At 49.5% G+C, this 57,671-nt stretch carries 44 protein-coding genes and 1 tRNA gene (2 of these 45 cut by a window edge); 28 read left to right on the top strand and 17 right to left on the bottom strand.

What is annotated here, in order from left to right; translation table 11 throughout:
- Together P2H89_RS04155 and P2H89_RS04150 are read left to right on the top strand one after the other, a co-directional pair.
- Window positions 1-2,156, top strand: the 3' portion of a protein-coding gene (locus P2H89_RS04155; RefSeq protein ID WP_275825261.1) for a VCBS repeat-containing protein. It extends 1,213 nt beyond the left edge of the window; 2,156 of the gene's 3,369 nt are visible here — the last part of the coding sequence; its start codon lies off the left edge, out of view; it ends in the stop codon at window positions 2,154-2,156.
- 2 nt (window positions 2,157-2,158) lie between these two features.
- Window positions 2,159-3,478, top strand: coding sequence for a vanadium-dependent haloperoxidase (locus P2H89_RS04150; protein ID WP_275825260.1), 1,320 nt, complete (start codon window positions 2,159-2,161; stop codon window positions 3,476-3,478).
- A 129-nt stretch (window positions 3,479-3,607) separates the two neighbouring features.
- On the opposite strand, the gene P2H89_RS04145 is transcribed toward P2H89_RS04150, so the two are convergent.
- Window positions 3,608-5,596 carry an FAD-dependent oxidoreductase gene (locus P2H89_RS04145; protein WP_275825259.1) on the bottom strand — a complete coding sequence of 663 codons (1,989 nt, stop codon included), beginning with the start codon at window positions 5,594-5,596 and terminating at the stop codon, window positions 3,608-3,610.
- 378 nt (window positions 5,597-5,974) lie between these two features.
- On the opposite strand from P2H89_RS04145, the gene P2H89_RS04140 reads away from it, so the two are divergent.
- The 3 genes from P2H89_RS04140 (at window position 5,975) to dapF (ending at window position 10,396) form a co-directional block, all read left to right on the top strand.
- Window positions 5,975-6,048, top strand: a tRNA-Ala gene (locus P2H89_RS04140).
- A gap of 284 nt (window positions 6,049-6,332) precedes the next feature.
- On the top strand, window positions 6,333-9,359 hold the full coding sequence (locus P2H89_RS04135) for a sensor histidine kinase (protein ID WP_275825258.1): 3,027 nt from the start codon (window positions 6,333-6,335) through the stop codon (window positions 9,357-9,359).
- A 170-nt stretch (window positions 9,360-9,529) separates the two neighbouring features.
- Window positions 9,530-10,396, top strand: coding sequence for a diaminopimelate epimerase (dapF, locus tag P2H89_RS04130; RefSeq protein ID WP_275825257.1), 867 nt, complete (start codon window positions 9,530-9,532; stop codon window positions 10,394-10,396).
- A gap of 496 nt (window positions 10,397-10,892) precedes the next feature.
- Here the strand turns inward: dapF and P2H89_RS04125 are convergent, their stop codons facing one another.
- A complete protein-coding gene (locus tag P2H89_RS04125; RefSeq protein ID WP_275825256.1) occupies window positions 10,893-11,483 on the bottom strand; it encodes a class I SAM-dependent methyltransferase in 591 nt (196 codons plus the stop codon).
- 481 nt (window positions 11,484-11,964) lie between these two features.
- On the opposite strand from P2H89_RS04125, the gene P2H89_RS04120 reads away from it, so the two are divergent.
- Together P2H89_RS04120 and P2H89_RS04115 are read left to right on the top strand one after the other, a co-directional pair.
- The gene (locus tag P2H89_RS04120; RefSeq protein WP_275825255.1) at window positions 11,965-13,335 is read left to right on the top strand and encodes a VWA domain-containing protein; all 1,371 of its coding nucleotides are present in this window, start codon (window positions 11,965-11,967) and stop codon (window positions 13,333-13,335) included.
- A 242-nt stretch (window positions 13,336-13,577) separates the two neighbouring features.
- On the top strand, window positions 13,578-14,561 hold the full coding sequence (locus P2H89_RS04115) for an alpha/beta hydrolase (protein WP_275825254.1): 984 nt from the start codon (window positions 13,578-13,580) through the stop codon (window positions 14,559-14,561).
- A gap of 470 nt (window positions 14,562-15,031) precedes the next feature.
- On the opposite strand, the gene P2H89_RS04110 is transcribed toward P2H89_RS04115, so the two are convergent.
- On the bottom strand, window positions 15,032-15,931 hold the full coding sequence (locus P2H89_RS04110) for a LysR family transcriptional regulator (protein WP_275825253.1): 900 nt from the start codon (window positions 15,929-15,931) through the stop codon (window positions 15,032-15,034).
- A 97-nt stretch (window positions 15,932-16,028) separates the two neighbouring features.
- On the opposite strand from P2H89_RS04110, the gene P2H89_RS04105 reads away from it, so the two are divergent.
- From P2H89_RS04105 to P2H89_RS04085, 5 genes are all read left to right on the top strand, one after another.
- Complete coding sequence (locus tag P2H89_RS04105; protein WP_275825252.1) at window positions 16,029-17,012, top strand: aldo/keto reductase; 984 nt, start codon at window positions 16,029-16,031, stop codon at window positions 17,010-17,012.
- Between the two features lie 22 nt (window positions 17,013-17,034).
- Window positions 17,035-18,261, top strand: coding sequence for an MFS transporter (locus tag P2H89_RS04100; protein WP_275825251.1), 1,227 nt, complete (start codon window positions 17,035-17,037; stop codon window positions 18,259-18,261).
- Between the two features lie 145 nt (window positions 18,262-18,406).
- A complete protein-coding gene (locus P2H89_RS04095) occupies window positions 18,407-18,841 on the top strand; it encodes an RDD family protein (protein ID WP_275825392.1) in 435 nt (144 codons plus the stop codon).
- 122 nt (window positions 18,842-18,963) lie between these two features.
- Entirely contained in the window at window positions 18,964-19,428 is a 465-nt protein-coding gene (locus tag P2H89_RS04090; RefSeq protein ID WP_275825250.1) for an RDD family protein, read from the top strand.
- A 37-nt stretch (window positions 19,429-19,465) separates the two neighbouring features.
- Window positions 19,466-19,918 (top strand): RDD family protein, encoded by a 453-nt coding sequence (locus tag P2H89_RS04085; RefSeq protein ID WP_275825249.1) that lies wholly within the window; start codon window positions 19,466-19,468, stop codon window positions 19,916-19,918.
- Between the two features lie 109 nt (window positions 19,919-20,027).
- Here P2H89_RS04085 and P2H89_RS04080 read toward each other — a convergent pair whose 3' ends face one another.
- Window positions 20,028-21,008 carry a helix-turn-helix domain-containing protein gene (locus P2H89_RS04080; RefSeq protein ID WP_275825248.1) on the bottom strand — a complete coding sequence of 327 codons (981 nt, stop codon included), beginning with the start codon at window positions 21,006-21,008 and terminating at the stop codon, window positions 20,028-20,030.
- A gap of 369 nt (window positions 21,009-21,377) precedes the next feature.
- Between P2H89_RS04080 and P2H89_RS04075 the strand changes: the two genes are divergently transcribed.
- From P2H89_RS04075 to recB, 4 genes are read left to right on the top strand one after another with little or no spacing between them, the layout of a single operon-like run.
- Window positions 21,378-21,983, top strand: a complete 606-nt coding sequence (locus P2H89_RS04075; RefSeq protein WP_275825247.1) for a dihydrofolate reductase family protein — start codon at window positions 21,378-21,380, stop codon at window positions 21,981-21,983.
- Window positions 21,984-21,992: 9 nt separating this feature from the next.
- Window positions 21,993-23,810, top strand: a complete 1,818-nt coding sequence (gene recD, locus P2H89_RS04070) for an exodeoxyribonuclease V subunit alpha (protein ID WP_275825246.1) — start codon at window positions 21,993-21,995, stop codon at window positions 23,808-23,810.
- A 14-nt stretch (window positions 23,811-23,824) separates the two neighbouring features.
- Window positions 23,825-27,001 carry an exodeoxyribonuclease V subunit gamma gene (gene recC / locus P2H89_RS04065; protein ID WP_275825245.1) on the top strand — a complete coding sequence of 1,059 codons (3,177 nt, stop codon included), beginning with the start codon at window positions 23,825-23,827 and terminating at the stop codon, window positions 26,999-27,001.
- A gap of 9 nt (window positions 27,002-27,010) precedes the next feature.
- Entirely contained in the window at window positions 27,011-30,406 is a 3,396-nt protein-coding gene (recB, locus tag P2H89_RS04060) for an exodeoxyribonuclease V subunit beta (RefSeq protein ID WP_275825244.1), read from the top strand.
- A 71-nt stretch (window positions 30,407-30,477) separates the two neighbouring features.
- Here the strand turns inward: recB and P2H89_RS04055 are convergent, their stop codons facing one another.
- Together P2H89_RS04055 and P2H89_RS04050 are read right to left on the bottom strand one after the other, a co-directional pair.
- Window positions 30,478-31,803: a citrate (Si)-synthase, eukaryotic gene (locus tag P2H89_RS04055; RefSeq protein WP_275825243.1), complete on the bottom strand. Its 1,326-nt coding sequence runs from the start codon at window positions 31,801-31,803 to the stop codon at window positions 30,478-30,480.
- Window positions 31,804-32,091: 288 nt separating this feature from the next.
- Window positions 32,092-33,192 carry an LptF/LptG family permease gene (locus P2H89_RS04050; RefSeq protein WP_275825242.1) on the bottom strand — a complete coding sequence of 367 codons (1,101 nt, stop codon included), beginning with the start codon at window positions 33,190-33,192 and terminating at the stop codon, window positions 32,092-32,094.
- Between the two features lie 197 nt (window positions 33,193-33,389).
- Here P2H89_RS04050 and P2H89_RS04045 point away from each other — a divergent pair, with 197 nt between their 5' ends.
- On the top strand, window positions 33,390-34,127 hold the full coding sequence (locus tag P2H89_RS04045; RefSeq protein WP_275825241.1) for a prolyl oligopeptidase family serine peptidase: 738 nt from the start codon (window positions 33,390-33,392) through the stop codon (window positions 34,125-34,127).
- A gap of 52 nt (window positions 34,128-34,179) precedes the next feature.
- Here the strand turns inward: P2H89_RS04045 and tgt are convergent, their stop codons facing one another.
- On the bottom strand, window positions 34,180-35,319 hold the full coding sequence (tgt, locus tag P2H89_RS04040) for a tRNA guanosine(34) transglycosylase Tgt (RefSeq protein ID WP_275825240.1): 1,140 nt from the start codon (window positions 35,317-35,319) through the stop codon (window positions 34,180-34,182).
- A gap of 229 nt (window positions 35,320-35,548) precedes the next feature.
- On the opposite strand from tgt, the gene P2H89_RS04035 reads away from it, so the two are divergent.
- From P2H89_RS04035 to P2H89_RS04025, 3 genes are all read left to right on the top strand, one after another.
- Window positions 35,549-36,679: a glycosyltransferase gene (locus P2H89_RS04035; protein WP_275825239.1), complete on the top strand. Its 1,131-nt coding sequence runs from the start codon at window positions 35,549-35,551 to the stop codon at window positions 36,677-36,679.
- Complete coding sequence (gene rsmG / locus P2H89_RS04030; RefSeq protein WP_275825238.1) at window positions 36,649-37,299, top strand: 16S rRNA (guanine(527)-N(7))-methyltransferase RsmG; 651 nt, start codon at window positions 36,649-36,651, stop codon at window positions 37,297-37,299. The genes P2H89_RS04035 and rsmG overlap by 31 nt, the downstream gene beginning before the upstream one ends.
- A 155-nt stretch (window positions 37,300-37,454) precedes the next feature.
- Entirely contained in the window at window positions 37,455-38,102 is a 648-nt protein-coding gene (locus P2H89_RS04025) for a response regulator transcription factor (protein ID WP_275825237.1), read from the top strand.
- A gap of 389 nt (window positions 38,103-38,491) precedes the next feature.
- Here P2H89_RS04025 and P2H89_RS04020 read toward each other — a convergent pair whose 3' ends face one another.
- The gene (locus P2H89_RS04020) at window positions 38,492-40,690 is read right to left on the bottom strand and encodes a hypothetical protein (protein WP_275825236.1); all 2,199 of its coding nucleotides are present in this window, start codon (window positions 40,688-40,690) and stop codon (window positions 38,492-38,494) included.
- A 366-nt stretch (window positions 40,691-41,056) separates the two neighbouring features.
- On the opposite strand from P2H89_RS04020, the gene P2H89_RS04015 reads away from it, so the two are divergent.
- From P2H89_RS04015 to P2H89_RS03990, 6 genes are all read left to right on the top strand, one after another.
- Window positions 41,057-41,773, top strand: a complete 717-nt coding sequence (locus P2H89_RS04015; protein WP_275825235.1) for a LytTR family DNA-binding domain-containing protein — start codon at window positions 41,057-41,059, stop codon at window positions 41,771-41,773.
- Between the two features lie 23 nt (window positions 41,774-41,796).
- On the top strand, window positions 41,797-43,662 hold the full coding sequence (locus tag P2H89_RS04010; RefSeq protein ID WP_275825234.1) for a tetratricopeptide repeat-containing sensor histidine kinase: 1,866 nt from the start codon (window positions 41,797-41,799) through the stop codon (window positions 43,660-43,662).
- 160 nt (window positions 43,663-43,822) lie between these two features.
- The gene (locus P2H89_RS04005; RefSeq protein ID WP_275825233.1) at window positions 43,823-44,212 is read left to right on the top strand and encodes a hypothetical protein; all 390 of its coding nucleotides are present in this window, start codon (window positions 43,823-43,825) and stop codon (window positions 44,210-44,212) included.
- Window positions 44,213-44,422: 210 nt separating this feature from the next.
- Window positions 44,423-45,538: a C1 family peptidase gene (locus P2H89_RS04000; protein WP_275825232.1), complete on the top strand. Its 1,116-nt coding sequence runs from the start codon at window positions 44,423-44,425 to the stop codon at window positions 45,536-45,538.
- A 40-nt stretch (window positions 45,539-45,578) separates the two neighbouring features.
- Window positions 45,579-45,983: a hypothetical protein gene (locus P2H89_RS03995; RefSeq protein WP_275825231.1), complete on the top strand. Its 405-nt coding sequence runs from the start codon at window positions 45,579-45,581 to the stop codon at window positions 45,981-45,983.
- A gap of 128 nt (window positions 45,984-46,111) precedes the next feature.
- Entirely contained in the window at window positions 46,112-46,423 is a 312-nt protein-coding gene (locus tag P2H89_RS03990; protein ID WP_275825230.1) for a protease inhibitor I42 family protein, read from the top strand.
- Between the two features lie 24 nt (window positions 46,424-46,447).
- On the opposite strand, the gene P2H89_RS03985 is transcribed toward P2H89_RS03990, so the two are convergent.
- From P2H89_RS03985 to P2H89_RS03955, 7 genes are all read right to left on the bottom strand, one after another.
- Complete coding sequence (locus P2H89_RS03985) at window positions 46,448-46,873, bottom strand: DUF1801 domain-containing protein (protein ID WP_275825229.1); 426 nt, start codon at window positions 46,871-46,873, stop codon at window positions 46,448-46,450.
- Window positions 46,874-47,149: 276 nt separating this feature from the next.
- Complete coding sequence (locus P2H89_RS03980; protein ID WP_275825228.1) at window positions 47,150-49,165, bottom strand: M1 family metallopeptidase; 2,016 nt, start codon at window positions 49,163-49,165, stop codon at window positions 47,150-47,152.
- Window positions 49,166-49,312: 147 nt separating this feature from the next.
- Window positions 49,313-49,762, bottom strand: coding sequence for a PepSY-like domain-containing protein (locus tag P2H89_RS03975; RefSeq protein ID WP_275825227.1), 450 nt, complete (start codon window positions 49,760-49,762; stop codon window positions 49,313-49,315).
- Window positions 49,763-49,852: 90 nt separating this feature from the next.
- Complete coding sequence (gene rsmI / locus P2H89_RS03970) at window positions 49,853-50,521, bottom strand: 16S rRNA (cytidine(1402)-2'-O)-methyltransferase (protein ID WP_275825226.1); 669 nt, start codon at window positions 50,519-50,521, stop codon at window positions 49,853-49,855.
- Window positions 50,522-50,524: 3 nt separating this feature from the next.
- Window positions 50,525-50,770, bottom strand: a complete 246-nt coding sequence (gene purS / locus P2H89_RS03965) for a phosphoribosylformylglycinamidine synthase subunit PurS (protein WP_275825225.1) — start codon at window positions 50,768-50,770, stop codon at window positions 50,525-50,527.
- The gene (gene pssA / locus P2H89_RS03960; protein WP_275825224.1) at window positions 50,767-51,531 is read right to left on the bottom strand and encodes a CDP-diacylglycerol--serine O-phosphatidyltransferase; all 765 of its coding nucleotides are present in this window, start codon (window positions 51,529-51,531) and stop codon (window positions 50,767-50,769) included. The genes purS and pssA overlap by 4 nt, the downstream gene beginning before the upstream one ends.
- 86 nt (window positions 51,532-51,617) lie before the next feature.
- Window positions 51,618-52,907 carry an aminopeptidase P family protein gene (locus P2H89_RS03955; protein ID WP_275825223.1) on the bottom strand — a complete coding sequence of 430 codons (1,290 nt, stop codon included), beginning with the start codon at window positions 52,905-52,907 and terminating at the stop codon, window positions 51,618-51,620.
- Window positions 52,908-53,262: 355 nt separating this feature from the next.
- Between P2H89_RS03955 and pckA the strand changes: the two genes are divergently transcribed.
- On the top strand, window positions 53,263-54,867 hold the full coding sequence (pckA, locus tag P2H89_RS03950) for a phosphoenolpyruvate carboxykinase (ATP) (RefSeq protein ID WP_275825222.1): 1,605 nt from the start codon (window positions 53,263-53,265) through the stop codon (window positions 54,865-54,867).
- A gap of 234 nt (window positions 54,868-55,101) precedes the next feature.
- Window positions 55,102-55,647, top strand: a complete 546-nt coding sequence (locus tag P2H89_RS03945; protein WP_275825220.1) for a DUF922 domain-containing protein — start codon at window positions 55,102-55,104, stop codon at window positions 55,645-55,647.
- A 212-nt stretch (window positions 55,648-55,859) separates the two neighbouring features.
- Here the strand turns inward: P2H89_RS03945 and P2H89_RS03940 are convergent, their stop codons facing one another.
- Together P2H89_RS03940 and P2H89_RS03935 are read right to left on the bottom strand one after the other, a co-directional pair.
- A complete protein-coding gene (locus P2H89_RS03940) occupies window positions 55,860-57,323 on the bottom strand; it encodes a sulfatase-like hydrolase/transferase (protein ID WP_275825218.1) in 1,464 nt (487 codons plus the stop codon).
- Window positions 57,324-57,338: 15 nt separating this feature from the next.
- Window positions 57,339-57,671, bottom strand: partial view of a deoxynucleoside kinase gene (locus tag P2H89_RS03935; RefSeq protein ID WP_275825216.1) — the 3' portion only. Its footprint extends 303 nt past the window's final position; 333 of the gene's 636 nt are visible here — the last part of the coding sequence; the start codon falls outside the window, past its right edge; it ends in the stop codon at window positions 57,339-57,341.

Genomic DNA, 57,671 nt, shown 5'->3' with positions numbered 1-57,671 from the left:
CCGACTGGAGTTGGGCGCCCCTGCTCGCCGATTACGATAATGACGGTTGGAAAGACCTGTTCGTGACCAATGGCTACTTGCGCGACTTCACCAATATGGACTTTATCAAGTACATGAACGATTATATACAAAGCAAAGGCCGCCTCAACCGCGAAGATGTACTCGAGCTGGTACACCAGATACCAGCATCCAACCTCACCAATTACGTATTTGCCAACCGGCAGGACGGCAGTTTCAGCAATAAGACACAAGCCTGGGGCATGACCCGCCACTCCAATAGCAACGGCGCAGCTTATGCCGACCTCGATAACGACGGCGACCTCGACCTGGTGATCAACAATGTCAATGAGCCAGCATTCATCTACCGCAATGAGACCAACGGGCGGCAGCACTACCTGCAGATAAAGCTGCAGGGCGCCGGTGGCAATACCCAGGGCATAGGCGCCAGGGTGATCCTCTACCACGAAGGCCAGCAACAATACCTGGAGCAAATGCCCACGCGTGGCTACCAATCGACTGTATCGACATTACTGCATGCCGGATTGGGCAAAGCTGCGCAGATCGATTCACTGCGTATCATCTGGGTTTCAGGTAAGGAACAAACACTTAAGCAAGTAAAAGCCAACCAGGTTTTAACGCTGCAGGAAAAGGAGGCTACCCGGCCAACTAAAATACCGGCAGCAACAGCCCCACTATTCGTTGAAACGGGAGCGCCTTTCCGCCATGTGTATACACCCAATGCCATCAACGACTTCAAGCGCCAGCCACTGATGGTAAACCCGCTTTCCTTCAATACACCGGCACTGGCCAAAGGCGATGCCAACGGCGACGGACTCGAGGATATCTATGCAGGCGCGAGTGGAGGTATGGGAGCCATGTTGTACATGCAACAAAAAGACGGCCGATTCCTCGTCAGCAAGCAACCAGCCTTCGAAGCAGGTAAAACATTTGAAGACGCAGACGCGGTGTTCTTCGATGCCAACGGCGACGGACACCAGGACATATACGTAGCGAGCGGTGGCTACAATAGTTTTCTGCCCGAAGATGGCAACCTCCAGGACAGGCTTTACCTCAATGATGGTAAAGGACAATTCATACATAGTGCAAATAGCTTACCTGCTATGCTGGTAAGCAAAAGCTGCGTGCGGGTACAGGACATCAACGGTGATGGATCGCCCGACCTGTTCGTCGGCGGCCGGGTAATACCAGGGCGATACCCCGAAACGCCGGTCAGCTACCTGCTCATCAATGACGGCAAAGGAAAATTTACTGACCAGATAAAAACAATAGCCCCCGCCTTGCAGAACGCCGGCATGATCACCGACGCAGCCTGGGTCGATCTCAACGGCGACAAAAAGCAGGACCTTATTGTTGTAGGCGAATGGATGCCCGTACAGGTGTACCTCAACACCAGTAACAAACTGGAAATAGGGACCAATCAATACTTCGACAAATCGTACAGCGGCTGGTGGAATAAATTGCAGGTGGGTGACTTCAACAAAGATGGCAAGCCCGATCTGATCATTGGCAACAATGGTCTCAATACACAATGCCATGTAAGCGACCAGGAGCCCGCATCGCTTTACTACAAGGACTTCGACGACAACGGCTCTATCGACCCGATTTGCTGTTTTTATATCCAGGGGAAAGAACATCCTTATGTAACAAGAGACGAGCTGCTCGATCAGATGAGCATTATGCGTACCAGGTTTACCGATTACAAAGGATACGCCGATGCCACGATGGAAACCATCTTTACCAAAGATGAACTGAAAGAGGTGAAACGACTGCAAGCCAATTACCTCACCACCGCCTACTTCGAAAGTGGGGCCGATGGTAAACTTCATCAGAAGGAACTTCCGGCAGAAGTACAACGATCGCCCGTCTACACCATCACTAGTCTCGACTATAACAAGGACGGTGCCGAAGACCTGCTGCTCTGTGGCAACATCAATCGCGCGCGTTTACGGCTGGGCAGGTACGATGCCAATTTCGGCACCCTGTTGAAGGGTGATGGGAAAGGCAAGTTCACCTACGTACCACAACAGGAATCAGGCTTTTACCTCACCGGCGATGTGCGCAGCGTACTGCCCTTCAAGAATCTGTTGCTCTTCGGTATAAACCAACAAACCATCAAAGCTTACACAACCCGATAACCATGCGTATTCTCATTAGTCTTTGCATCGTAGTTTGTTTCGCTGGTGCCGGCTGCCGGCAGCAACAAAACAATACGCCGGCATTTAATACTACCCATATTAGTCAGGTAGTCACCAAAATGACCGACCTGATGATCCACGACATCACCAATCCGCCACTGGCATCACGTTTCTTCTCTTATGCTACCCTTGCGGGTTATGAAGTGCTGGCAGAGAACGACAGCACTTTACTACACATGCACAAGGTTGTGAATGACTACCCTGCCTTGAAAAAGCCCGATTCACTGAACGACTTTCATGTAGAGATCAGCGCCTTGCTGGCGATGATGGAAACAGCGAAAAAGATGCAGCCATCCGGCAAGCAGATGGACCAATACGAACAACAGTTCATCGACTCCTGCAAAAAATCGGGCATATCGCCCGAACTGCTCGATCATTCCCTGGCATATGCAGGATGGGTGAGTAAGAAGATACTGGCCTTTGCCAAGGGCGACAGGTACAACAAGATCAGCAATTATCCCCGTTATACACCGGTCAATAAGCCCGGTTGCTGGTTCCCGACCGCTCCTGCTTATATGGCGGCCGTAGAGCCCTATTTCAACACAGTGCGTCCTTTTACGCTCGATTCGGCAGCTCAGTTCATCCCGCCACCACCGGTAACATTTGCGACCGGCAGGCAATCAGACTTTTATAAGTTGATGATGCGCAATTACGAGGTAACGAAAGAAATGCCGCATGAGTACCGGGTCATTGCTGCCTTCTGGGATTGTAATCCTTTTGCGGTGCAGGATGATGGCCACCTGATACTCGGACTTAAGAAAATATCGCCCGGAGCACATTGGCTTGGCATAACGGGAATAGCCTGCGTGCAGGCGAAGAAATCCTTTAAGGAAAGTATGCAGATATATGCGATGGTATCGATGGGCCTTATGGATGGGTTCATCACCTGTTGGGATGAAAAGTTCCGCAGCAACCGCATACGTCCGGAATCAGCCATTCGCCAATTGGTAGATCCGCACTGGCAGCCACTGCTGCAAACACCTCCATTCCCGGAATACCTGAGTGGCCATTCGGTGATCTCTTCAGCATCAGCCACCATACTCACGCATTACTTTGGCGACAAATTCGCTTACCGGGACAGTGTAGAAGTAAGTTATGGATTGCCGGCCCGCGACTTCACCTCTTTTAAACAGGCGGCCGACGAAGCAGCCATCAGTCGATTCTATGGAGGCATTCACTTTATGGATGCTATCGATAATGGTGTATTGCAGGGAACGAAAGTGGGCGAGCAGGCCGTCAGGAAATTGCAACAGGGCAAGTAAAGCGCAGTCAGGTCACAGGGAGCAATACACATTGCCGCAGGCAACAGGGATAAATTGACAAAAAAGCCCCCGGGCAGCATTCAACCTGCCGGGGGCTTTCGTTTTTATTGAGCTTAAGCAACGCACAGACTATCTTGGAATGAACAGTACCGCATCGGCAATTACCACGCCATCGGTACCACGAGCTTCCATTTTCAGGTGCGATTGAGCGCCTGCCGGCAATTTATACGAGCCGATCTTCACCCACTCGCCCGAAGTTTGTCCCGCAACTTTAATGGCTGCTGGCTCGATAGAGGCGGCATGAGCCTTCACACCGTCGAAAACCTGCAGGGGAATTTCCCGCGCCATATTGTTCACCTTCGGCAGATACACGTACACTTCATAGTTACCGGCACGTTTGATCACCGGAGTAAAGGTGATCGTCTTTGTTGCTTGTCCGTCCAGGGTGGTCGTAAAATAAGAAGACCCGTAGCCACCTTTCTGGACGTTCCAGGATCCATCGGTACGCACATGCTCTTTATCATCATTGTCCACTACGATCTCCGGCACCGAACCATCCATGAGTGGGTTTGCCCGCAGCGCAACTTGCAACCTGGCCACATCCACCTCCTGTACCGACTGTTTTTGATCGATGGCCATAGAAGCAGCCAGGGCAGCACTTTGCGCCAGTACCATAAACACAGGTTCCATACGGATAGAGCCGTAGGCAATATGGCTCGCCGACAAACAAACCGGCACCAGCAGGTTCTTGCATTCCTCCGGCTTGGGAATGATGCAGCGATACGAAATAGGATAAGGACCGAAACCACCGATCTGCACATCACCCTCGTTCTTTACCATGCCATTCACGACGATGCGCTGGGTATTGTGAGAATCCATGGTATAAGCAGCCATACCTACGCCATCTTCCACTACTTCCTTGCCTTCGCAGTTGGCCTGTGTCATCACGTACTGACCGATCATGCGGCGCGCTTCGCGTACATACATTTGAGGCGACCAGTTGCCGGTTTTCACATATTCATCTTTGGGATAACCCCATTTCAGCATCTCCTGGCGCAGGTGTTCGGGCATGCGCGGATCATGACCAATAAAGAACAACAAGCCTTTAACGTAGGCCCTATGCTCTTCCTCTATTTTCTTACGCGTAGCAAAATCGGCATCGGGATAATTGTAGTTCATGCCGATCATATCGGTACTGAAGGGGCCATTGTTATTGATATCTGTTTTATGATTGGGCATCAGGTCAAACTTGAGGAAAGCCCACAGGTCTTTAGCCGGCTTTTTATCCAGCACCCGCAACAACAATTCATATTTTGAAGCGTCGTAACCTACGGGTTGAGTAATAGGCAGGAGGTTACTGGGATCATTGGAAAGGCAGATCCTGAAGTTATAGGCCTGCACCATTTTATCGCCCTGACCCTGGGGCCCGAGCGGAGCGGCACTGATACCCCATAACAAACCGCTATTGGGATTGCCCGCTACTTTGTAGGGGTCGATGCCATCGGGAAACTGGTGTTTATCGCGGAGCTGAACGCCGTTATAAGTTTCGTTGTAGACGCTATTGGCTTCGCGGCCAACAAAGTAGCTTACGCCGGCCTTGGCCATCAGATCGCCCTCGTAGGTGCAGTCAAGAAAGATTTTAGCGCGGATCGTTGTTGCTTTTTGAGGCGTTGGCGCCAAAGGATCATTGACGGTAATAGCTGTGATGCGCCCCTGATCTTTCTTAACATCGAACAGACCGCTGCTGTAGATCACAGGAACATTAGCAGCCTTGATATACTGCAGGAAGGTTTGTTCGGCGATGGACGGTTCAAAGATCCAGGATTCGAATTTGCCATAATGACGGCCCAGGCGGCGGTAGAAGTCGAGGGCCAGGCCGCTCACGGCGTATTTGTTGCCGATATCGGTGAAGCCGAGGCCACCGGAACTGAGACCGCCGAGGCGCTGCCCAGGCTCGATCAGTATAACCGACTTACCGGCCTTTTTGGCTGTATAAGCTGCGATAACACCTGCAGACGACCCGCCGTACACACAGATATCGACTGATTGGACGGGTTGGGCGTTCGCATTCAAAACCCAAAACAGGAGGAAGGAAAAAGCAATACGTTGAAGGAGCATAGGAATGATGTTTAAAAATCCGTCAATAAGGTACGCCAGGCGCCGCCGTGGCGGGCGGGCTGAGCCATTGTAATATAAGGCATTACCGATTGCCACGTACAAAAGAGACTGTCCCATCACCCCCAAACAGCACCTTTGCTACGAATACTCCAGCAGACTGTATGGTTCACAGAGGCGCTTGCAGTGCCGTCCTTCGCCCCACCCTTCCCAACCGTTCCGAAGCCCTGCCTCCGCTCACGCTAGCTGTTCGCAGCTATCTGCAGGAACCTAAAATCCCACGCTACATTGATTTTAGATTTTTATTTGGAAGCGAATAATCAGGCAGTTATCTTTGCCCTCCGAAAAACAAAAACCACCCGGTTTTTTTCGGATTGAAATGGGGAATTAGCTCAGTTGGCTAGAGCGCTTGCATGGCATGCAAGAGGTCACCGGTTCGACTCCGGTATTCTCCACAGCTTTAAAAGCTCCGCAGTGATGTGGGGCTTTTTTTTATGCAAGAGTCAGACAAACTACCTTTGTGCTATACTGCTTACTCTTTTAACCGATCCTGCAATGCCGTTATCTCCTTACTTCATTATTCCCATACCTTCCCAACTATCTTTTAGTGCAGAATTTCCCTCTACGGTTACCACCATCAATAACTAAAATTCAATGGGTAAGGGGTATCTTGTTAAAAACTCAGTAATTTCCTTTCCCGATGATCCCTGCAAGGCTTTTGATAGGTATCTGCCTGATATTGACATGTCAGGTCTGCTTTTGCCGGCAGAATAGCTTACTATTCAACCACCTTACCGTTAACAATGGACTTTCACAAGGGGTTAATAACTGCATTTATAAAGACTCGCGTGGCTACGTATGGATCAGCTCTTTTGACGGACTTAACCGATACGACGGCATTTCCTGTTTGATTTACCGGGAAGACCAGCAAAAGCTCCATTCGATAAAAGGGACACTTTTCCTGAATATTACAGAAGACAGCCATGGCAATTTATGGATCGGCAGTAATAAGGGATTGAACTTTTACAACCGCCAGCTCAATCAGTTCGTTAATTACCAGATGCCGGACAGAAAGGCCGACGACCAGTTGTTCTCCCCTTTTTACATTGATGATAAGGAAAGGATATGGATCCAATCAGGTTCAGACATTCTGCTATTTGATCCCTATACCAAAAAGTTCCGGGTAGTAAGTCACTTTCAGGTTCCAGGCAACCTCTTTATTAAAACAGTACCCGCGGCGCCTTTCAACAAACCAGAAGCAATTTATGCGATCGTTAACAATACCCCACAGGTATATAAAGGCATACTGAAAAGCGATACCCTTAACTGGCAATCGCTGCTAACGATGGAGCCGGCCGGCATTCCCGGTTTTACCTGCCTGCTGCCTGTTCCGGGCGGTTTGTGGATTGGCGGCCCGGCCGGTCTGCTTTATTATAACAACAAGGACATCAGCCACCGCATCGACGCATCAGGCGGAAAAAAGATAGAAGATATCAAGACCTTGACTTTTGACAGTAAGGGGAAACTTTGGATAGGCACTTTACGACAGGGGCTTTTTAAATTGGATACCCTGCATAAAATAATTACGGACCATTATTATGCCTCCTCTCGTAACCCCTATTCTTTATCGGGCAACCAAATTCAATACCTGTATACGGATGCCGAAAACCATCTGTGGGCTGCTATCTGGGGAAAGGGGGTGGATTATGTGAGCCTGGAGAAGTTCCGGTTTAATCATCATCTTACCCGGGAAGAGTCAGAACAATTGGGCGTGAATAATTTTATGCGCAGTATCGTTGAAACGGATGATCACCAATTCTGGTGCGGCACCCAATCCAACGGCATTTTAATATTGGATAAAGAAAAACAAGTGAGCGGTTCCATCAGCACCGGACTGCCTCCTGCTATTGAGCATTTGTACAAAGACAGCAAAGGCACAATATGGGTGGCCACTTTTGCAGGATTGTTCACCATCGACCCGCTATCTCGAAAAATTACACAAGTACCCTTTCCTCCCGCTGCCTATACAGTACCGGGCAGACAGTTCAATTTTATTATGGAGATTACTGGTGGTATACTGCTGGCTTCTTCCAATGCAGGCCTTTACCTGGTAAAAAAAGAAAAAAATACTTATTCCATTCATGCCGTGAAAGGATTACCGGAAAGGGATGTTTACCTGACCAGCTTCTGCGACCAGACCGGTACCGTTTATGTTTCCCGCGCCTTCAAAGGATTTATGGCGGGCACACTACTGGGAGATTCCTTTATTGTTAAAAAGAACTTCCCCTACCAGGCTACCATTAAATGTTTTTATGAAAATAATGATACCACCCTGTGGATAGGTAGTACCATCGGCTTGTTACAATACCATAAGCGATTAATGACTGTTGAAAAAATAATAACCACCAGTAATGGACTCAGCAACCAGTATGTGTATGGCTTACTGCCCGATAAGGAAGATCTTTGGTTGAGCACCAATGCGGGCATCAACCGCCTGCGACTCTCTGATGGGAATATTACCATTTTTAATGCGGGTGACGGCTTGCAAAGCAATGAGTTTAATACCTACTCTTTCTGCAAAGCTTCCAACGGAGAATTATTGTTTGGGGGTGTGAACGGGTTAAACTCCTTTTATCCCTCGGCCATACAGGCCTACACGTATCCTCCCCGCTTACAGTTGTCGGCTTTGCAGGTCAACGATGCAGCCTTTACCACGGGTGTTAATGAAGGAGAGCTAAAAACGCTTGAATTGAAGCCGCAGGAGAATACGATCAGTTTTCAATTTACGGTGCTGGATTTTGCCAACCCGGCCTCCAACCGCTTGTTCTACACCCTGAAAGGATATGATAAAGCCTGGATTGCAGCGGCCAATAAATCGGTGATCCGGTATGCCAATTTACCGGCCGGAGATTATGTATTGGAGGCAAAAGCTATTAATGCAGAAAATGTGGAAAGCAAAAACCTGTACACGCTTTCCATTACAGTGCAAAAGCCCTGGTGGAAAAGCTGGTGGTTCATAACGCTGTTGCTGCTAACTACCGCAGGTGTACTTTTTATAGTTATTAAAGCTTACCTGAAAAGAAAGCTGGAACAACAGAAAATTATCATGGAACGGGAACTGGCTATTGAACAGGAACGCACCAAAATGGCACGGGAACTGCATGACGGGCTGGGCAGCAAACTGAGTGGTATCAAACATTCCTTTTCGGCCTTTAAGAAAGGACTGCAATTGCCGGAAGAGCAGGACGGGGCTTTTGAAGTGAACATTGGACGGCTTAATGAATCCATTCTCGAACTGAGAAACTTATCGCACAGCCTGAGTACTGAACTGTCTTTACAACATGGACTGGAATATGCTTTACGGGATTATTGCAACAGCATCCACCAAAGCGGCGCACTGACTATCTCATTTAGAATTCTGCACACTGAACAGGCGATACTCACCACAGAGCAGTCTTTCCATATATTCAGGGTTGTACAGGAACTCTTACAGAATACGCTACGGCACGCACAGGCATCCGGCGCTATTGTTCAAATGAGCATTCACAACAGTCACCTGATGATAACCGTGGAAGACAATGGAAAAGGCTTTGATCCTACAGTTAAAGGTGATGTACAGGGTATCGGACTGATTAATATACAGGCAAGGATCAAATTACTGAAAGGTAAAATAGCTTACCGTTCTGTTTTCAATGAGGGAACTACTGTGGACATTGAGATACCGATAGGTCCACAAAATCCTGTAGATCATCCCAAAAACGGTTAGACAATTTCCCGGTTAGAGTTACAGGGATATGAAAACGGGTTGAACGGTTGGCCCTTCTAGGTAATCGGAGATGTGCCTGCTCGACCGGCCACAAATGATACAGGACATCAATTCTACCAATTGGTTAAAATAAACCGACGAATTTTAGCTCAAAACGACACCAGCATTTTATGAACACGAATCATTTTGTAAAGATCCATGGCCTCGGCAATGAATACCTGGTATTGAATAGCCGAAATACCACCTTCAAATTGGAGGAAAAAGCGATCAAAAGAATTTGCAACGTAAACTTTGGCATAGGGTCCGACGGGGTACTGTTACTGGTTGAATCTGATATGGCCGACATAGGGTTGCGCATATTTAATCCAGATGGCTCCGAGGCAGAGAAAAGCGGAAATGGCCTGCGTATATTTTGCAAGTACGTATTCGACTATGGCATTGTAACCAAACAGGAGTTCAGCGTAGAAACGAAAGGAGGAATTGTAAAGGCCAAAATTGAGGAAACTGTAAACAACAGGGCAAAAATTATTACTGTCGATATGGGCCATGCCATATTTCAGTCAAAGTTGATACCCGCCAATTTCGAATCCGCAGAGGTTGTCAACGAATTGATCCACGCAGACGATAGAACATATGAAGTGAATTGCGTCTCCATGGGCAATCCCCATTGTGTTATACTGAAAGATGAACTAAATATTGAAGAGATAAAACATTATGGCCCATTCCTGGAAAACCATAAAATGTTCCCCAATCGTATTAATGTACAATTTGCTAAAGTAATTAACAGGAAGGAAGTGGAGATCCTCATCTGGGAAAGGGGGGCCGGTTTTACTCTCGCATCGGGAACTTCTTCCTGCGCAGTGGCCAGTGTACTAAGAAAGAAAAACTTAGTCGATCAGGATATCACCATCAGGATGCTGGGAGGTAAATTGACGATCAATGTTGATGACAACTTTGCAATCAGGATGACGGGAGAAGTTAGGGAGATCTGTTCGGGAATATTAAGCCCTGAACTGATTGAAGATTTTCATGCTTAATAATTGACATGGGCCAGGTAAACAATAAAGTAACTGACGATACAGTAAATAGTTGCCGTATTGGTTGATTGAAAGATGGACTCTTTACCTATGTTAGCCCTCGTGCATAGCAAAGCCAGCAACCAAAAGATAGTCGAAAAGATAATATCCATCCAATCGAACCGACCGTTGGCAATATGCAAAAGCTGAAATAGTTCCATGAGTAAGGCTAACAGTATGGGAACATATATCAGATTCCATTTTCGTTTTCGTATCTCCAGGTAAAAAGTGCTCGAGGTGAGTGTAATGCAAAAGACCCACAAGCCTTCGGGCAAAGAATAAATAATAAAATCCGGCAATGGGAGCGAAAAGGCAACACGGCTTTTTAGAAAGTTATACGGCTCCTGTTGAAAGATCGAAATACAGAGCTGATTGATCAGCGTCTTATCAGTACGGTAAAAAACGTAAATAAATAAGCTAAGAAGTAAGGATACAGGCAGTATCGGAAAGTATTTTTTCAAGGCTTACGACAGATAAGAAGTTTAAAATAAGAGCCCTTACCCAGTTCAGTTTGCTTTTCAAGGGAAAAACGTTGCAGAGCTTTAACATCGGTCAAATGAAAGGAAGATCTAAAATGAAAAAGGGCCGACAAGGGCTGAAAAGCCCAGTCAACGTACCTGAGCCAATTTGCAGGCGTAAAATGATTGAGAATAAACAGCTTGCCGCCAGGCTTTAGTACCTGGTAGATCTGGTTCACCAATTGATCTGGATCTTTTGTAACCGCCAGCACGTGACTGATCACCACATAGTCAAAACAAGCTGCTGGAAACAACAGATTTTCCCCATCCATTAAAAGCAATTCAATACGCTCATGCTTATAACGCTGCGCTTTCCGGAGCATGGATTCCGAAATGTCGATACCTACAATTTGATGAGAGCCGTATAAGGATAAATGTGATCCATTACCAACGCCAATCTCCAGCAGTTTTCCGGGAACACAACGATTAACCTCCTCAATCAGGCACATCTTATTTCCTCTTAAAAAGTAATCGATGGCCGGATAAAGAAAAGACAAACTATTATAAAATGTACGGGTAGAATGCTGCACTTGCTGAATTTAAATATGAAAAAAGTCCCCCTGCAAATAGTCATGTTGCCCAACGCTGATATGCGCTGCAGCACGTTGGCGCAGGCATGCCCGATTGGCAAGGGTGATCCACCAATCCTTAGCTGAGCCCCCAAAAAGCATTTTGAAAACGCATTACTATGCCAGGGTGCCTGGGTATCCCCGGGAACAATAGAAACTATTGAGCCACCCACCTGTCGGGCTCTTCTCAACGATGGCTTGTAAACAATGCCAGTTCTTTAAGTAAAAAAAGTACTTTGTCTTTCAAAGTTAAGGTAGAAACAATAACTACACAAGAACTCTGCGAATTATTTTCCTCCCAAAGAATTTCACGGGAAAATAGAAAACTCAGGCAATTATATCTACATTTATTAGCAGGTATTGCTTGACGGTGAACGAGGCCCGACCGGCTTTCGCGGCGCAACCCTCGGCTGCAAGTATTAAGACACCTTAAATAACCCCCGTGAACAAATTAGCCCTCCTGGCGATAGCCATTTGCTTCACCTTGAATCTATCAGGACAAGCAAAAAAAGTCAACGGTCAATTATCAACCTCCGATACAGCAGATCTGACGATACTGAATATTTATCCCGATGCTTTCCCAAATATTTCTGTTGTATTCAGAGCCGAAACACGAACAGGTGAACCTGTCTGGAACCTGTCGAAAGAAAAGATGTTTGTCAAAGAGAACCGGCAGGAATGCAATGTAGTATCCCTTGAACCCATTTCGAAAAACCAGCCTATCAATGTAGGTATAGTTATAGACCATTCCGGTTCAATGAATGATGATTTGTCGCTATTATATGACAAGGAAGGGAAAGCATTATTTCAAATAGACGCAAACTGGAATGTAAAATTCCCCAAGGGATATAAAGCACCTATTGAAAATGCCAAAGCCGCCGTAAAACAGTTTGTAAGAAGCTTCAATACTAAAAAAGACTTTATCAGCATCACCGGCTTTTCATCTACCGTCGATGCAAAACTACCACTAACCCAGGATGCAACAAGGATCAACTCGCTTGTCGACTCAATGCAGGCAGATTCTTCCACTGCGCTATATGATGCCATTAATTATAGCGTTGAAGAAGTAAAAAAAGCCAATGGACTTAAAGTAGTAGTGGTACTTACGGACGGAAGGGATAATATTTCAACATCAACATCCAAAACAGTAATTGAAAATGCCATCAGGCAAGAAATTCCGATCTATATAATAGGGCTTGGAGATGTAAACAAAGACACGTTGGAGTTAATCGCCAGATCCACCCACGGACAGTTTTACTTTACGCAGTCATCCGCCTCCCTGGATACCGTCTATACACAGATCAGCAAGCAAATTCAGGCATTCTATAACCTCGTTTATTATTCCTCCAACCTCTCGTCTGCAGATAGTGTTCGGCAAATAGAAATAACATTCAACGTCGACAGCCTTAAGCTGTTTACCAAGCCAGGCACCTTAAACTTACCAGGCGAGGTAATTGCTTATATCAAGAAAAAAGAAACGCAAAGAAATTATTTATTGTTTGGAGGAATTGCGGTATTGGTCCTCATAGCAGCGGGCACCTTACTTTTCTACCATCAAAAGAATAAGAAGAACCGGCCGGTGATCCATAAGCTTTACCCCAATCCTTCGGATGGTAACCTGAATATTGAAATATCCGGTGGCGACGCCACACTGAAGATCGCCAACATGAATGGTCAAATACTAAAGACGTTTGACATTACCGGTAATGCTCAGCACATCGACGTAATCGATCTGCCAAATGGCGACTATGTGGCAACAGTATTTTCAAATGGCTGGCAATCCAAAGGAATTCGGTTTATTATCAAACATTAAACGATGAAATACCCTGCCTCTCCCCTCCAACATTTTTCTTCCTCAACGGCATAATTAATTTGCCCAACGTTGAATAAACCAGAACCTTCCTGCTCGTATGCTTGAACACTTCAGCAACCCTGGCCCCCAATTTGATAAATTATACAAGTCTTGCTGCAATTTATACATTGCCTGCCCCTGCCTTCGAAAGTAGATTTGTGATTCCTACAGATTACTCAACTAAACACATAAAAGGCAAGAACATGAAAAACGACATAACAGTGATCGATTATGCAAGCGATCCCGCCATCGAAGTGCAAACCAAGGCATTCCTCAAGGCATTGAACACCAGCGGAGGCGAGCCCATGGAAACCACGCAGCCCGCAGATGCACGTAAAGTGCTCGAAGGAGCGCAGACCTCCGTCAAGGTCGACATTTCAGGAATTGAAGTATCGGAAAAGACCATCACGCAGGACGGCATCACCGTAAAACTTTTCATCACACGCCCCGCAGGTGTAAAAGAAACATTGCCCGCATTCATGTTCTTCCACGGAGGCGGTTGGGTATTGGGCGACTATCCCACACACCAGCGATTCATTCGTGACCTCGTCGTTAATTCAGGCGCAGTGGCGGTACATGCAGAATACACCCGCTCACCCGAAGCAAAATACCCCACAGCCGTAAACGAATGTTATGCCGCTGCCAAATGGGTGGCCGAAAATGGCGCCAGCATTAATGTCGATGGAAAGCGCCTGGCGATCGTAGGCAACAGCGTAGGCGGAAACCTCACCGCAGCAGTGGCCCTCATGGCGAAGGACAAAAAAGGACCAGCCTTCAAACTTCAGGTACTCTTCTGGCCTGTAACAGATGCCTCCTTCGAAACAGCCTCGTACCACCAATATGCGCAAGACCGTTTTCTCACCAGGAATATGATGATATGGTTCTGGGATAACTACACCACTGATGCCAACCTCCGCAACGAAATTTATGCCTCGCCCTTAAAGGCAACGCTCGATCAACTCAAAGACCTGCCGCCCGCCATCGTGCAAACGGCCGAAAACGATGTGTTGCGCGACGAAGGCGAAGCATACGCACGAAAACTGAACCAGGCCGGAGTAAAGGTATCATTGGTAAGGGTGCAGGGCATGATCCACGACTACGGACTGCTCAATCCGCTCGCGAACATACCCGCCGTTCAATCGGCCTTATTGTTCGCAGCAGCAGCCATCAAAAAAGCACTCGCATAAACTATAAAACTAAAGCGGCCACACCCGCCGCTTTTTCCTTTCCGCACCGGCATCGTCTCTCAAAAAGAGCGGTGCCGGTAACCTTTTATAGCTGCTTAAAGTCAAACAGGGTTGCAGAAATATTAGCACCTGGCGTAAGCCTTCCGGCCGGGCATTTTCGTATATTTAGAGGAGTGATCGAACCCTTCTCCGGTTGTAACAAAATGTCTCAAACGCCCCACAAGGGACAAAAACAACACACAAACACCTTCCCAAGGGTCCCATTTCACCAGCCAAACCACCACCCTTATCGAGAGCTTATCGAGACCTTACCGAGACCTTATCGAGACCTTATCGAGACTCCGCTCCATACCAAACCCATACCGGGCAGGGGTCCGACAGGCCTCTGGCAGCCCCTGCCCCATCTACCATAAAGCTCACATCCCACCATCGAGTCCAAAAGTCCCGGCCCACCATACCGCCCCCCTTCCTCACAATTCTTCCTGCTCAAAAATGGCCTTTACCATATTGATCTCCTTCTCATACATCGTCTTCTTCCGCGTCCCGAAATAAAGCGTATTCTCGATCACCGGATTTCCCTCCCATACCAGCTTCAGCTTCCCCGAAGCTATTTCCTCCCGACACAAAAAATCCGGTATCACAGAAAAGCCCTGGTTGCCGCTCAAACAGCGAACGATAGAACTGATATTCGGAACAATATAGTTCGGTTTGAAATCCAGGTTATGCTTGAAGTTTACCTGCCAGAAACGTTTGAGGTGATCCATATCCGCCGCCGTACTGTACCACAACTGCTGCTTCAGCCACGCCTCTGCTTCCTTCACATGCCCCTTGTCGAGCAAAACATTCAACTCCTTGGTATTCGTTTTAGAGCCACACACCAGCACGATCCGTTCTTTCGAAAACGGTTTGTACTCCAGGCTCTTCAACTCTTCCTTGTGTGGTGTAATGATCAGGTCCAGCACCCCCTTATCGAGATCGTGGAGCGTTTGGGGATACTGGCCAAACTTGATGATCACATTGAAAGGTAAAGAAGAGATATGCTTCTCCAGCGTAAACTGAAACGTCTCGAAGCACATACCGATGCTGATCGTAGGCCTGTCCGCCTTCGTACTGCGGTAAAACAACTGCTCCGCCGTTTCCAGCTTACTGATGGGCTCCAACACGAAATTGTACAGCACTTTACCCCGCTCCGTCGGTACCATCTTCTTGGCGCTGCGGTCAAATAACTTATACCCCGTATACGCCTCCAGCGAATTCAGATGCAGGCTCACGCCCGGCTGCGAAATGTACAAAGCCTGCGCAGCCCCCGTCAGCGTTTCATGCTCATAGATCGCTTTGAAAGTCCGTAGCCATTCCAGGTTGAGTATCATACACTATCAGTTTTCTGATACAAATGTATAAATTATACTATTATGCTAATAGATAGAAAGGGGTGAATTTTGCTTCCGCAACGCAAAACAAGAAGATATGGAATACAGACAACTCGGAAATAGCAACCTCCAATTATCCACCATCACCTATGGCGCATTCGCCATCGGCGGCAATATGTGGGGTGGAACAGAAAAGAAAGAAGCCATCGCCTCCATCCATGCGGCTATCGATCACGGCGTTACATCCATCGATACAGCCCCTTTCTATGGCTTTGGATTAAGTGAAGCAATGATCGGCGAAGCCCTCGCCGGCAAAGACAGGTCCAACCTGCAACTGCTCACCAAGTTCGGCCTGGTGTGGGACGGCAGCAACCAGGGCAGGGGCGAATACTTTTTCGACGCCAGCCACAATGGCCACAACATCCCCGTTTTTAAATACGCGTCCCCATCCAATATCATTAAGGAAGTAGAAGAAAGCCTTACAAGGCTGCGCACCGACTACATCGATCTGCTGCAAATACACTGGCCCGATAACAGCACCCCTATCCACGAAACCATGGAAGCCCTGCATAAGCTGCAGCAACAGGGAAAGATCCGCGCAGCCGGCGTGTCCAACTACAGCGCAGCTCAACTCGAAGAAGCCAGCCGGACCATAAACATCGCATCCAACCAGGTGCCCTACAGCATGCTCAACCGAAGCATCGAAAACGAATTACTGCCACATACCCTCGAAAACAAGATCGGCATCATCGCCTACAGTCCTATGGAAAGAGGATTGCTCACCGGCAAATACTTCCAGGATGCTAAACTCAAAGAAGATGACCATCGGCACGGCTATTTTGGTCAGCACAACCTGGAGCAGGTAAAAGCCTTTCTCGAAGCCATCCGGCCGTTGGCAGAAAGTAAAAAGGCTTCATTGGCCCAGCTCGTACTACGATGGACCACCTTACAAAAAGGCATCACCGTAGTATTGGCCGGCGCCCGGAATGCAGAACAGGCCATTGCCAACGCGCAATCCATGCACATCGAACTAACACCCGACGAACTAGTTTTCATCAACCGCGAACTCGCTGCCATATAAATCACCGCATCAAAAAGATTATATGAACATCATCACCAATTCTATTCCGGTAGCGGAAGCAACACCCGCTGCCCTTACCACCAGCAAACGACTTCCTGCCGCCCTCTGGGCGCTTACCATCAGCGCCTTCGGCATCGGCACCACCGAGTTTGTAATAGTAGGCCTGCTGCCCACCATGGCACAGGACCTGCACATATCCATACCCTCCGCCGGACTCCTTGTAAGTCTCTACGCCATCGGCGTAGCCATCGGAGCGCCCGTACTAACGGCCCTCACCAGCCGTGTACCGCGGAAACAACTCCTCATTATGCTGATGCTGCTGTTTACCATAGGAAACGGGTTGGCCTCGCTCGCACCCGGTTTTATCCCCCTGGTGATCGCCCGCATCATCACCGGCTTTGCCCATGGCGTGTTCTTCTCCATCGGCTCTACCATCGCAGCCGCCCTGGTGCCTGTCGAAAAAAGAGCAACAGCTATTGCCATCATGTTTGCCGGGCTCACGGTCGCCATCGTAACAGGCGTGCCATTCGGCACCTACATCGGACAGCAATTCGGCTGGCGCGCCACCTTTATCGGCGTAGCGCTCTTGGGCGTAGTAGGACTCATCGCCAGTTGGATACTCGTGCCCGGCCACCTGGCCAACCAAAAGGCTGCATCCCTTAAAACACAGCTGAAAGTGATCACCAACAAACGCCTCGTGCTGGCCTTCCTCATGACGGCCCTTGGTTACGGAGGTACCTTTGTAGCATTCACTTACCTCTCTCCCCTCTTGCAGGAAATAACCGGCTTGTCGGCATCCATCGTGAACATCGTACTCCTGTTGTATGGAGTAGCCATCGCCATTGGTAACATAGTGGGCGGCAAAGCCGCCAACAAACAACCATTGAAGGCCTTGCTCTGGATGTTTATCCTCCAGGCAGCAGTATTGCTCCTGTTCACTTACACCGTACAATACACGATCCCAGCCCTGATCACCTTATTCGCCATGGGCGCCCTTTCTTTCATGAACGTACCCGGCCTTCAGTTATACGTAGTACAAACAGCCGAAAAAGAACTGCCCGGCACAGCCGATGTAGCATCGGCCTTTAACATCGCCTCCTTCAATATCGGGATCGCCATCGGCGCATATGCCGGAGGCCTCATCGTCGATTCTTCTCTCGGGCTCGGCGCAACCCCCTGGTCGGGTGCCATACTCGTAGCCCTGGCCATCGCGATAACGCTTTGGAGTGCACGCCTCGCCCGCAGATAGGGCCCCCAAAAGACATGTTCATATCCGAAAGCGTTCAAAAAAGCCGTATCTCACGCATAACTGGCTCTTTTGAACGTTTCTTTATTTACATTACAACTCCTAAAACAACCCACATGGAACAACCCAATCATGACCTGCTCAAAGAATTCGAACAAACCGTCGACCGTACCCCGTATCACCCGGATTAAGGTTCGCCAACATGCTCATTGACACCCTTGCCCTGTATGCGGTGATGTTCATACTTGGTATATTCTTAGGATTAATGCTCGCAGCCTCTGCCATCGATGGCGAACCTTACACGGACGAATCCGGAGGATCCCTTCAACTCCTCTTGTTGTTCGCATGGTTTTTCATCATCTTAGGCTACTATTCCATTTTTGAGTTTGCCTCCAACGGCCGTACCCTCGGCAAAATGGCCACCGGTACCGTAGTAGTAAGAGAAGACGGTGCAAAGATCACCTTCAAAGACGCCTTCCTCCGCAGCCTATGCCTCATTCCCTTCGAAGCGCTTAGCGCATTCGGCTACCGCCCCTGGCACGATAGCCTTACCAATACACTCGTGGTTAAAAAGAATAAATAGGTGGCGATGCACTTTTCCAGGTGCTAACCCCCCACAATAAAAAGCCGGCTTTACCATAAAGCCGGCTTTTTTGATTACCCAACCGGGATTTCTTTACTTTACCAGGTAGTCAGTCAACAAGCATGGAACCATCATCGCCCAACCTCCTCGAAGAATTTGAGAAAACCGCCCACCTCGTACCGGTATCACCCATCCTGCGTTTTCTCAATGGCTTTGTCGACATCGCCGTCGTATACGGCGTATCGGCAACCCTGCTCATATTGATTGGCCCCAGCTTATACACTACTGATGAGTTTGGGAACACGATCCTCCCACCCGAGCCACTTTGGCCACTGCTGCTATTCGCTGCCTACCTCATGCTGCTGATCACCTATTACACGATCTTCGAATACGCCAACAAAGGCCGCACCCTCGGCAAAATGGCCACCGGCACACTCGCCATCCGCGAAGACGGTAATCATCTTACGGTAAAAGATGCATTGCTCCGCAGCCTTTGCCGGCTTATCCCCTTCGAATTTATCAGCGCATTCGGGCGCCGCGCCTGGCACGACAGCCTTACCCGCACTCTGGTAGTAAAAAAGTATTGAAACTTTTCATACATTACAGAATATAACGACCACCCTTATGGACACCAGCCATATTCAAACCCTCGGACCGGGGAAAAAGCTCATTGGCATGCCCGCTGCTCCTGGCCGCAGGCTCATCAACCTGCTCATTGACCTGGCAGTACTAACCGCCCAGGCCGCAGTACTGTTCATTATTGGGATGCTGATAAATTGGGCCGTTGGACCATTTTACATACCACCTCCTATAGGCAGAATCGCCTGGCAGTCATTCATGGTGTTCAACTTTTGGCTTTATTATTTCATTTATGAATACTACTGCAATGGGTCTACCGTCGGAAAAATGTTAACTGGTACCCAGGCCGTAAGAAAGGACGGACTGCCACTCACAGCAAAAGACGCTGCATTGCGCAGCCTTTGCCGGCTTATCCCCTTCGATGCGCTGGGCACGCTGATCGATCGCCCCTTGCACGATAGCTTCACCAATACGGAAGTAGTTAGGAAGTATTGGTAAGGTGCTTGGGCCATTTCCCAACGAAAAAGCCCGGTCTGTAACCGGGCCTTGCTTATTCAATATTTTAACGAGCAGCGTTCATGCAACAACGTCCGCACAACCCACACCTTTACACCATCACAGCATCCTTATTGTACTTGTTCTTATAATCGATCGGCGATAAGCCCGTGATCTTCTTGAACACCGTACGGAAAGCTTTCGTATCGGAATAACCCACCTCATACATCACTTCGTTCACATTTTTACGGCTGTTCTCCAATTGCTTCTTGGCAGCTTCGATCTTTACCCGCTGAATATACTCGACCGGCGTATTGTTCGTCGCCTTCTTGAAGCGTCTTTCAAAATGCCGGCGCCCGATCGCAAAACGCACCGCCAGCTCTTCCACCGAGATCTTCTCCGTTACATTCTTCTCGATGAACTCCTGCGCCTGCTTGATAGGTTCATCTTCATGTTTCTTCTGTCCGTTGAACATGATAAAAGGCGATTGACTCTTTCGGTCGATCTCTATCGCAAAGAACTTCGAAACCAGGATCGCCATTTCCCGGCCCACATATTTCTCGACCAGGTAGATCAGCAGGTTCCAGTAAGAATTGGCGCCACCACTCGAATAAAGCCCTTCCTCTTCCGTAATGATCCGATCATCCACCAGCGTGATCTCGGGGAACATATCCCTGAATTCGTTGGCATAGATCCAATGGGTAGAGCATTTACGCCCGTTCAGCAAGCCGGTAGAAGCCAGTAAAAACGCCCCGATACACAAGCTCGCCACTTCCGCCCCCTTGGCATGTTGCGTAACGATCCAGGGAATCAGGTCCTTGTTCTTTTCCAGCGCCCGTTTCAGATCACCGCTGATCGCCGGCACAAAGATCAGGTCGGTCTTCAGCACATCTTTCAGCAACACATCCGTATGAACGGAAAAAGAACCCTGGTACAGAGATACTTCTTTCGTTAGACCAACCAGCTCTACCTTGAACAAAGGTGGCTTACCGGCCCTTTGCAGAAAATCATTGACCGCCGCGAATAACATGCGCGGGTCAGAAACGCTGGTTAACACAGCTTCTTCCGGTACAAGGATAGATACATGTTTCATCCGTAAATTGTCGTTTGGTTAAGTCGGTACACCTATAGGCATAGCCGGATAATGATTACCTCACAAAAGGGCACCTGGCCACTCGCGGAGGCCGTTGGAATATAAAAGGGGGAGTAAATCTGTTAGTCTGAAAGTTCAAATGTATAACAAACAGGTTATACATTCAAACCCTTTTTAGCAGTCCTTCAACCCTTTTTGGGCTCACCTCAACCGCCTAACTAACAATAACTTCTATTCTAAAATCAGCGGCAGCGGCACCCAGCCGGCATCTCCGGCGATCGATGTCGCAACAACCCACTCAAATAGTCGCAACTACACGCTGCCAGCCTGATCACCACACAGTAGTTTTGTTTTAAGTAAACCTTGCTGATGCGAAAGCTGATTGTCTCGATAAACGTAACGCTCGATGGATACATGGCCGGCCCCGCCGGCGAGCTCGACTGGCATTTCCCCCACTGGAACCATGAAATGGCCACCTTCGCCTACGAGCAGTTGTGCGGGATGGATAGCATACTCCTCGGCCGCATCACCTACCAGGCCATGGCCAGCTATTGGCCCTACGAAGCCAACAATACCGCACACGGGCGCCTGGAATGCGCCTATGCCCACATGATGAACAATTATACCAAGTTCGTATTCTCGCGCTCTCTGCGTACCGTCGAATGGCGCAATGCCCGCATCATCAAAAAGGACATCGGTAAAGAGGTCAAAGCCCTCAAACAACAGGACGGCCTCAACATAGTCGTTTTCGGCAGCGGCAGCATTATTGCCAGGCTCATGCAGCTCGATCTCATCGACGAATACGTACTATGGGTACACCCCGTTGCCCTGGGCCGGGGCATCCCCCTCTTCAGGAATATCCAGGGACAACAAAACCTCAAACTCCTCCAAACAAAAATCTTCAGTTCCGGCGTAGTTGTACTCTACTACGGCAAGCCCCCCCGCACCAACGGTGTTGTTCGCGCAATACGTTAACTTGCGCCAATGCATGCGCTCAATGATGTTCACCAGCAGTTTGCCGAGTATTTCGAAATACCGGCCCTGAAGCCATACGCTTACCTGCTGTCGAAAAAACTCAGTGAAGGCCATATCTGCCTGCACCTCGATCAGTTGCCGGCCACCAGCGAAGAACTGCCCCCGCAGTATTTTATCATCCCCGGTAGCCGCCACCTCGAGCACATCCCCCTGGTGGGCAAAGATGGCAATGACCAGTTCCCCTTTGTGCTCTACCAGAACAGGCTCTACCTGCAGCGGTATTTCCGGTACGAAACAGCCTTCCTGCAACGCATCAGCCAGTTCCTGGACACCGAAAAAGAAGAACTGCCACAACGACTGCAGTTGTTACAACAACATCGCTCTTTCATCACCAGCCTCTTCGCCCGCACAGCTTCCGCCGCAACCAACGCACAGGAAGACCTGGCCGATTGGCCCCTCGCAGCCGCCATCACCGGGTTGCTGCACAATTTCACCATCATCACCGGCGGCCCCGGCACCGGTAAAACAACCACCGTGGCCAAGATCCTGGCCATCCTGTACACCACCAATCCGGCCCTCAAAGTGGCCCTCGCCGCCCCCACCGGCAAAGCCGCCGCACGCATGGCCGAAAGCCTGCGCCAAACCACCCTGCCCCTCGACGCCGAAATACTGGAGAAGTTCCAAACACTACATCCATCAACCATACACCGGTTATTGAGACCCATACCCGGTACCCCTTACTTCCGCCACAACCAGCAAACCCCCCTCAACTACGACGTGGTAATTGTAGATGAATGCTCGATGATCGATGTGGCCCTCTTTGCCAAATTGCTCGACGCCATCGCACACGGTACCCGCCTCATCATGTTGGGCGATAAAGACCAGCTGGCCTCCGTAGAAGCAGGCAGCCTCTTCGGCGACCTCTGTCTGGCACAGGGAGCGCTCAACCGTTTCTCGGCCGACAGGCTCGCGCTCATCAATGAGTTCATAGAAGATCCCCTTGCCCGCTTGCCTCAAACCCAAGTGAGCAACGACCATAGCCACCCCCTGTTCCAACACCTCATCGAACTGCGGCGCAGCCATCGGTTCAACGGATTCAGTGGTATTGGCTCATTCAGCAAGGCAGTCATCCGCAACGATATCGATACCATCAATAAATTCTTAGAGCCCGGGGCCGATGAACAGGTCATCATCGACCAGGAATATTCAACCGCCCTGTTCGAACACTTCGTGGCAGGCTACGCAGAATTCATCGCAGAAAAAGACATCCGCACCGCCCTCAAAAAAATGAATACCTTGCGGGTACTCTGTGCCATCAGGGAAGGCGACCAGGGACTGTATGCACTCAATCAACGCATCGAGAAATACCTCGACCATAAAAACCTCATCCATCATACAGTGCCATTCTATGAGAACCGCCCCATCATACTTACCCGCAACTATTATGAACATGGACTCTTCAATGGCGATACCGGCATCATCCGCGCCAACGAAGAAGGCGTATTGATGGCCTGGTTCGAGGACAGCAGCGGCACCCTCAAATCGATCATGCCGGGCTACCTCAGCGAAGCCGAAACAGTATTCGCCATGACCATCCATAAAAGCCAGGGGTCCGAGTTTGAAGAGGTGATGGTGGTACTACCCGCCCTGGCCGATACACCCCTGCTCACCCGTGAGCTCCTGTACACCGCAGTAACCCGTGCAAAGAAAAAAGTGTTTATACAGGGCACACCCGAAACCATTGTAAAAGCAACAGAAAGGATCGTAGAAAGGGCATCTGGCATAGCCGCCCGCTTCCAGGCAAACGGGCAGCAACAAAAAAATTAATCCGCAGGTAACCAATGGCATTATACCTCAAGGTATCCAACTCACTCGACAGCCTCGCTACCGAACTGGTCACCAACCTCTCGGAAGCGGAGCAAACAGTATTTGATCCATATTTCCTGGTTACCCAAACCGAGGGTATGAACAATTGGCTCAAGCTGAAGATCGCACACCAGCAGGGTATCATGGCCAATGGCCGGTTCCTCAAACCCAATGAGCTGATACACCACCTTTATTTTCTCCTCGGCGGCCCCTTCACCGAAATGCTGTCTGCCTCCAACCTCAGTTGGCTGCTTTATAAATTACTGGGAGAAAAAGAATTCATTACCCGATTCCCGGCCATTGCCGATTACTTCCGGCATGCAGCAGAAGACGCCGATACCCGGCGGATGGCCCTCGCTGAAAAATGCGCCTACCTGTTTGACCAGTACCAGGTGTACCGCGCCGATATGATCAAACAGTGGAACGAAGGCCAGGCGGCCGGCGATGCCGATCATACCTGGCAGCAATACCTCTGGCTAAAAGCGAAGCAGGCAGCCGGCGACAAACTGCCCGACAAAACCATGGTCGGCAACTGGATCCTCGACAAACTGAAAGACGCTTCTACGCATAGAACATTACAGGCACGCCTGCCGCGCGTACAGCTCTTTGGCCTGTCCATCATCACCGCCTGGCATGTGGAAATACTGTATAAACTGTCAGCGATCATCGATGTATATTTTTACGTCATCAATCCGGCCCCACAGGTCTATTGGTTCGATGACCGCAGCGAAAAACAACTCGCCGGCTGGCGACAGAAAGGCTATCGCAACATAGAAGGCAATGCAGCCGGCAATGCCTTGCTCACCAACTGGGGCCGCGTAGTACAGGACTCCTTCGCACTCTTCTTCCGGCACGATGAATTGCTCAACGCCTATGAAGATGTAAACATCATACCGCCCGAACCCGATAACCTCCTGCACAAGTTGCAGGACGATATATTCAACGCAGCCACTACCAACCGCAACCCTATTACAACGACCGACCTGCAGGACGGCTCCCTGCAGATCAATGCGTGTTACACCATTGCACGCGAAGTGGAAGTGCTGTACAACTACCTCGTACACCTCGTCGATCAGCGCCGGGAAACCCTCTCACCGCGCGACATCGTAGTGATGGTAAGCGACATCGATAGTTATGCACCTTATATCAAAGCGGTGTTCAACAACGCACCCTATAAGTTCAGGTATGTAATAGCAGATGAGAGCTTCAGCGAAACCGACAATATCTTTACCGCCCTGCAAGCCATCTTCCAGCTAAGCGAAGACAACTTCAAAGCAGAAACAGTATTGCAGTTGCTCGACTCGCCCCTCATCCGCAAACGCTTCGGCTTGTCCAACGTGGCCCGCATCCGGCAGGTGGTCGATGCCGCCAATATCCGCTTCGGGATCACCGGCAGCAAAGACGACGACACCCGGCTCGTTAGCTACGAGTATGGCATCAAACGGATCATGTTCGGTATTTGCATGAGTGGTGAAATGGAATACCAGGATGCCGACGACCGCTTCATTCCACTCGACTTGCTCGAAGGCAGCGAAACGCAGGAACTCATCCGCTTTTGCCACTTCGCCGAAATGCTCATGGATGCCGTTCGCCAGCGGCAGGCGCCCCGCGATATTGCGGGCTGGGTAGCCTATGTAGAACACATACTCCACAATATTGTGCTGGAACCCGAAGAAGATACCAACGAAGACTACCACACCCTCATGGAATACCTCAGCGATTACAACCTGCTGCAGGAATACATGACCGACGAAGTAGGCTTTGAAGTATTCTCCCACAACTTCCTGCAACTGCTGGAAGAAACAACGCGTGCCGGCCTGTTCGCCAACGGCGGCGTAACCTTCTGCTCGATGGTGCCCATGCGTAGCATACCGTTTAAAGTAGTAGCATTACTGGGACTCGATTACGACAAATTCCCCCGGCGCGATCTCGCCGCCAGTTTTAACCTCCTTACCCGCCAGCGGCAGGTAGGTGATCGTAACATCAAAGACAACGACAAACACCTGTTCCTCGAAACCATCATGTCGGCGAGGAACTATTTATACATCAGCTACCGCGGACAAAATGCCCGCGACAACAGTCAGCTGCCACCCTCTGCCCTCGTCGATGAACTGCTCGATTATATCGAAGCAGGTACCACCAACGGTAAGGTAAGAGAGCAGCTGGTAACGCGCCATCCGTTACAAAGCTTCAGTCACCAATACGCAAACGGATCGGCCCGCTTATACAATTACCTCGATCGCAACACAGCGCCCGATAAACCAGTCATACAACCCGATAAACCCATCGAAGCGCCCGACTTTGAAGAGATATCACTCGACGACCTCGTTCGATTCTATAAGAATCCTTGCAAGGTCTATTACAATAAAGTGCTCGGTATCCATTACGAAGAAGAACAGGTACTGCTGAACGATACCGAACTGTTCAACCTCGATAACCTGCAGCAATGGGCACTACGCAACCAGTTGCTCACCGAACCCGACAGCGACGACCTGCAAAAGAAGATGGTATTAAAAGGCGGGCTGCCCCTAAAGAACATGGCTCCTGTAGTAATGGAGCTTGTAACCAGGGAGGTGTTGCCCGTGCGCACCCTGTACGACGCCTGCACGACCGATACGACGGTATCGACAGCCACCATCGTACTACCGCTCGGCAACAGCTTGCTCAAAGGTACGTTGCAGGGCATCTTCGATCAAAACCTTGTGCTGGTATCCTGGTCGCGCAACGAAACCAAATACCTCATCGAGGTCTATATCCGCTACCTGGCCGGCATGGCTGCCGGCGTGCTGAAAGGCGCCACCTTTATATCAGGCATCAGTAAAGAGGCCATTTACAACGCCATGCCCATCAGTGCCGATGGAGCCATACAAAAACTCAACAAGCTGGTAACGATCTACAAAGCCGGATTCAAAAAGATCATTCCCTTCTATCCCGGGTTGCAGATCAAGCCACGACAGGTAACCGAACTTACCTTCGAAAAATATAGTAAGCTGGTAAAGGACTGGCTCGAAGAAATAGATGATCCCTATATCGCACCCGAATATGCCAAAGGAATATTCAATACCGAAGAAGCATTGTCGCAATACAAGGCACTAGCCAACGAGATACTGATGCCACTGGAAGTAATATTCCCCGGCTATTATAACGATTAGAGAGCACCCATGATCGAAACAAAACAATATATCGAATTCGAGGCAGCGACCGTACCGCTGGAAGACAGCAATCTCATAGAAGCAAGTGCCGGCACCGGCAAAACCTATTCAATTGCCATCCTGGTACTACGGCTCGTGCTCGAAAAGAAAATATCGGTGAAGGAGATCCTCATGGTGACCTTTACCAAGGCAGCCGTGGCAGAACTCGAAGAGCGGGTGCGCCTCTTCATCCGCACCGCCCATAAGTTTGCCGAAGGACAGGAGATCACCGACACCAACATAGCCGTCCTCGTGCAACAGGCCGTTGATCAAGCCGGTCATGAAGCAGTGTTGCAACAACTCAATGATGCAGTCCTGTTGCTCGACGAAACCTCTGTGCTCACCATCCATAGCTTTTGCCAGCAGGCCCTCAACGAATTCGCCTTCGAGACCTTCCAGCTGTTCGGTGCAGAAATGTTGCCCGACTTCACACCGGTCGTCGAAGATGAAATGAACAGGTTCTGGCGACGCAGCATCACCACCCTGCCCTTTCCCCTGCTCAGGTTGTTGTGGCACAAAGACCTCAAGGCCAATATTACCGAAGTGCTGAAGAACCATCAAAGCGGAAAGAGATACCCTGGCTTTGATGAAAACACCACCTATTCATTTGATAAGAAGATACAGGACGAGTGGCTTCAACTACTCACTGGCATGCAGCAAAACCTCGACAAGTCAACGGAAGCCCTCCATCACTATATTGCGCAAAACGCCGATCACCTGCGTACCCAGTGTGAAAGCAATACCCATGCAAAAAAAGGACTGCTACCGTTGGTTGGTGATCCCGCAGCACTGGCGGCAGCCATCGGGGAAAAGAAGACTACACAATACGTAGTAAAATTGTTCCCCGACCTTTTACAGCACCTGGCCCGTTTTGAAGCAGAAGAAGAAGCTAAAGAGAACGCCCTGCAGAACATCTACCAGCAGATCAATCACTTCGCCATACAGGAAGTAGGCAAAGGCATCGCCGCTTACAAAGAGCGGCACAATGTATTGGGATATGATGACCTCATTGGTAACCTGCACCGGGCACTGGTTGAGCGCAACAACCAGAAACTGGTAGAGGTATTACGCAAGAAGTACAAAGCGGTCTTCATCGACGAGTTCCAGGACACCGACCGGCAACAGTTCGAGATATTCGATAAAGCATTCGGCGAACACACTATACTCTTTTACATCGGCGACCCCAAGCAAAGCATCTATGCCTGGCGTAAGGCCGATATATTCACTTATTTCAAAGCAAGGGACTCGGTACAGCACCTCTATGGCATGAACCACAATTACCGGTCATCGAAACGGATGATCGAGGGCATGAACCAGTTCTTTTTGCCGCAACCCAACTTCGATACCTTCTACTTCGAGCAACAGGAAGATGTTATCAATTACATAGCGGTAGAAAGTCCGGAGAGCAATAGCAAAGGCAGCTTCTTAGCCAATCAGGAGGAAGAAGCAGCCATCACCATCTGCTCCTGTGCCAAGAGTGCTTTGTTGCTCGAGGCTGTAGCGAGGCAGGTAGCCTGGTTGCTCAACAGCGACCGTTACCTGATCGACAAGAAAGGTAATAAACGCAAACCCATCCCTACCGATATCGGTATATTGGTACGTACGGGTGCACAGGGGCGTGATATCAAACAATATCTATCCCGTCTCGGCATCCCATCGGTCACCATCGACGATGCCAAAGTATTGCAGTCGGAGGAAGCCAACTATTTGCTTTACCTCATGGAAGCGATCGCAAGCCCCGATCGTTCATCCATCAATAGGGCACTGCTCTCCCCATTCACCGGCTTCGATACGGCACAGATCCTTTCACTCGACGATGGAGTAGTACTCGAATTATTTTCAGCCTATAAGAACCGTTGGGCGCAGGATGGCATATATACGGCATTGATGCACTTCGTGTCCGACTTCAGGGTGAGGCAGGTATTGCTGTCTGCCCCGGCCGGCAATGGAGAAAGGGTCATCACCAATCTATTCCAACTCATCGAGCTGGTGCATCAGGCCGAGAACCGCAAGAACCTCTCCGCTCCCGAACTGCTTTCGTGGCTCAAGCGCGGCATCGATGGTATGACAGCCGAAGGCGATGAATACATACAACGGATGGAAAGCGATGAAGAGGCCGTGCGCATCGTTACCATCCACAAAAGCAAGGGCCTCGAGTACAATATCGTCCTGGCCCCCTTTCTTGATTTTACCGAGAACAAACGACAGGAGTTCATCAGCTTCCGTGATCCGGAAACAGGCGATTATATCGGGGCAGAAAGAAGCCGTCTCAACGAGCAACAATTGCTTTGGTATCAACAGCAGGCCGAACAGGAAAACAGGCGTTTGTTGTACGTAGCCATTACACGGGCCGTATACACCTGTTATATCTTCCGCAACCTGTATTACAAGTCCTCCACGCTGGCCACTTTTGTACAGGCACTCGCATCAGCCGATCCTTCCTTGATCGCCTTTACCGACGACGTACCGGAAGCACCATCCGGCAGCAGAAAGCAATCTATCGCCACCTCGCCGAAGTATCATCCTTCCAGGGTCAACTTTGTGCTGAAAGAAGAGCACTGGCGCAAGCTCAGTTATACCTTGCTGGCAGCTCACCAGGATCAGGCGAAGCCACCGGGTGCATTCCCCTTACCGGTCGCCTACGACAACTTTGTGTTTTATGAATTACGCAGAGGAGCCAAGACCGGTAATTTCCTCCACTTCATATTCGAGAACATCCATTTTGGAGACGACAGCCGCTGGGATAAATGGCTGGAAGAAGCGATACGACGGTTTGCACCGGGTCAGCAGGAAATGTACCAGCCGATGCTGAAGGAGATGTTGCAGCAGGTGTTGTACACGAACATCGGCGGAGAAGCCACACCGTTCACCCTCTCCGATATCGCCTGGCAGAGGAAGATGACAGAATTCGAGTTCGACTTCCCGGTACCCGGCTTTGCCCCGGAGGCATTGCACGCCCTGGCCGATGATCAATCGGCCATACTCATCCGAACCCTCTATGGATTACCGGGCAATGTGTTGGAGGGCATGATGAATGGAAAGATCGATCTGTTCTTCGAACACGAAGGGCGATACTATATCCTGGATTGGAAATCGAATTACCTCGGCAATACGCTCGCCAACTACTCGCCGGAGAGCATTGCGCAGGCAATGAATGAGCACAACTATCACCTGCAGTACCTGATCTATACTGTAGCGGTGAAGAAATACCTCGAAAGCCGCCTGGGCAGGTTCGACTACGACACCCAGTTTGGCGGCGTCGTATACCTGTTCGTGCGCGGCGTGCGCGCCAACAGCGAAACAGGCATCTTCACCCACAAACCTTCCTTCGAAAAGATACAGGCATTGGAACGCATACTGGGGTAACCCACAACAAAAACGGCTATCCATTGGATAGCCGCTTTGCAATATCATTTGTTAACGTATTACCGGTTGCATTAATCACCCCAGATCTCGTCTTCACCATTCAGCCAACGCTTCACGAGGGCCGTGGTAACCGACTTGGGTCTTTCGATCGGGAATGCCAGCGCACGATCCCAGATCAGGCTTGCCATAACACCCAGCGCACGGCTTACGCCAAACAACACCGTATAGAATTCATATTCTACCAGGCCATAGTGAACCAGCAGTGCACCACTGTGGGCATCCACGTTTGGCCAGGGGTTCTTGATCTTTCCCATTGACTGGAGGATCGGGGGAACTTCTTCATAGATGTTCCAAACTGTTTGCACCAACGGATCATTGGGCATATGCTTCTTACCGAACTCCATTTGTGCCGTAAAGCGGGGATCGGTCTTACGCAATACGGCGTGACCATAACCCGGTACTACTTTACCTTCGCTCAGGGTCTTCTTCACATATTCACCGATCTGTGCGCGGGAAGGACTTTCCGCCTTCAGCTCCTCACGCATTTCATAGATCCACTTGATCACTTCCTGGTTAGCAAGACCGTGCAGCGGACCGGCCAATCCGTTCATACCGGCAGCCAGGCTCAGGTAAGGATCGCTCAATGCAGATCCTACCAGGTGAGTAGTATGTGCCGATACGTTACCACCTTCGTGGTCAGCATGAATGGACATATACAAACGCATCAGTTCCTTGAAGCTTTCATCTTCAAAGCCCAGCATATGCGCCAGGTTACCAGCCCAATCGAGCAAACCATTAGGTTGAATATGCTGACTGTTCTTATATTTTCTGCGATAGATGTAGGCAGCAACCCGGGGTAAACGGGCAATAAGGTCCATCGCATCATCGAAGACAGGTTCCCAGTAATCTTTCTTGTTGATACCTTCCGCATAACGCTTGGCGAAATTGCTTTCGGTTTGCAGGGCCATGATACCCGTTACAAACATCGTCATGGGGTGAGCCGTTACAGGCAAAGCATCGATAGCATCAAACACGTGGCTGGGCACGTGAGAACGGCGTTGCCACATGGAGCTCAGGTCGGCAACATCAGCTTCAGCAGGCAGTTCACCGATCAGCATCAGGAAAAACAAACCTTCGGGCAGAGGCTCACTACCGCCTTTGATCTTTGGAAGCTTCTCCTGCAGTTCAGGAATGGAATAACCGCGGAAACGGATACCTTCCTGTGAGTCCAGTAAAGAAGTTTCGGTAACAAGTCCGGTAATACCACGCATACCCTGGTACACTTGTGATAATTGCACTTCACCGATCTTTTTGGTACCATGTTCTTTCAGTAGATTTTTGATCTCTACCGCTTCGCTGTCTGCTTTTGCTTTGAACCTGTCTTTTAAAGTGCCCATGATGCAACAAGATTATATATAAAAAACGTAGAATTTACAGGAGTTGGTTTCTTGGCCGCTAAAGTTAAATCAAACTCGCTCAATAGAACAAAATTAATTCAACCCTGTTGGCCCAAATGCCTGTCAAACCCCCAAATTAATAGGCTTTTAATAAAGAGTGTAATTATTTATTTTATTCTAATCCCGCCCTTATTGCTTGATTATTTCGGCTGCACAACAGTATAGCATTCCCCCTGCATTATGGTAGATGCAGAAGGTCATTGGAAGGTCAGTCAGCGTAAGCAATACTTACTTGGGAGCTGTACGGTAAAGCCAGATCGCAATGCTGCCAAAGATGATATTGGGCATCCAGGCAGCCAGCAAAGGAGGGAAATTGCCCTTGGTAGAGAAGGTAAGAGAGAACTTGTCCATCACCACGAAGATGGCCGCAGTGATGATGCCCGTTGCTAGGTGTAAACCACTGCCACCCCTTGTTTTACGCGCAGCCACCGTAGCGCCGATCAGGGTGAGGATCACTACCGACACGGGCGTAGCGTCGCGCCGGTAACGGGCTACCCGGTAATCGTTCAAGCCCTCGGTACCCCGCGCCTCTTCGGCACGGATAAAGCGGTTCAACTCGGGCGTGGTCATTTTATCTTTGAGGTACTTGTCGTACCTGATCTCATTTGGCTTAACATTCAACTTAATTGGCATCGACGGGATAGCTACCACCGTTTCCTTCAACCCATCGATCTTGCGCTCCACGGCATTCTCCAGCATCCAGCCTTTTTTACCAGTATCCCATTTGATGGTTTCGGCCCGCAGGTTATAGACCACCTGTGTTCCTTTCATACGGTCCATAAAGAAACCGCCATTGGCCGATTTGGACGACGTATCGTAGTTACGCAACCCTGCAAAAGTGGTGGAGTCGATCCTTATATAATAGTTACGGCCACGTTTACTGTACTCGCCTTGTTCATAAGAACTCTTGGAATCGATATAAGTAGCCTGGAAATTGCCATAGATAACGTTGGCCTTGGGGATCAGGTACTGCGAAGCATACCAGAAAAAGCCGCCCAGCAGGCCAGCACCGATCATATAGGGGCGCAGCATACGATTAAACCGTACACCACCTGCCAGGATCGCAATGATCTCCGAACGGCCGGCCATCTTGGAGGTAAAGAAGATCACCGCAATGAACACCATCAGCGGAAAAATCATCGACAGGATAAAGGGCACAAAACCCACATAATACTTCATGATGATCTGGTAAGTCGACAAGCCCGACTTCACAAAATCATCCGCCTTTTCACTCGTATCGATCACTACCGAGATCAGGGTAAAGATCAAAGCAATGAACAGAGTAGTAGTAAGAAATTTCTTTAATATGTACCAGTCGAGTATTTTCATAACTATGCAATGGCGTGCCCGCAATGAACGCTGGCAAATGTAGCGCAAAAATAATCAGCTCCCCGGCAAGCCGCCCCAAAATGGGCAATCTTATCACTTAATTAAGAGAGCGGCAATCAGCAACCGGATTTAGTATCTTTAAGCCTATGCTAAGATCAACATTAACCTTGCTATTGCTGTATGTAACAGCCTTATCTATGGCTCAGGACAAGAGCCTGTTTGGGAAAAAGGAATTCATCCGCAACCAGGATACCCTGCGCTACCGCCTCCTGTATCCCGAAAATTATGATGCGGCCAAAAAGTATCCGCTCATACTGGTGCTCCATGGCGCCGGCGAAAGAGGCAATGACAACGAAGCACAACTGGTGCACGGCTCCTACCTCTTCCTCGATGCCGCCAACCGCGCCAAATTCCCGGCCATCGTGATATTCCCCCAATGCCCTAAAAACGACTTCTGGGCCCGGATCGACCGCGATCCCAATCGTAAGGATTCCCTCAATGGACTCTATTATCCGTCCGACCGCCCCATCGGCACAGCCCTCGGCCTCGTAAGCCAGCTCCTCGACTCGATGGCTGCTACCGGCACCGTCAACAAACGCAAGATCTATGTAGGCGGCCTCTCCATGGGCGGCATGGGAACCTTCGAAATACTATGGCGCAAGGCCGGCTTCTTTGCCGCCGCCTTCCCCATCTGCGGCGGTGGCGATCCCGCTAAAGTGGTCACCTATGCCCGCAAATTCCCCTTATGGGTCTTCCATGGGGATAAGGACAATACCGTATTGCCATCGCATTCGCGCCGCATGGTAGATGCCCTCAAAGCAGCCAAAGCCAAAGTAAAGTACAGCGAATACCCCGGCGTAGGCCATAACAGTTGGGACAATGCCTTCAAAGAGCCCGACCTCCTGAGCTGGCTGTTCGCACAGAAAAAAAGGTAACTATAAAAAAAGAATCCCGCCGGTCTGGCGGGATTCTTTTTTAGCAGAGAGATCAAAGTCTTTGTTGCAGCACCGGCACCATCTCATTCTTCCAGCTCAGGAAATCTCCTTGCTGTATATGCTTGCGTGCTTCCTTTACCAGCCACAGGTAAAAAGCAAGATTGTGGACGCTGGCAATGGTGAGGCCCAGGATCTCTTTCGCCTTCATCAGGTGACGCAGATAAGCCTTATTATAATAATTACTCACTTCGCAATCGATACCATCATCGAGCGGAGTAAAGTCTTTCTCCCATTTCTTGTTGTCGATATTGATCACCCCTTTGGAAGTAAACAACATGGCATTGCGGCCGTTGCGGGTAGGCATCACACAATCGAACATGTCCACACCCAACGCAATACACTCCAGGATATTCCAGGGAGTACCCACACCCATCAGGTAACGGGGCTTGTTAGCCGGCAACAGGTCGCAACAGGATTCCGTAAACTCATACATCATATTATCCGGCTCACCCACGCTTAAACCACCTATAGCATTGCCGGCCGCATTTTGCGAAGCAACGAACTCACTCGAAGCTTTACGCAGGTCGGCAAACGTGCTGCCCTGGATAATGGGAAACAGGTTTTGCGTATAACCATACTTGTCGGGCGTATTGTTGAAATGCCTGAAGCAGCGGTCTAACCAGCGATGGGTAAGCTCCATCGATTTCTTTGCATAGGCGTAGTCACTCGGATAGGGCGGGCATTCATCAAAGGCCATGATGATATCGGCGCCTATGGAGCGCTGGATGTCCATCACCCGCTCCGGTGTAAACAAATGGCGCGAGCCATCGATATGCGATTGAAACACCACACCTTCTTCGGTGATCTTGCGGCTCGAGGCAAGAGAAAATACCTGGTAACCGCCGCTATCGGTCAGGATCGGCCGGTCCCATCCATTGAACTTATGTAAGCCGCCAGCCTGCTCAAATACATCCAGACCAGGCCGCAGGTACAAATGGTAGGTATTACCCAGGATGATCTGGGCCTGTACATCCTGTTTCAGTTGTTGCTGTGATACTGCCTTTACACTACCCACCGTACCAACAGGCATAAAAATAGGGGTCTCGATCTTGCCATGGTCGGTTGTAATAGTACCAGTCCGGGCTTTCGACCGCTCATCGGTCACCTCCAGTTCAAATTGTAAAACAGCCATAATGGGCCGCAAGATAAACTGGATTTAGGAATTGATGCTCAGATTTCAACAAATGTCCTCGCACTCAGGTGATTATAAACCACTTGTGTACCCGACACACCAGTCAGTCCTGGTCTGTTACGGGTATAATTGAATGCATAATTAACAGCTTGTGAAATGATTATCCCCGATTCTTAGGGTTAGTCCCGTATTTTTGTATTTTGTTCGCGTTTGACCCTAAATTGTATGTATGGCCTTTTTGTCATTAGTTAACTGGTGGCAGGTGTTGTTTTATGTGTTTTGCCTCGTAGCCTTAATTCAACTGCTTTATTATTGGATAATCTTTCAAAAGCTTGCCTGGTACAAGCCGGCCGAGAAGGTCCAGTCACAAACATATGCAGTAAGTGTAATCATTTGTGCCCGGGATGAAGCTGCCAATCTTGCCAAGAACCTGCCTGGCGTATTGGTGCAAACCTATCCCAGCACCCATGAAGTGATCGTCGTGAATCACAACAGCCAGGACGAAACACGTTACCTGCTCGAAGAGTTCCGCAAGACATTCAAGAACCTGCACATCGTCAACCTGGAGCAGGAAGCAAAAGGCATCCCCGGTAAAAAGTATCCTTTGTCTATCGGCATCAAGGAAGCCCACCATGAAATATTGCTGCTCACAGATGCAGATTGCGTGCCAGCTTCCGAAAACTGGATGCAGAAAATGCAATATGCTTATGGAAACGGAACAGAAGTAGTGTTGGGTTATGGTGCTTACCACAAACAACCCGGTATACTCAATAAGCTGATCAGGTTCGAGACCTTTCACGCAGCCTTGCAATACCTTTCATTTGCCCTGGCTGGCTTACCCTATATGGGGGTAGGCCGCAACCTCTCTTATAAGAAAGGACTGTTCTTTGCCAATAAAGGATTCTCTTCTATCAATCACGTATTGAGCGGCGATGATGACCTCTTCATCAACCGCGTTGCCAATAAGCACAATACCAGCATCATGATCGATGAAGATGCCATCACCTTGTCGGCCCCTAAGAAAACCTTTGGAGATTGGTGGAGACAAAAGAACCGTCACTTCACCACCGGTAAATTCTACAAACCCGTTCATAGATTCCTGTTGGGTCTCTATGGACTGACCCACTTCCTGTTTTACCCACTGCTCATACTCAGCGCCATTTTCTTCGATTGGCGCATCAGCCTGGGCATCTTTCTCATACGCTGTATCAGCCAGGGCATTATCTATAAAAAGTCTATGGAAAAGCTCAACGAGAAGGATCTTTTTGCCTGGTGGTGGCTGTTGGATATCTGGATGTTCATTTATTATTGCATCTTTGCGCCGGCATTATGGAAAAAGCCCAAGAAAAACTGGCATTGATCACCAAGTACTTTGGTGACTTCACGCCCACCCAACTGCAACAGTTCGGTGCATTGGAAGAGCTATATACAGACTGGAACAGCAAGATCAATGTGATCTCGCGCAAAGACATGGAAAGCCTTTACGAAAAGCATGTACTGCACAGCTTAAGCATTGCAGCTGCCTTCGAAATGGCGCCAGGCCTCGAAGTAGTAGACCTGGGTACAGGCGGCGGCTTTCCCGGCATCCCCCTGGCCATCTTTTACCCCGAAGTGCGGTTTCACCTGGTAGATAGTATCGGTAAAAAGATCAAGGTCGTACAGGCTGTTAGCGAAGCACTGGGCCTGCAGAATGTAACGAGTCAACATAGCCGCATAGAAGACCTCAAGAACCGCAAGTTCGATTACGTAGTATCAAGGGCAGTGGCGCCATTGCAAAACCTCTGGCAATGGTCAAAACCGCTGCTAAAGAAAGTATCTGCCACACAACACCGTAACCCGGGCCTCATCTGCCTGAAAGGAGGCGACTTAACAGTTGAGATAGCTGAAAGCGGTTGCAAACCAACCGTTTTAGAGATGTTCGAGATCTTTCCGGAAGAATACTTCAAAGAGAAATATCTACTGTTCGTCCCCAATACTTAACAAGTTCAGCACACCCATCGGAATCGGCACAAAGGATAACCCACATTTAGGTATATTTATATAACTAGCCTGTATAACAGCATAGTATAAGGTGAGTAGTAAAAACTACCACAAAGTGGTATTCCCCGATTCATCAAAACCCTGAACTTTGTGCCATGGATATTAGTATTTGCATAGTTGACGACAATAAAGATATCCGGTCAGCATTGGAACAGATCGTTCTAATGTCAGACGGATACCAGTTATTGGGAAGTTTTGGTTCTGCGGAAGAAGCCTTGCAACAAATCCCCTTGCTGAAGCCCGAAATTGTGTTGATGGATATTAATCTGGGTGAAGGAGAAAGTGGTATTGATTGTGTGCGGCACCTGAAAGCTGACTACCCCGAAATACTTTTCATGATGTGTACAGTGTATGAAGATGATGAAAAGATATTCGAAGCATTGACAGCCGGCGCCAGCGGGTACATCCTCAAGAAAACAGCCCCCCATAAACTGCTGGAAGCCATTCGCGAACTACAGGAAGGTGGCGCTCCCATGAGCAGCCAGATAGCCCGCAAAGTAGTGACCGCATTCCAACACAATAAACCGGCCGATAAGGTCGCAGCCGAAACCTCTACCCTGAGCGTCCTTTCCAACCGGGAAAAAGAGATCCTCGAGCTGCTCGCTAAAGGCATGTTATACAAAGAAATAGCAGCCAGCCTCTTTATCAGCCAGGAAACAGTGCGTAAACACGTATACCATATATACGAGAAGCTTCACGTTAATAACCGCGTTGAAGCGATCAATAAATTCTTTGGACGTTAATCAATAACCAGCAAGCGGCTTTGGTCATCATCAATTATAGCCATGATTACCAGGGCCGCTTTGCATTTGTATACCCTCCCCGGCCTTCCCCGCACAACAATGGTAACACCCCTTCAGCCCAAGCCACTAACCGGAATGGGTTAGCAAAAACTACCACAAAGTGGTATTGCCCCGCCACTCCATCACGTCTACCTTTGCTCCTGATCGCACCAGTCCAGCAAACATTGACCATTAAACCATATCAGAAACTTCTTCCTGTTACAACAAGTGCTTTCAGTAACAGACATTAACCAACCACCTTATCGCATTTCAAATAAAAGCCGTCCTCAAGGATACCCAAGGGACGGCTTTTGCATTTGCATTCCTATAGTCGCACTGTAGCACCCTCTTTAAGCATCGGGCTCGATGGCAAACGCTGCCGTATCACCCGAATCGTAGGGATGAACCCGCTCGCTGCCGTTCGTATGATAAGCAGTCACATACAGGTTCTCGGCAAAAGCAGCCTGCGTACACGAACCCAACAGGTTCGCCACCGTACGCGATAACTGATAGTTCGCCGGCACACCATTCACGATGATGATGTGTGAAGGCTCCGGCACCTGGCCACTAACATTCGCTGCCGCACCCGGCGTACCATTACCCTTGGTTACATTGAAATCATACTTCGCATAGTTACGTGGCTGATGCGCATCGAAACGGAACAACACCTGCCCCGGCGACAAATGATTGTAGGTCGCAAAACCACATATAGTATCAGTTGTAGTACCAGATCCGGTATCACTGCGAACGATCGCATCGAAGATCTCACAACTGGTGGCATCATTATCAATACGCAACAGGAACCGGAAGCCGATCACATTGCCCACCAGGTTGCGCACCAGGTATTCCGGATCAACCGACAAAGCCGGAATGGATTGCGGATTGGGCGGCGATGCCATCAGAGAATCAACCTGGAAAACCGACTCACTCACCGCTTGCGTATTACCTGCACTATCGGTAAGCTCCATTACGAACTCATACAAACCACCCGGCAGTCCCGAAGCATTTACACGGATAGAAGCTGTATCGTCGGTCTCCCATCTTGCACCGGCCACACCGGTAGCAACCACTGCATCGGCATTGGGTATCTTGTAGATCTTACCCGATCCCACTGTTTGATCCATCGTGAACAAACCGGTATAGAAAACCTCGGTACCCATGAAATCGCCGGGATAAGTATAAGCCTTCGACAAAGGCCCCTGTTGAAAGTCAAAGTCACCCAACGGCAGATCGCCCAGATCCTGGTTGGTAATACGACGGTACTTCCAGCGGTAGTGTGTTGTAGTGGCATTGGGGAAACCGTCGCCAAACTTCACATAGAAATCGAAGGCCTGCGTAAACGGACTCACATAATTGTTCCCCTCCACACCTGTATTATTGGTTAGGCCACGCACATCGCTGAATGGGCTCGGTGTTTGCGCCGATGCTTCATGCAGTGCGATCTTACGGATCGAAGTGCCATTGCCCACTCTTCTTACATACACGATGTCTCCTTCCAGCGGTGTGCAGGAGCAGGGCGCTACGCGGGGGTCGGTCAGGGTGATATTGATATCGGTACCACAGGCATAATCCCAGCGGGTACCGCAAGGCAGGCCCGGGTCATATACTGTTACCCAATTGCCTTCATGCAATACTTCCACTTTGATATACACATCCGGCTGATCATTGTCGAGAATAAGATACCAGGTATCGAACTTGCCATTGCAATCAGATTCAACCGTATTGATCAGTTGCTTCGAATAGAACCAGTGGTGATACAGCGGGTACAGGCAGAAATAAGGATACAGGATCCTGTAGTTAGCCGCGATCGCACTTTGTACAACCTGCAATGAGTCCGATAGCAGACTTGCCTGTACCTCATCCGGAAGGGCAGGCAACGCTTTTAACTTCAACTCATTCGATAGCTTCTGATTAGCCTTCAGCAAACGCAGCGGCAGGTTGTCTTTGATCACCGGCGTAGCCGCACGAACGATGGGTCTCGGCGGTATCGGTGGCTGGATTTCCAACTGCACCTTTTCACGCAATGTTTTCCTGAACCAATCCCGGATATCCACCACCACATAATCCGGAATATTGGGCAACACGAAATGAAACCTGTCTACCTCGTAAATGCTCACCCGGGCATGGCAAACCGCGTGCTTCTTGTTTTGCCCATCGATATTGAAGAACTTATTGAGGTGGCCCGTAATATGACAAAACCGGAAAGGGAAGAAATCGATATCGATGCCCCTGGGCACCTTGATCAACTCAACGATATTTTCCCGGTTAAACTGAAGTCCTACTTCAAATGCCTTACTCTTCAGCAAATGACGTTCAGTAAGTTGCCTGATGCCCGCTTCTTTCGAAAAGGCAGCGCCGATATACAACTTACCTCCGGCATGCAATACCTGCTTAGGAGTCTTCAATGCGACATCATACCCTTTAAAAGGCGCTTCTTCGATCACTTTACCACTACTGTCCACCACATACACATTCAACTTTTCAGGATTGGTAACACCGGCATCTTTCGAAAGCCTCACGCGTACCGGCTGGTTCGTTCTCTTATCCATAATAATTAATGTTAAAACGCTTACTCTGGGAACCCCTTTTCAGCAACCGGGGGCTTACTCTGTTAAAGGATTTTCAGCAAAACTCCTGGACCGGATCTGGCCAGACCGCGTCTTGGGTTTGCCGGGCAAACACATTCAACACAGCCGCCACTCACTTATCCAAATCTATAAGCGCCGGCCAGGCAGACTGAAATTTAGTGTACGGGTGATCGAAAAAAATGTACGAAGGGAAGCGCGGAAGCCTAACATGCACCGGACAACCCGCGGGGTTATGTCAATTATTGCTTAACTTTATGATATCCTGCCTTATATAGATCGCGTGATACGTATTTCATACACAACCCATATCCTGCTATAAAGCCTGTTATGAAAATTCTGAACTGTGTGGTCATAGATGACAATGAAATAGATAAGAGCCTGCTGGAAGCTTACCTTGCAAAGTATCCCTTTCTGAAGATCACCGGCAGCTTCTCCAATCCCGTTGAAAGCCTGGATCACTTGCAACGGGTGGAGACCGATTTGCTATTCGTCGATATCGATATGCCCGTCATCAACGGCATCGACTTCATGAAATCAACACAACATCCCGGACTTAATTGCATCTTCGTCACCGCGCATCCCGAATACGCCGCAGAAGCATTCGATGTACAGGCCGTGGATTATATACTGAAGCCCATTAAGGAAGACCGGCTCGACAGGGCCGTGCAAAGAGTGCTCGAACTGCTCGAGATAAGGTCCAAAGCCATACAATACAGCCTCTCCATCGAACAGGATTACCTGATGATCAAAGAAGGCACCACTATCAGCAAGGTCAACCTCAACGACATCGTTTACCTCGAAGCCCTTACCAATTACACCAAGGTCATTACCGCCAAAAGGAAGTACATAACACTGAATAACCTGAAGAACTTTCTCGACTTCCTGCCCCCTACCCGGTTTATGCGCATCCACAGGAGTTACGCAGTTGCCATCGATAAGATTGAAGGAATGGACAAGAACGATATCCTGATCAATCAGCAACGGCTCCCACTCGGAAAAACCTATCGCCAGGAAGTCAGGAAACGGATACAGGAAACCGGTTAACACCAAATCAGGAAAGCCAACCCATGATGAAGAACACGGCGCTCTATATACTATACAGCCTGTTGATTGAACTGCTCTGCCCCTGCCCGGTCATGGCACAATCGCTTCAGTGGGATACGGTGCTCTATCGCCAGGCCAATGAATACCGCACCAAAGGCGACTATCCGAATGCATTGACCGCATTTCGGGAGTGCTATACCAGAGCAGCAGCCGACAGGGATTCCCTGCACATGGGCAATTCACTCATTGGCATGGGCATTGTGTACGATGAACAAGGCAGCCTCGATACCGCCCTCCGATATTACTTTGATGCACTTACCATTTACCGCAACATCGACAATCCCGTCAAAACAGGTGGCACCCTTAAGAATATCGGCAACGTGTACCGCGTGCTTAAGCACTACGACAAAGCAGCAGATTACCTGCAGCAGGCCCTCGCTATACAAAAAGGCCAGCGCGACTCCATCCGCATTGGCAATGTGCTCAACGACATCGGTCTTGTATACATGGATCAGGACAGCAATGCCATCGCCAAACAATACTTTGGACAGGTCATCAACCAATATGGGCGCGCAGTCAACAAAGAGATCAAAGCCTACGTCTACAATAACCTGGGCATCATCGCGGCCAATGAAAAGCAATACAGCCAGGCTCAATCCTATTATCGATCCGGATTGGCCCTAATGCAGGAGCTGGGGAAGAAATATGGCATTGCCCTGATACTCGACAATATGGGCGACGCCTGGTTCGAAGCCGGCGATTACCGGCAGGCACTGGGCTATTATAACCAAAGTCATGAACTGGCCCGCTCCATCAATACCAACGAATTATTAAGAAGCGTGTACGATGACTATGCCAAACTGTACAGCAAAACAGGAGATTACCGGAAAGCCTATGATTACCTTGGCCTGTCCAGCAAACTGAAAGACACCGTTTACCAGGAAGAAAGCAGGAAAGCTTACGCAGAAATGAGCGCGCGGTACGAAACCGAAAAGAAGCAAACCCGCATACAATTGCTGGAACGCGACTACAAGATCGCCAACATTGAGCTGGTAGCGCAACGGCGCGCCAAGTATCTATTCCTCCTCACCAGTGCACTGATCCTCTTGCTGGCGGTGTTGATGTACAGAAGTTATCTTACCCGTAAAAAAGCCAACCAACAACTCAACCTGCTCAATAAACAACTCACGGAAGCCAACAGCTCCAAAACAAAAATACTGGGCATCATCAGCCATGACCTGCGCAGTCCCGTCAGCAGCCTGTTCCATTTCCTGCAACTAAAAAAAATACGCAAAGGACAGCAGGATCCTAAAGAACAGGAAGCGTTTGACCAAAAAATAAGCCAGTCGGCAGAGAATCTGCTCGAGACGATGGAAGACCTGCTCATTTGGTCCAAGTCTCAAATGGAACAATTTGAACCAGTGATGGAAAACCTGGATGTAGAAGACATCTTTGACGAGATCATAGACCTGCACACTACAGCAGCCGCCAACAAGCAGATCAGGTTATTAAAAGATCAAATACCCTATTTGGAAATCCATACAGACCCCAATTTCGTAAGGATCATATTACGCAACCTTGTCAGCAATGCCATCAAATTTACACCGCCTCATGGCACCGTTACATTGTCCGCTTCCCGTGAAAACAATTTGATCCTGCTCCATGTAAGCGATTCGGGACCAGGTATTAGTCCTGCCGATATCAACAATATTTTTGAATGGAATAGCATCCGGAGCGATTCATCGGGCCTTGGCCTTAAACTGGTCCGCGAATTCACTGAGCGATTGTCGGGACAACTGACCGTTGTCTCCGGCAACGGGAAAGGCGCCGAATTCACCGTAGGGCTGCCAGCAAAGCAGTCACCAGTGAGTGCAGCAGTACTAAAGTGAGGAGGATACACCTTTGCCCTTTCCGCCACCAGGCAGCCGAGGTGGCATTGGTGTATATTTTGAGGCTGTTCCTACATCAGATTTGAAGGGGCCATGCGGTCTGTCATAGCTTTGGCAGGTAGCATTACAACCATTTTATCAACTCACCAAATACCATCATATGCACAACAGAATCGGGCCGGTAGTACTCTTTTTAACGACAGCATGTATGCTGATCTTCGCATCGGCCTGCAAAGAGACCGGGCAGGATGTAAAAGTCCAGATCAACCTTTCGCTCACCGGAGGATCCGGAGGAGGAACCGGCGGCTCCTCGCGCGACACCACGCTTACCGTAACCGGCAAAATGTCGGATGGCGTAATCAAGGTCGACCTGCCGGTAAAATGCCCCCGCGACAGAAAATTGTACCAGTTGGAATTAACACCCGAGTACGATTATAAAACAACGAGAATGCAGCGTTATGTAAAGATGTCGTCCGATACCGGAGGATCTTCGCCCGACACCCTGTACTATAAGTCTCCGAAAGACGGCAAAGTTGATGATCGTGATTAAAACTGTATGCAGTTACAACGTGCAATTGCAGTATCCCTCCTAACCTTCCTTTTCTTCCCTGCCAGCAGGTGAGCGCTTACTCACCTGCATTCACCACCACCTAACACTGCCCGCCTACCCCGCGGGAAACTGGCCATTCACCAGCTCAGGCTTGCTATGCCCCACCCGATCGCAGATATGTTCTATTCAATAACCTAAAAACGTACAAGTATGAGCAAATCAGATCAACTGAATGCGATCCGTAGCAACCTGCTGCAAAATGACAGTAGCTGGAACGCAGCCACCAATCCGGTGTTTGAACTGTCCGAAGATGAGCAGATAAAAATGCTGGGTTATACACCCGGCCCCAACGAGCCCAGCCTGGCCGAGCAGGAAGCCATGTCGCAGGCCAACCTCCTCGATTTTCATGTGGCCCGCAGCGCCCGCACCACCGACGGCTTCGGCGCACCCGCCTCCTTCGACTGGCGTAATAAAGGCGGTCAGAACTTTATCACCTCCATCAAAAACCAGGGAAGCTGCGGTTCCTGCGTGGCATTCGGTACCGTGGCCGCTGTAGAATCGAGGATGAAGATCCTCCGCAATGATCCGGCCTATGTGGTCGATCATTCTGAAGCACACCTGTTCTATTGCCACGCCCGCGCAGAATCGCGCAACTGCAGCAATGGCTGGTGGCCCGACAAAGCCCTCGAAGCTTACAAGAACATCGGCGTTTGTGATGAAGCCTGCTATCCCTATACAGCCGGCGATCAGAACTGCACCGGACGTTGTGCCGATTGGCAGAACCGTGTAACCAAGGTATTGGCCTATACCAACGTTACCAATATTGCGGCCATCAAAGAATGGTTGTCGACCAAAGGCCCCATGATCGCGTGTTATACTGTATACTCCGACTTCTCGGCCTACAGCAACGGCATCTATCGCAAAACAGCCAATGCCACTGTACGGGGCGGTCATTGTGTTTCCTGTATCGGTTATAACGATGCGCAGCAGTTCTGGATCTGCAAGAACAGCTGGGGTCCCAACTGGGGCGAAGGCGGCTTCTTCCGCATCGGCTATGGCGAGTGCGGCATCGACAGCAGCATGCTCGGCGTGGAAGGCGTAGAAGACACCACCTGGCTGCGCAACATCAACGTAAGAGGATTGTGGGCCGAAAAAAGCGACCGCAATGCTTTTGCTTACCTCGGTACAGAAGGATGGAAGAGGATCACCAATACCAACGACACCAACTTCTACCTCATGTTGAACGCACTGGCCAGTGCCAAAACATCGGGTCGCAACGTAAGCGTGTATGTTGAGAAAGGTATGATCAAAGAAGTATATGCCTGATACCAGACAGTTCCCTTTTTAACCACAAAAAAATGTCATCATGTCAAAAGAAAATAAACCGTTCGCACAACCTCAGGTAGAAGTGATCGAAGGATCAGTAAAACCAGGCACCATGCCCTCCCAGGCCGCCAACTACCAGGCCGATACGCTGTTGTCATCTACCCCCATGGATTCATTGAAGGAGCTGGAAGCCGGCAACAGAGCAGAAGACGGCTTCGGCGCCGGCGTATGGCACAACAATAAAAAAGTATCCGGTATCTGGACTAAGGCCGAAACCCGCAATAGCTGGCTCGCCCTTACTGATCTCGGCTGGAAGAAGATCTACAGCGGATCCGATAGCGCCGTCGTTGCCATGGAAATGCTCGGCGCCCAGGCTTTGGAGAAACAATCTCCTGTCAATGTACTGATCGAGAACGATCAGATCATTGAGATCTATGTATGGTAACCAGTCAGCGCTTATAACCCGGTAATACATACCAACAACCCTCGTGCAACCATGACAGGCGTGGAGTATCTTCTTCACGTCTGTCACCGCACGATGGATACCACGATTGCTAAAGAAAAGCACAACACATGCAAACAATACATTTATCCGAAGCCGACCAGGGAAAACAATTGCAGCTGCAAACAGGCGATCGCCTCATCATCACCTTATCCGCCAACCCTACAACGGGCTTTAACTGGATATTACAGCCCAACGATCATTTTAAGGTAGTTACGGGATTTTCACCCGGAGATGGAGGTGCCGGCTCAGCCGGACAGGAGAAGTTTGAGTTGACACCGCTGCAACCAGGCGTAAGCGGCATGATCTTATTACAGTATAGGCAGCCCTGGGAAACACAGGCTGCAGAAAAGCAATTCAACGTTTCGTACAGGATATCATAAGGAGCAGCATCAGAGACAGTGCGGCTATTTTTGTGGGGGATCTTTCCTGATCGTTCGGCGTAGCGACGTTTTGATCATCTTCCTCAGCAGCTTAAGGTCGATATCGGCCAACCTCTTAACATACACGCAGGATTTGCCCGACTTCACCTTACCCAATTGCTTCAGTTGCTCTTCGCGTGTCTCTGGGTCAATATCGAGGTAAAGAACCAAAGCATCCTTTCTTGGCGAAAAGCCCACCAGCGCCGAATCCCCCTCATGCCCGCTGTCGTACACATAATGATAGCTCCCAAACCCTATGATCGTAGGCCCCCACATAGTAGGGGTAAATCCGGTTTCCTCTTCAATGATCTCAACCAGTTGAAAACTATCGGCACGTTTCTGCTCATCGGGAACAGCTTCAATAAACCCCTTCACACTTTTGGTCGTTGCAGTGGTTTTATTCTGGGCCATGGGATGATATTTTAGATAAGCTACAAATTTTCGGGCAGCTGTGCAAAACGAACCTGGTCGCAGTGTACCCCGCACAACCTGTCAAACAAATGTCTTCTCTTCAGGGAAGCAAACGGTCGATAAACGGCAATCGAAGACAGACCCGCATTTCCATGCGGGTCACCATTACGCAGTACCCTGCAAACAAAAGAGGTTGTTCCCATTCAGGAACAACCTCTTCTTGGTAGTTTGCGTCAAACTGCCTCCTTTATGCAAGGCCGCAGCCTGGCTTATTACTTAGGGGATCTCCAGCTTGTTATTACTCCGCTCCACATCGGCCATCCGCTGCGATGGATCGATCTCCATCAGCTTCAGATCACCAAGACGGTGATTTACTTCAAACACATAAGTAGGATGTGTCCACTTCCACGCCTCGCGGCTTGAGAAGGGAATAGAAGGGTCCTCCGCCTGTTTGGCGCCAAACATCAGGTACATCGGGATGTTTACGATCTCTTTTGATCCATCTTTATAGGCCAGCAGAATATCGAGCGGCATCGGCATCTTCCCGATACGTTTGATGCGGATCTTGGTCTTACTGCCTTCTTCCCAAAGACTATCGATCGCATAATCGATGGTCTTGGTAGTATTCACAAAATATTCCCGATACCAGTCGAGCTTCATGCCACTCACCTTTTCGGCAACACGCATAAGGTCGTTGACATTCGGATGTTTGAAACGCCACTGGCGGTAGTACTCCAGCAGTATCTTATCACGCACATCGGCGCCAACAATATAGCCCAGTTGCTCCATGAACACCTCGCCTTTTGAATAGGCAGCGATGCTGTAAGCAAAGTTGGTTTCAAAATGATCGGCATGGGTAGTCATAGGCTCTTCCAGCCCGCTCTTTACCAATGCAAAATACCCCTGGTAGGCACCAAGGTGCGGATTGGCTTTACCGATAAAGCTATTGCTCTTCGTGAGCGAGTCTACCACCTGCACCTTACGCGGACCGGTCCCCACTTCAGATTGGGTGACCTGGTTTTTAGTTACCGCCTGATAGTACTCAGTAACGAGCGTTTCCGCATAGCTGGTAAAACCTTCGTCCATCCAGGCATACAGCGACTCGTTGGTACCCAGCAGCATCTGGTACCAGGTATGCATCCACTCGTGGAATGCGGTACCAAGGCTCGGCCCCGACACCAGCGTACCCATCGGATACTCCATACCACCATCGCCACCATGAATGAAAGTGTATTGCTTGTAGGGATAGGCACCAAACTTCTTTTCGATGAAAGGCAGTACGGTTACTGCTGCATCTGCCACACGTGTCCACTGCTCGTCCCAGCTCTTGATATACTTTTGAACATCATTATCGTAGCGACGCTTGTTGGTTTCATTGAAACCTTCAAAGGTCTTTTTCAGCTGTTCCTCATCTTTGTTGTAGATAACGTGGATCACCGGACCATTGGCAACTGTGCGGGTGATATGCGCATACTGAGGATCAGCAGCCCACATAAAGTCATGTACATTGGGGGCTACAAAATGCCAGGTGAGCTTGTCGCCGGCGGGGCGCGCTACTTTTGTACCGGGCGCTTCATAACCATAACCGATCTGCTGCGGATTTTGCAAATAACCGGTGCCACCGATCAGGTAGCTTTTATCGATCGTGATCTTTACTTCATAATCACCCCATATACCATAAAACTCACGGGCAATATAGGGAGTGGGGTGCCAGCCTTCATAATCGTATTCACAAAGCTTGGGATACCACTGGCTCATGGAGAAGCGCACACCGGTTTGCGGATTATCGCGACCTGCCCGGCGCACCTGCAAGGGTACCTGCGCTTCAAAATCCATATCGAAGGTCACGGTACTTTTAGGCAGAATAGGTTTGCTGAGCGTTACTTCAAGAATGGTTTCCTGCACAGTGTATTGTTGTGCAACGCCATTCAGCTTGAGCGAAAGTATCTTTTGATAACCGATCTCATCAGGTTTCAGATAAGCTATGCGGTCGCGCACCCGGCCATCCCAGTCGGGCCGGCCATTCGTCTTGATCTGCCCCAGCGCCTGGCTGCGGGCATCCATCATACTGTTGGGCTGAAACGCATTCCAGTACAAATGATAATAAACCTTGGTCAGGGTGTCGGGAGAATTATTGGTGTATTCCAATTTCTGCTTGCCGGAGAACCGGTTCGATGCAGCATCCATGTTGATGTCCATAGAATACTTCACCCGCTGCTGCCAGCGGTCGGGCTGCGCCATCGCCGCTGTAACGGCAAGGAGGCCAGCCATGAAGAGCATGTGTTTTCTCATTGATTTCCTCGGTTTTTATTCTTAGTTCTAAAACGTTCCCTGTTCGGGAGCGGGAAGGTAGGGAAAAACAGTGAAGCCCGGAAACTACACATCAGCGCAGTTGTCCGGGCTTCCTATTTAGGAGAATTTTAATTTATGCCATGCAACCTATAGGGTCGAGTTGTCTTTCAGCAAACGTCCCTCACTGTTGAACGTCAGGTTCTTTTTCTGCAGATCGCTCTTCACTACAAAAAGGCGGTACTGTACTTTATCACCGGGCAGGTCGATCCTGGTAGAACCTTCCAGTTTCCAATCGGCCCACTTACTTTTTGCATAACCATCCTTTACAGGATCTGGTATAGTGCCTTCTTCTACCTTTTGCTCGGTGTACTGCCACACGGCTTTATTGTTGAAGCGGGCTTCATAGTGATTGCCCTGCTGGTCAAATACAGCTACAAAACCAGAGAGTTTATCCTTCCATTCTACGTTGGAAGCACTGGGATATTTGTCTTTGAAAGCTTCTGTAACGGAGGCAGGTACACTGCGTACCTGTGCCAGCAAACTATTGGTCAATGCCAGCGACAATACCAATAATAAGGAGGGGATCATCTTTTTCATAACTACTGAGTTTAATTCCATTCTTATGCAAATATCAAACCCACGACTGAAAAGGAAAACTTAAATCCTTGTACAAATCCCCACTTTTTTTTATTCTTCCCGGCCCGCCACGACCATCACGATCTCGCCTTTCACCTCTTTTTTCTTGAAATGCTCGCATACTTCCTGTAAAGTACCCCGTGCATTTTCCTCATATATCTTGGTTAGTTCGCGGCTCACGCAACACTGCCGGTCGGCGCCAAAATACTGTATCATATCCTCCAACGTTCGAACCAGCCGGTGTGGCGATTCATAAAAGATCATTGTCCGTTCTTCTTCCACCAGCTTCTTGAACATCGTTTGCCTGCCCTTCTTTTGCGGCAGGAAACCTTCGAAAACAAAGCGGTTCGAAGGAAGCCCGCTGTTCACGAGCGCAGGCACAAAAGCAGTAGCGCCGGGCAGGCACTCCACCTTTACACCCACCTTGATACATTCACGCACCAACAAAAAACCCGGGTCCGAAATACCGGGTGTGCCGGCGTCCGAGACCAGGGCGATCGATTTCCCTTCCATCAACTGGTTCACCAGGTGTTGCAAAACCTGGTGTTCATTGTGCTGGTGAAAAGGCGACAGTGGCCTGATCACCTGGAAGTGATTCAATAATTTGATGGTATTGCGTGTATCCTCGGCCAGGATCAGGTCAACCTTTTTCAACACGTCCAGCGCGCGCAGGGTAATATCCTGCAGGTTGCCGATGGGAGTGGGAACGAGATATAGCATTCACTAATTGACTGATACTTCAAAGTATTCCATAACAGGGTTGGCCAACAGCTTTTTAGAGGCTTCTTCAGCGATCTTTTTGGCTTCTTCGGGGTTATTGGCCTCTACCTGCAAAGTGATATTCTTGCCAATACGTACATCCTGTACAGTAGTCAAACCCAGGTTTTGTAATCCGCCCATCACGGCTTTTCCTTGAGGATCCAGTAATTCTTTCAGCGGCATTACAGTAACCTGAACATTATACGTCATGTCGTTTTATTTTTGAACGCCAAAGATACAATGATATAGAGAATAAACACGACCGGAACAGCCAGCCACTTCAGCAAAACCGCTCCCAGCACGGCTCCCGCCAGCAAAATTATTTTGGGAAGGTTGCCTTTGAGCGAGAAGTCCTTGAATTTTAGGGCCAGCAGCGGAATATTGCTCACCATCAGGTAACTCACCCCGAAAACAATACCGTACAGCACCCATTTGTTGATGAGCAGGTTGTTAACAGAAGCCTGGGAACCATAGAAATAAATGAGCGGAAGGGAAGCGATCAGCAAACCCGCCGCCGGGGTGGGTACCCCTTTGAAGCCATATTGCTGGCTATCGTCGATATTGAATTTAGCCAGGCGAAAGGCAGCCGCACAGGGCACCACAAAAGCAGGCAGCAACCAGCCAATGCTCACATCCAACCCGTCTTCCTGTTGAGAAAAGCTCAACCGCAGAAACTGGTACAGGATCATACCCGGCGCCACACCAAAGCTCACCACATCGGCCAACGAATCCAGCTGCTTGCCCATTTCGGAAGTTGCTTTGAACAGGCGGGCCACAAATCCATCCAGGAAATCCACCACGGCACTCAACCCGATGAACAGGGAGGCCAGGGCCAGCCGCTCGGGGAAGGTCACGAAATACTCACCATCCTGGTCGAACGTATGCGCAATGCCATTTTGCATAACGAATACAATGGCGCAGCAGCCAAAGAACAGATTCAATAAAGTAAATAAGTTAGGGATTTGCTTCATAGTACAGTTTATACTGTGGTGGTTAGGGGCGGGTCGATCCAACCAACACCCTGCCCAATACGATTATTTATATGGGTATTTAACTATTAACGCTTCATGGCGGCTTCTATTTCCTCTACCGTGATGGGTATTTTAGCCATCAGGTCCTTATTACCGGTTTTAGTAAGCCACACGTTGTTCTCGATGCGGATGCCGATCTGCTCCTCCTCGATATAAATGCCCGGTTCGATGGTAAACACCATACCCGCAGTAACCGGCTCAGTCCGGCTGCCAAGGTCATGCACATCGATACCCAGGTGGTGTGAGATACCGTGGTAAAGATACTTCCGGAAAGCGAGGTTGTCTTTGTCTTCATTTTTCAGGTCCTGCTTATTCAGCAATCCCAGTTTTACAAAGACCTTGGTCGCTTCCGCACCCACTTTATCTGTGTAGGCAGCTATGGTGATGCCCGGCTTCAAAATACTTTTGGCATAATTATGCAGGTGCAGGCAGCCGTTATATACGTCCTTTTGACGCTTGCTGAACTTTCCATTGACCGGAATGGTACGGGTAAGGTCGGCGCAGTAGCCGCCGTATTCGGCGCCGAAATCCATCAGGATCAGTTCACCGTTCTTACATTCCTGGTTGTTCTCGACATAATGCAAGGTGCGGGCACGGTCGCCGCTGGCCACAATGGAGCTGTACGCCGGACCGGTAGCCCTTTGCATCAGAAAGCTATGCAGAATTTCCGCTTCAATCTCATACTCCATAACACCCGGCTTCACATATTTCATTACCCGCAAAAACGTGTTGTGCGTTATATCGATGGCCTGTTGCATCACCACCACCTCCTGGGGCGTCTTCACCGCCCGTAGTTCCTTCATGATGCGGGCACTGCGCCTGTATTGGTGCAAAGGATAACGCTGTTGCATGGCTTCGGCATAACGGTAATCACGCACCGGTACCAGGTTTGCCTTGCGGTCGTTCTCGTTTGTGTTGAGGTAGATGGTATCGGCGAGATGGATCCAGGGCTGCAACACTCCTTCCAGCGTATCGAGCCAGATGATGGCCGAAATACCAGATATCTTGCGCGCTTCTTCGGCCCGCAACCGCTTGCCATCCCATTTCTCCTTCAGTTCGTTGGGCCGCACGAGCACCAATACCTCCCGCAAACGCGGGTCGGGATTGTCGGGAAACAGGATGAGCATCGTATCCTCCTGGTCAATACCGCATAACCAATAGAGGTCAGCATTTTGCTTGAATTTATAGGAAGCATCACCATTGGTGGGCAATTCATCATTGCTGTTGAAGATGGCAATGCTGTTCTTTTCCATCCGGCCGGTAAATCGTTTCCGGTTTTGCACGAAGATGTTAGGATCGAGCGGCAGGTATTTCATGCGGTAAAAATAACCAATGAACAGGTAATCAAATGAAATACAGCGTTTTTTTGACTTCTCCCATTCCCTTGGCCCGTCAGGAAGTCAGCCGGCCTGCAGTCTTACCTATAAAAACACAGGGGATGCCCTGACAAGTTTTCTGTTGACAACTTTTAACCAAAAAAACCACTTTTTAGGAAGCATTCAGCGAAATCAGCTTATTGTTGAACATAATTTAAAACTAACATTTGTTAGCGGTACAATCGCTAATAATCAGCGCCTTGAATTGAATGTTATTCAATTTTTAGGCGTTTTGGGGCTTTGCATTAGATTTTTTTTAATTCTACCTTTACCGCCTAACTCTAAAGTGCTTGTTATGTCAGTATCAACCATCGCAATTCCCCTGGATCAACTAACCCGTATCGGTCTCCGACAGAACCATACGCTACACTATCAGCTCACTCCCGAAGAACTGGTGCAGGATACGCTCCGCCTCAACGAGGGAATTTTGAATGACACCGGTGCCCTCGTGATCCGCACCGGCGAATTTACCGGTCGCAGCCCTAAAGACAAGTTCACCGTAAAGGATGAGATCACAGCCGACACCGTGCACTGGAACGAATTCAACATTGCTCTGGACGAGAAATACTTTCACATCATTCATAAGAAGATCGTCGACCACCTCAACAGCCGCAATGAGCTGTGGGTACGCGACGCATTTGCCTGCGCCGATCCCCGTTACCGCATCAGCATCCGTGTGGTGAACGAGCAGCCGGCCATTAACCTTTTTGCCCACAATATGTTCCTGCGCCCTACAGAGGCACAATTGGATCACTTCAGTCCCGACTGGCATATCCTGTCGGCACCTGGCCTGCGCCTGGATCCGGAGGAATGCGGTACCCGCCAGCACAATGCTGCTGTCATCAGCTTCAAGCACCGCACCATCCTCATTGCCGGCACCGGTTATACCGGCGAAACCAAGAAAGGCATATTCTCTGTTCTTAATTATATATTACCCCAGGATAAAGGCGTATTGAGCATGCATTGCTCGGCCAATATGGGTTCCAAAGGCGATACAGCCCTGTTCTTTGGCCTCAGCGGTACCGGCAAAACCACGCTGAGCGCCGATCCGCAGCGTATGTTGATCGGTGATGATGAACATGGCTGGACCAACAACGGCATCTTCAATTTCGAAGGTGGCTGCTATGCCAAGTGTATCGACCTCAGTGAAGAGAAAGAGCCTGAGATTTTCCATGCTATACGGCCCGGCGCCCTGGTAGAGAATACTGTATTCTATGCCGGCACCAGCAAGATCAACTTCGCCGACAAGTCGATCACAGAAAACACCCGGGTATCATACCCGCTCGATTTTATCAGCAATGCCAAAGAACCGGCCATGGGTAACCTGCCGGCCAATATATTCTTCCTCACCTGCGACGCTACCGGCGTACTGCCCCCGGTGAGCCGCCTCACCCCCGCCCAGGCCATGTACCAGTTTATCTCTGGCTACACCGCCAAAGTAGCGGGTACCGAAGCGGGGGTAACCGAGCCCAAATCCACTTTCAGCGCCTGTTTCGGCGCGCCCTTCCTGCCCCTGCACCCCGGCAAATACGCCGCCATGCTGGGCGAGAAGTTGCGTAAACATGATGTAAAAGTGTGGATGATCAACACCGGTTGGTCTGGTGGAGGTTATGGTACCGGTAGCCGTATGAAGCTGAATTATACCCGGGCTATGATCACCGCAGCGCTCGAAGGCAAACTGGAGGAAGTGGAATATGCCTGCCACCCCGTATTTGGCATGGCCATACCCCAAAGTTGTCCCAATGTGCCCGCCGAATTGCTGAACCCCCGGAACTCCTGGACCGATAAAGCAGCCTACGACGCTGCTGCCCGTAACCTGGCCCAGCAATTCATCACGAATTTTGAGAAATACGCTGCCGGCGTGCAGCCCGAAATATTGGAAGCAGCGCCTCGCATTTAACAGCTGTCTTACCATGTCTCATAGCCAGCGGGCTCCGGCTCCCTGGCCTGGCCTCAAACGATTAACTGCCATAGAACTCTATCTCACCAACGGGATAGAGTTTTTTTTATGTATATCCCCCTACGCGCCTTACGGCAAAACGCGGTAGTTTTGCCTAGTTTTCGTTAAATCCTGACAGGGTTTGGTGGATTTGAAGAATTTCTACAAACTTTGTCGAAGTATCGCATTGCAAGTATGATCACACCTATTTTCACTTTCCTGCTGGCTACCCTAACCGGAATTGGACAAGCCAATCTGATCGATTGGAATTCTTCCCGGAGGCTTAGCTGGGAAGACTTTAAAGCCGCCCCCGATGCTGCTTCCAACAATGCAGCCCTCACCAGCAGCTCCATCAACGTGGAGTTTGGCTACGATGACGAAGAACTTCAGTATACCATCAATTGCCGGTTCGATAAAACCAAATCCTGGGTACGCGTACGCAACGCTACCATCCTGCAGCATGAACAAGGCCATTTCGATATAGCCGAATTGCATGCCCGTAAGCTGAACCAGGCATTAAAAGCATATCGCTTCAATGCGAAAACCGTGAGCACTGATGTAAACAGGATCTATGATAGCGTGATGGTTTTACACCACTCCGCCCAAAACGAATACGATAAAGAAACCGATTTCTCCCGCAACAAGGACAAACAGGTCATTTGGCTGAAGAAGATTGCCGATAACCTGCAGGAGTTAAACACTTTTGGTGGGTACGCAGGCCGGCCCGCTATTCAGAAATAACAAAAGTCACCGGCTCCTTCTTATACCTTTTTACAAAACGTCCGCACTGGGTGGCAGGCTACCACTTCCCCTTATAAGATTTAAGAATTTCCAACGCCCGCTTTCCCAATCCATTTCCGGGATCTTTCTCTACTTCAATATCCTGCAACCGTCCATTTGCATCGATAATAAAACTGATCAGTAATTTGTAAGTGCCGGGAGGTATGTTCCGTTTATCGAATCAATGAATCCTTCAGGATGGGCAGGTTCTCCTGGAACAGCGTGTTGAAAAGAAGGCGGAACTGGTTTACGTTCGACATACCATCATACCAGGCTGCGTATTGTTGGCTGGGCAGATACACCGCATTGACATTGGTAAAGCCATATTTTTTATCTTTCCTGATAGCCCCCCGAAACCCATGATCGCTCATGAGCAGTATGACGGCTTTACCGGCAGTAGCCTGCTTCAATTGCTGCACAAGCTCCAGTACGCGATGGTTGGTATACACGAGGTATTGCAGATAGGCCGCGTCGGCCTCTGCAGGAATGATCGCCTCGCGTTGATGAAAACCTATCGTTCTGTGGCCGCTGCTATCGAACGCGAAAGGCAGGTGCGGCATCATAAGATGCAGGTAAGTAAACACGGGTACGGAATCGGTAAGGAATGCCTCTTTGAGTGTCCCCTTCATCGCCGCTTCATTGTTCCGCACAAATTGATCTTCCAGTTTTTGCTCCCAGCTCGTCATCAGGCCCCGCTCCACCAGGAAAGTGGGCAGGTATTTGGCAACACGGTACCAAAAGGTGCCGCTCGTCAACAACCGGCCTTTGTCGGGCAAAAGACCTGTAGAGTAATAAGCGGGGTCAGCCGCCAGGTCAAAGCCTGAGAAATTGGCGATCCGGTACCCGCTGGCAGCCAGCAAGGCCGCGACCTCGTTGTTGCGCAGTCTGCGCATGGCATTCGAATAGGCATAATGGTCTTGTATCACCGCTTTGCCAAAATCGGCGGGATAGTCCATGTTCAGCATGGAAGCCATCGAAAACAAGGTTAGCTGGTAATTGCTTTGCGAATGGGCCACCACGTGAAAGCCCTTCGCTTTCAGGCTGTCGTCAAACCACCGGTTATCATATTGAAAATACCCGGCCAACCCATCCGAGCCCATATATTCATCGAGCAGGATCAGGTAAATAGAAGGGCGTTCGCGGGTATTGACCAATGCCCGGCCATTGGTAGCCGTAGCGGCCCCGGGCTTTGAAAGCAGCAATCCCCCCGCTTCAAAAACAATATAGCAGAGCAACAGGAGATTGATGTATAGCAGCGGTTTTTGCAACGTATGCTTCGTCCGCTTCAACCAGATCAGTATAACCAGTATTGCGAACAGGCAAACGGGCAAAAACCAGGTGAGGCGCGAAATACCGGCGGTTAACCGGAATCCGGAAAAGAAGTCCTGGAAGGCCCCGAAAAATAACATGATCGTCAGCAGGCAGGACGTAAAGATGCCTGCTTTACGCGTGTTTTTGAACCACCAGGCCGACAATCCGAATACCACAAACCCGCCAGCCAGTAGCAGGGCCAACAGCCATAGCAGATCGGCAACAGGCACCAGCCCCCGGTTGGCACGATACCCGTGCAACAGGAAGAAAATAATAACGCCTGTGAAGTGGAAGTTGGTGGTCAACAGGCTTCGCAGGCGTTCCAAGGCAATAATATTTTATTAAAACAGTCCGTAGAGTTGTGAATCTATTTTGCGGATGATCTCACCGAGGTGCTCATCGTTCTCGGGAAATTTGTTTTTGTCGATATCGATCACCAGCAGGGGGCCTTCCTTATACCCGTCGATCCATTTATTGTAGTAATCGTTCAGGCGCTTCAGATAGTCGAGGCGGATATTCTCTTCGTACTCCCGGCCCCGCTTTTGGATCTGTGCTACCAGGGTAGGCACAGAGGCCTTGAGGTAGATGAGCAGGTCGGGCGGTTGTACCATCGACTTGAGCGTCTCGAAGAAATGAAAATAGTTGTCGAAGTCGCGTTTGCTCATGAGGCCCAT

This window comes from Paraflavitalea sp. CAU 1676, from assembly GCF_029223285.1.
Lineage (GTDB): Bacteria > Bacteroidota > Bacteroidia > Chitinophagales > Chitinophagaceae > Paraflavitalea.
Note: the sequence above shows the minus strand (reverse complement) of the source record. Positions and strands in the feature narration are given on the sequence as shown.

Coding starts and splice junctions, on each gene's coding strand:
- P2H89_RS04000 (WP_275825232.1), top strand. CDS start 44,423: ATGAGCAAATCAGATCAACTGAATGCGATCCGTAGCAACCTGCTGCAA.
- P2H89_RS04075 (WP_275825247.1), top strand. CDS start 21,378: ATGCGAAAGCTGATTGTCTCGATAAACGTAACGCTCGATGGATACATG.
- purS (WP_275825225.1), bottom strand. CDS start 50,770: ATGACGTATAATGTTCAGGTTACTGTAATGCCGCTGAAAGAATTACTG.
- P2H89_RS04015 (WP_275825235.1), top strand. CDS start 41,057: ATGAAAATTCTGAACTGTGTGGTCATAGATGACAATGAAATAGATAAG.
- pssA (WP_275825224.1), bottom strand. CDS start 51,531: ATGAAGCAAATCCCTAACTTATTTACTTTATTGAATCTGTTCTTTGGC.
- pckA (WP_275825222.1), top strand. CDS start 53,263: ATGTCAGTATCAACCATCGCAATTCCCCTGGATCAACTAACCCGTATC.
- P2H89_RS03945 (WP_275825220.1), top strand. CDS start 55,102: ATGATCACACCTATTTTCACTTTCCTGCTGGCTACCCTAACCGGAATT.
- P2H89_RS04090 (WP_275825250.1), top strand. CDS start 18,964: ATGGAACCATCATCGCCCAACCTCCTCGAAGAATTTGAGAAAACCGCC.
- P2H89_RS04020 (WP_275825236.1), bottom strand. CDS start 40,690: ATGGATAAGAGAACGAACCAGCCGGTACGCGTGAGGCTTTCGAAAGAT.
- P2H89_RS04100 (WP_275825251.1), top strand. CDS start 17,035: ATGAACATCATCACCAATTCTATTCCGGTAGCGGAAGCAACACCCGCT.
- rsmG (WP_275825238.1), top strand. CDS start 36,649: ATGGAAAAAGCCCAAGAAAAACTGGCATTGATCACCAAGTACTTTGGT.
- P2H89_RS04085 (WP_275825249.1), top strand. CDS start 19,466: ATGGACACCAGCCATATTCAAACCCTCGGACCGGGGAAAAAGCTCATT.
- P2H89_RS04050 (WP_275825242.1), bottom strand. CDS start 33,192: ATGAAAATACTCGACTGGTACATATTAAAGAAATTTCTTACTACTACT.
- P2H89_RS03980 (WP_275825228.1), bottom strand. CDS start 49,165: ATGAGAAAACACATGCTCTTCATGGCTGGCCTCCTTGCCGTTACAGCG.
- recB (WP_275825244.1), top strand. CDS start 27,011: ATGATCGAAACAAAACAATATATCGAATTCGAGGCAGCGACCGTACCG.
- P2H89_RS04150 (WP_275825260.1), top strand. CDS start 2,159: ATGCGTATTCTCATTAGTCTTTGCATCGTAGTTTGTTTCGCTGGTGCC.
- tgt (WP_275825240.1), bottom strand. CDS start 35,319: ATGGCTGTTTTACAATTTGAACTGGAGGTGACCGATGAGCGGTCGAAA.
- P2H89_RS04010 (WP_275825234.1), top strand. CDS start 41,797: ATGATGAAGAACACGGCGCTCTATATACTATACAGCCTGTTGATTGAA.
- recC (WP_275825245.1), top strand. CDS start 23,825: ATGGCATTATACCTCAAGGTATCCAACTCACTCGACAGCCTCGCTACC.
- P2H89_RS04025 (WP_275825237.1), top strand. CDS start 37,455: ATGGATATTAGTATTTGCATAGTTGACGACAATAAAGATATCCGGTCA.
- dapF (WP_275825257.1), top strand. CDS start 9,530: ATGAACACGAATCATTTTGTAAAGATCCATGGCCTCGGCAATGAATAC.
- P2H89_RS04080 (WP_275825248.1), bottom strand. CDS start 21,008: ATGAAACATGTATCTATCCTTGTACCGGAAGAAGCTGTGTTAACCAGC.
- P2H89_RS04110 (WP_275825253.1), bottom strand. CDS start 15,931: ATGATACTCAACCTGGAATGGCTACGGACTTTCAAAGCGATCTATGAG.
- P2H89_RS04005 (WP_275825233.1), top strand. CDS start 43,823: ATGCACAACAGAATCGGGCCGGTAGTACTCTTTTTAACGACAGCATGT.
- rsmI (WP_275825226.1), bottom strand. CDS start 50,521: ATGCTATATCTCGTTCCCACTCCCATCGGCAACCTGCAGGATATTACC.
- P2H89_RS04035 (WP_275825239.1), top strand. CDS start 35,549: ATGGCCTTTTTGTCATTAGTTAACTGGTGGCAGGTGTTGTTTTATGTG.
- P2H89_RS04105 (WP_275825252.1), top strand. CDS start 16,029: ATGGAATACAGACAACTCGGAAATAGCAACCTCCAATTATCCACCATC.
- P2H89_RS03995 (WP_275825231.1), top strand. CDS start 45,579: ATGTCAAAAGAAAATAAACCGTTCGCACAACCTCAGGTAGAAGTGATC.
- P2H89_RS04115 (WP_275825254.1), top strand. CDS start 13,578: ATGAAAAACGACATAACAGTGATCGATTATGCAAGCGATCCCGCCATC.
- P2H89_RS03975 (WP_275825227.1), bottom strand. CDS start 49,762: ATGAAAAAGATGATCCCCTCCTTATTATTGGTATTGTCGCTGGCATTG.
- P2H89_RS03985 (WP_275825229.1), bottom strand. CDS start 46,873: ATGGCCCAGAATAAAACCACTGCAACGACCAAAAGTGTGAAGGGGTTT.
- recD (WP_275825246.1), top strand. CDS start 21,993: ATGCATGCGCTCAATGATGTTCACCAGCAGTTTGCCGAGTATTTCGAA.
- P2H89_RS04045 (WP_275825241.1), top strand. CDS start 33,390: ATGGCTCAGGACAAGAGCCTGTTTGGGAAAAAGGAATTCATCCGCAAC.
- P2H89_RS04055 (WP_275825243.1), bottom strand. CDS start 31,803: ATGGGCACTTTAAAAGACAGGTTCAAAGCAAAAGCAGACAGCGAAGCG.
- P2H89_RS04145 (WP_275825259.1), bottom strand. CDS start 5,596: ATGCTCCTTCAACGTATTGCTTTTTCCTTCCTCCTGTTTTGGGTTTTG.
- P2H89_RS03955 (WP_275825223.1), bottom strand. CDS start 52,907: ATGAAATACCTGCCGCTCGATCCTAACATCTTCGTGCAAAACCGGAAA.
- P2H89_RS03990 (WP_275825230.1), top strand. CDS start 46,112: ATGCAAACAATACATTTATCCGAAGCCGACCAGGGAAAACAATTGCAG.